This window comes from Pseudarthrobacter equi, from assembly GCF_900105535.1.
GTDB lineage: Bacteria > Actinomycetota > Actinomycetes > Actinomycetales > Micrococcaceae > Arthrobacter > Arthrobacter equi.
On record NZ_LT629779.1, the window covers coordinates 3367292 to 3422644 of the forward strand.

The 55353-nt window shown below is 63.1% G+C and carries 66 protein-coding genes (1 of these 66 running past the window's edge); 27 read left to right on the forward strand and 39 right to left on the reverse strand.

Going from position 1 to position 55353, the window contains the following annotated elements; genetic code table 11:
- Positions 1 to 216: 216 nt before the first annotated feature.
- The 20 genes from BLT71_RS15200 to BLT71_RS15295 all read left to right on the forward strand — a co-directional run bounded on the left by BLT71_RS15200 (position 217) and on the right by BLT71_RS15295 (position 16238).
- The gene (locus BLT71_RS15200; RefSeq protein WP_091721891.1) at positions 217 to 837 is read left to right on the forward strand and encodes a prepilin peptidase; all 621 of its coding nucleotides are present in this window, start codon (positions 217 to 219) and stop codon (positions 835 to 837) included.
- A 277-nt stretch (positions 838 to 1114) separates the two neighbouring features.
- Positions 1115 to 1315, forward strand: a complete 201-nt coding sequence (locus tag BLT71_RS15205) for a Flp family type IVb pilin (protein ID WP_091721893.1) — start codon at positions 1115 to 1117, stop codon at positions 1313 to 1315.
- A 26-nt stretch (positions 1316 to 1341) separates the two neighbouring features.
- Positions 1342 to 1542: a Flp family type IVb pilin gene (locus BLT71_RS15210; RefSeq protein ID WP_091721896.1), complete on the forward strand. Its 201-nt coding sequence runs from the start codon at positions 1342 to 1344 to the stop codon at positions 1540 to 1542.
- 79 nt (positions 1543 to 1621) lie between these two features.
- A complete protein-coding gene (locus BLT71_RS15215) occupies positions 1622 to 2020 on the forward strand; it encodes a TadE/TadG family type IV pilus assembly protein (RefSeq protein ID WP_091721899.1) in 399 nt (132 codons plus the stop codon).
- Complete coding sequence (locus tag BLT71_RS15220) at positions 2008 to 2979, forward strand: TadE/TadG family type IV pilus assembly protein (protein WP_091721901.1); 972 nt, start codon at positions 2008 to 2010, stop codon at positions 2977 to 2979. The genes BLT71_RS15215 and BLT71_RS15220 overlap by 13 nt, the downstream gene beginning before the upstream one ends.
- A 20-nt stretch (positions 2980 to 2999) precedes the next feature.
- On the forward strand, positions 3000 to 3767 hold the full coding sequence (cpaB, locus tag BLT71_RS15225) for a Flp pilus assembly protein CpaB (protein ID WP_091721904.1): 768 nt from the start codon (positions 3000 to 3002) through the stop codon (positions 3765 to 3767).
- Complete coding sequence (locus BLT71_RS15230) at positions 3764 to 4963, forward strand: AAA family ATPase (protein WP_091721905.1); 1200 nt, start codon at positions 3764 to 3766, stop codon at positions 4961 to 4963. The genes cpaB (BLT71_RS15225) and BLT71_RS15230 overlap by 4 nt, the downstream gene beginning before the upstream one ends.
- Positions 4960 to 6414, forward strand: coding sequence for a CpaF family protein (locus tag BLT71_RS15235; RefSeq protein ID WP_091721908.1), 1455 nt, complete (start codon positions 4960 to 4962; stop codon positions 6412 to 6414). Before BLT71_RS15230 ends, BLT71_RS15235 begins: the two co-directional genes overlap by 4 nt.
- Positions 6414 to 7364, forward strand: coding sequence for a type II secretion system F family protein (locus BLT71_RS15240; RefSeq protein WP_091721911.1), 951 nt, complete (start codon positions 6414 to 6416; stop codon positions 7362 to 7364). Before BLT71_RS15235 ends, BLT71_RS15240 begins: the two co-directional genes overlap by 1 nt.
- Positions 7365 to 7375: 11 nt before the next feature.
- Positions 7376 to 8248 carry a type II secretion system F family protein gene (locus BLT71_RS15245; RefSeq protein WP_091721914.1) on the forward strand — a complete coding sequence of 291 codons (873 nt, stop codon included), beginning with the start codon at positions 7376 to 7378 and terminating at the stop codon, positions 8246 to 8248.
- 8 nt (positions 8249 to 8256) lie between these two features.
- On the forward strand, positions 8257 to 8469 hold the full coding sequence (locus tag BLT71_RS15250; protein ID WP_091721917.1) for a Flp family type IVb pilin: 213 nt from the start codon (positions 8257 to 8259) through the stop codon (positions 8467 to 8469).
- 251 nt (positions 8470 to 8720) lie between these two features.
- Positions 8721 to 8927, forward strand: coding sequence for a Flp family type IVb pilin (locus tag BLT71_RS15255; RefSeq protein WP_091721920.1), 207 nt, complete (start codon positions 8721 to 8723; stop codon positions 8925 to 8927).
- A gap of 93 nt (positions 8928 to 9020) precedes the next feature.
- Positions 9021 to 9395, forward strand: coding sequence for a TadE/TadG family type IV pilus assembly protein (locus BLT71_RS15260; protein WP_091724071.1), 375 nt, complete (start codon positions 9021 to 9023; stop codon positions 9393 to 9395).
- Positions 9383 to 10342, forward strand: a complete 960-nt coding sequence (locus BLT71_RS15265; RefSeq protein WP_091721922.1) for a TadE/TadG family type IV pilus assembly protein — start codon at positions 9383 to 9385, stop codon at positions 10340 to 10342. The genes BLT71_RS15260 and BLT71_RS15265 overlap by 13 nt, the downstream gene beginning before the upstream one ends.
- Before the next feature lie 24 nt (positions 10343 to 10366).
- Positions 10367 to 11119 carry a Flp pilus assembly protein CpaB gene (gene cpaB / locus BLT71_RS15270; RefSeq protein ID WP_091721925.1) on the forward strand — a complete coding sequence of 251 codons (753 nt, stop codon included), beginning with the start codon at positions 10367 to 10369 and terminating at the stop codon, positions 11117 to 11119.
- The gene (locus tag BLT71_RS15275; protein ID WP_091721928.1) at positions 11116 to 12309 is read left to right on the forward strand and encodes an AAA family ATPase; all 1194 of its coding nucleotides are present in this window, start codon (positions 11116 to 11118) and stop codon (positions 12307 to 12309) included. Before cpaB (BLT71_RS15270) ends, BLT71_RS15275 begins: the two co-directional genes overlap by 4 nt.
- Positions 12309 to 13811 carry a CpaF family protein gene (locus BLT71_RS15280; protein ID WP_091721930.1) on the forward strand — a complete coding sequence of 501 codons (1503 nt, stop codon included), beginning with the start codon at positions 12309 to 12311 and terminating at the stop codon, positions 13809 to 13811. Before BLT71_RS15275 ends, BLT71_RS15280 begins: the two co-directional genes overlap by 1 nt.
- On the forward strand, positions 13811 to 14743 hold the full coding sequence (locus tag BLT71_RS15285; RefSeq protein WP_091721933.1) for a type II secretion system F family protein: 933 nt from the start codon (positions 13811 to 13813) through the stop codon (positions 14741 to 14743). Before BLT71_RS15280 ends, BLT71_RS15285 begins: the two co-directional genes overlap by 1 nt.
- Positions 14744 to 14751: 8 nt before the next feature.
- Entirely contained in the window at positions 14752 to 15636 is an 885-nt protein-coding gene (locus tag BLT71_RS15290) for a type II secretion system F family protein (RefSeq protein WP_091721936.1), read from the forward strand.
- A gap of 92 nt (positions 15637 to 15728) precedes the next feature.
- A complete protein-coding gene (locus tag BLT71_RS15295; protein ID WP_091721938.1) occupies positions 15729 to 16238 on the forward strand; it encodes an Hpt domain-containing protein in 510 nt (169 codons plus the stop codon).
- Here the strand turns inward: BLT71_RS15295 and BLT71_RS15300 are convergent.
- A complete protein-coding gene (locus BLT71_RS15300; protein WP_091721941.1) occupies positions 16235 to 17029 on the reverse strand; it encodes a response regulator transcription factor in 795 nt (264 codons plus the stop codon). The genes BLT71_RS15295 and BLT71_RS15300 overlap by 4 nt on opposite strands.
- Positions 17030 to 17286: 257 nt before the next feature.
- On the opposite strand from BLT71_RS15300, the gene BLT71_RS15305 reads away from it, so the two are divergent.
- A complete protein-coding gene (locus BLT71_RS15305) occupies positions 17287 to 18969 on the forward strand; it encodes a sensor histidine kinase (protein WP_091721943.1) in 1683 nt (560 codons plus the stop codon).
- Here the strand turns inward: BLT71_RS15305 and truA are convergent.
- The 8 genes from truA to BLT71_RS15345 form a co-directional block, all read right to left on the reverse strand.
- Positions 18966 to 19859, reverse strand: a complete 894-nt coding sequence (gene truA, locus BLT71_RS15310; RefSeq protein WP_091721946.1) for a tRNA pseudouridine(38-40) synthase TruA — start codon at positions 19857 to 19859, stop codon at positions 18966 to 18968. The genes BLT71_RS15305 and truA overlap by 4 nt on opposite strands.
- Positions 19860 to 19891: 32 nt before the next feature.
- The gene (gene rplQ / locus BLT71_RS15315) at positions 19892 to 20476 is read right to left on the reverse strand and encodes a 50S ribosomal protein L17 (protein WP_091721948.1); all 585 of its coding nucleotides are present in this window, start codon (positions 20474 to 20476) and stop codon (positions 19892 to 19894) included.
- A gap of 69 nt (positions 20477 to 20545) precedes the next feature.
- On the reverse strand, positions 20546 to 21556 hold the full coding sequence (locus tag BLT71_RS15320) for a DNA-directed RNA polymerase subunit alpha (RefSeq protein WP_013601812.1): 1011 nt from the start codon (positions 21554 to 21556) through the stop codon (positions 20546 to 20548).
- Between the two features lie 127 nt (positions 21557 to 21683).
- A complete protein-coding gene (gene rpsK, locus BLT71_RS15325) occupies positions 21684 to 22085 on the reverse strand; it encodes a 30S ribosomal protein S11 (RefSeq protein ID WP_018769149.1) in 402 nt (133 codons plus the stop codon).
- A gap of 55 nt (positions 22086 to 22140) precedes the next feature.
- Complete coding sequence (rpsM, locus tag BLT71_RS15330; RefSeq protein ID WP_028275004.1) at positions 22141 to 22515, reverse strand: 30S ribosomal protein S13; 375 nt, start codon at positions 22513 to 22515, stop codon at positions 22141 to 22143.
- Positions 22516 to 22691: 176 nt separating this feature from the next.
- Positions 22692 to 22805, reverse strand: coding sequence for a 50S ribosomal protein L36 (rpmJ, locus tag BLT71_RS15335; RefSeq protein ID WP_009358722.1), 114 nt, complete (start codon positions 22803 to 22805; stop codon positions 22692 to 22694).
- Positions 22806 to 22874: 69 nt separating this feature from the next.
- Positions 22875 to 23096: a translation initiation factor IF-1 gene (gene infA / locus BLT71_RS15340; protein ID WP_009358723.1), complete on the reverse strand. Its 222-nt coding sequence runs from the start codon at positions 23094 to 23096 to the stop codon at positions 22875 to 22877.
- Between the two features lie 167 nt (positions 23097 to 23263).
- Positions 23264 to 24220 carry a P1 family peptidase gene (locus tag BLT71_RS15345; RefSeq protein ID WP_091721951.1) on the reverse strand — a complete coding sequence of 319 codons (957 nt, stop codon included), beginning with the start codon at positions 24218 to 24220 and terminating at the stop codon, positions 23264 to 23266.
- 215 nt (positions 24221 to 24435) lie between these two features.
- On the opposite strand from BLT71_RS15345, the gene BLT71_RS15350 reads away from it, so the two are divergent.
- From BLT71_RS15350 to BLT71_RS15370, 5 genes are all read left to right on the forward strand, one after another.
- Positions 24436 to 25392: a carbohydrate ABC transporter permease gene (locus BLT71_RS15350; protein ID WP_197676717.1), complete on the forward strand. Its 957-nt coding sequence runs from the start codon at positions 24436 to 24438 to the stop codon at positions 25390 to 25392.
- Positions 25389 to 26309, forward strand: a complete 921-nt coding sequence (locus BLT71_RS15355) for a carbohydrate ABC transporter permease (protein ID WP_091721956.1) — start codon at positions 25389 to 25391, stop codon at positions 26307 to 26309. The genes BLT71_RS15350 and BLT71_RS15355 overlap by 4 nt, the downstream gene beginning before the upstream one ends.
- A 75-nt stretch (positions 26310 to 26384) precedes the next feature.
- Positions 26385 to 27734: an ABC transporter substrate-binding protein gene (locus BLT71_RS15360; RefSeq protein WP_091721959.1), complete on the forward strand. Its 1350-nt coding sequence runs from the start codon at positions 26385 to 26387 to the stop codon at positions 27732 to 27734.
- Positions 27735 to 27824: 90 nt separating this feature from the next.
- Positions 27825 to 28316, forward strand: coding sequence for a DUF2975 domain-containing protein (locus tag BLT71_RS15365; protein WP_091721962.1), 492 nt, complete (start codon positions 27825 to 27827; stop codon positions 28314 to 28316).
- Positions 28316 to 28594, forward strand: coding sequence for a helix-turn-helix domain-containing protein (locus BLT71_RS15370; RefSeq protein ID WP_091721965.1), 279 nt, complete (start codon positions 28316 to 28318; stop codon positions 28592 to 28594). The genes BLT71_RS15365 and BLT71_RS15370 overlap by 1 nt, the downstream gene beginning before the upstream one ends.
- A gap of 58 nt (positions 28595 to 28652) precedes the next feature.
- Here BLT71_RS15370 and map read toward each other — a convergent pair whose 3' ends face one another.
- The 23 genes from map to rpsJ all read right to left on the reverse strand — a co-directional run bounded on the left by map (position 28653) and on the right by rpsJ (position 41748).
- Positions 28653 to 29480, reverse strand: coding sequence for a type I methionyl aminopeptidase (gene map / locus BLT71_RS15375; protein WP_091721967.1), 828 nt, complete (start codon positions 29478 to 29480; stop codon positions 28653 to 28655).
- A gap of 73 nt (positions 29481 to 29553) precedes the next feature.
- The gene (locus BLT71_RS15380) at positions 29554 to 30123 is read right to left on the reverse strand and encodes an adenylate kinase (RefSeq protein WP_171908938.1); all 570 of its coding nucleotides are present in this window, start codon (positions 30121 to 30123) and stop codon (positions 29554 to 29556) included.
- A gap of 5 nt (positions 30124 to 30128) precedes the next feature.
- Positions 30129 to 31439, reverse strand: coding sequence for a preprotein translocase subunit SecY (gene secY / locus BLT71_RS15385; protein ID WP_091721970.1), 1311 nt, complete (start codon positions 31437 to 31439; stop codon positions 30129 to 30131).
- Between the two features lie 231 nt (positions 31440 to 31670).
- Positions 31671 to 32156: a 50S ribosomal protein L15 gene (gene rplO, locus BLT71_RS15390; RefSeq protein WP_015937838.1), complete on the reverse strand. Its 486-nt coding sequence runs from the start codon at positions 32154 to 32156 to the stop codon at positions 31671 to 31673.
- Positions 32157 to 32363 (reverse strand): 50S ribosomal protein L30, encoded by a 207-nt coding sequence (rpmD, locus tag BLT71_RS15395; protein ID WP_091721973.1) that lies wholly within the window; start codon positions 32361 to 32363, stop codon positions 32157 to 32159.
- 2 nt (positions 32364 to 32365) lie between these two features.
- Positions 32366 to 33082 carry a 30S ribosomal protein S5 gene (gene rpsE / locus BLT71_RS15400; protein WP_015937840.1) on the reverse strand — a complete coding sequence of 239 codons (717 nt, stop codon included), beginning with the start codon at positions 33080 to 33082 and terminating at the stop codon, positions 32366 to 32368.
- Complete coding sequence (rplR, locus tag BLT71_RS15405; protein WP_091721976.1) at positions 33079 to 33462, reverse strand: 50S ribosomal protein L18; 384 nt, start codon at positions 33460 to 33462, stop codon at positions 33079 to 33081. Before rplR ends, rpsE begins: the two co-directional genes overlap by 4 nt.
- 2 nt (positions 33463 to 33464) lie before the next feature.
- Positions 33465 to 34001 carry a 50S ribosomal protein L6 gene (gene rplF, locus BLT71_RS15410; RefSeq protein WP_056075367.1) on the reverse strand — a complete coding sequence of 179 codons (537 nt, stop codon included), beginning with the start codon at positions 33999 to 34001 and terminating at the stop codon, positions 33465 to 33467.
- Between the two features lie 18 nt (positions 34002 to 34019).
- Positions 34020 to 34418 (reverse strand): 30S ribosomal protein S8, encoded by a 399-nt coding sequence (gene rpsH, locus BLT71_RS15415; protein ID WP_015937843.1) that lies wholly within the window; start codon positions 34416 to 34418, stop codon positions 34020 to 34022.
- Positions 34419 to 34497: 79 nt separating this feature from the next.
- On the reverse strand, positions 34498 to 35079 hold the full coding sequence (rplE, locus tag BLT71_RS15420; protein WP_091721978.1) for a 50S ribosomal protein L5: 582 nt from the start codon (positions 35077 to 35079) through the stop codon (positions 34498 to 34500).
- A complete protein-coding gene (gene rplX, locus BLT71_RS15425) occupies positions 35079 to 35441 on the reverse strand; it encodes a 50S ribosomal protein L24 (RefSeq protein ID WP_015937845.1) in 363 nt (120 codons plus the stop codon). The genes rplE and rplX overlap by 1 nt, the downstream gene beginning before the upstream one ends.
- Positions 35442 to 35444: 3 nt before the next feature.
- Positions 35445 to 35813, reverse strand: coding sequence for a 50S ribosomal protein L14 (rplN, locus tag BLT71_RS15430; RefSeq protein WP_003803789.1), 369 nt, complete (start codon positions 35811 to 35813; stop codon positions 35445 to 35447).
- A 582-nt stretch (positions 35814 to 36395) separates the two neighbouring features.
- Positions 36396 to 36701 (reverse strand): 30S ribosomal protein S17, encoded by a 306-nt coding sequence (rpsQ, locus tag BLT71_RS15435; protein WP_015937846.1) that lies wholly within the window; start codon positions 36699 to 36701, stop codon positions 36396 to 36398.
- A complete protein-coding gene (rpmC, locus tag BLT71_RS20915; protein WP_015937847.1) occupies positions 36698 to 37027 on the reverse strand; it encodes a 50S ribosomal protein L29 in 330 nt (109 codons plus the stop codon). Before rpmC ends, rpsQ begins: the two co-directional genes overlap by 4 nt.
- A gap of 2 nt (positions 37028 to 37029) precedes the next feature.
- Positions 37030 to 37446 (reverse strand): 50S ribosomal protein L16, encoded by a 417-nt coding sequence (rplP, locus tag BLT71_RS15445; RefSeq protein ID WP_015937848.1) that lies wholly within the window; start codon positions 37444 to 37446, stop codon positions 37030 to 37032.
- The gene (rpsC, locus tag BLT71_RS15450; RefSeq protein WP_056075369.1) at positions 37447 to 38277 is read right to left on the reverse strand and encodes a 30S ribosomal protein S3; all 831 of its coding nucleotides are present in this window, start codon (positions 38275 to 38277) and stop codon (positions 37447 to 37449) included.
- Positions 38278 to 38643 (reverse strand): 50S ribosomal protein L22, encoded by a 366-nt coding sequence (rplV, locus tag BLT71_RS15455; RefSeq protein WP_009358304.1) that lies wholly within the window; start codon positions 38641 to 38643, stop codon positions 38278 to 38280.
- A gap of 38 nt (positions 38644 to 38681) precedes the next feature.
- Complete coding sequence (gene rpsS / locus BLT71_RS15460) at positions 38682 to 38963, reverse strand: 30S ribosomal protein S19 (protein ID WP_018773666.1); 282 nt, start codon at positions 38961 to 38963, stop codon at positions 38682 to 38684.
- 12 nt (positions 38964 to 38975) lie between these two features.
- Positions 38976 to 39815, reverse strand: a complete 840-nt coding sequence (gene rplB / locus BLT71_RS15465; RefSeq protein ID WP_015937850.1) for a 50S ribosomal protein L2 — start codon at positions 39813 to 39815, stop codon at positions 38976 to 38978.
- A gap of 29 nt (positions 39816 to 39844) precedes the next feature.
- The gene (rplW, locus tag BLT71_RS15470) at positions 39845 to 40150 is read right to left on the reverse strand and encodes a 50S ribosomal protein L23 (RefSeq protein WP_056075372.1); all 306 of its coding nucleotides are present in this window, start codon (positions 40148 to 40150) and stop codon (positions 39845 to 39847) included.
- Positions 40147 to 40767: a 50S ribosomal protein L4 gene (gene rplD, locus BLT71_RS15475; RefSeq protein WP_056075375.1), complete on the reverse strand. Its 621-nt coding sequence runs from the start codon at positions 40765 to 40767 to the stop codon at positions 40147 to 40149. The genes rplW and rplD overlap by 4 nt, the downstream gene beginning before the upstream one ends.
- 4 nt (positions 40768 to 40771) lie before the next feature.
- Positions 40772 to 41422: a 50S ribosomal protein L3 gene (gene rplC, locus BLT71_RS15480; RefSeq protein ID WP_015937852.1), complete on the reverse strand. Its 651-nt coding sequence runs from the start codon at positions 41420 to 41422 to the stop codon at positions 40772 to 40774.
- 17 nt (positions 41423 to 41439) lie between these two features.
- Positions 41440 to 41748, reverse strand: coding sequence for a 30S ribosomal protein S10 (rpsJ, locus tag BLT71_RS15485; RefSeq protein ID WP_003803825.1), 309 nt, complete (start codon positions 41746 to 41748; stop codon positions 41440 to 41442).
- A gap of 433 nt (positions 41749 to 42181) precedes the next feature.
- Between rpsJ and BLT71_RS15490 the strand changes: the two genes are divergently transcribed.
- A complete protein-coding gene (locus BLT71_RS15490) occupies positions 42182 to 43621 on the forward strand; it encodes a GH1 family beta-glucosidase (RefSeq protein WP_091721981.1) in 1440 nt (479 codons plus the stop codon).
- A gap of 55 nt (positions 43622 to 43676) precedes the next feature.
- On the opposite strand, the gene BLT71_RS20920 is transcribed toward BLT71_RS15490, so the two are convergent.
- From BLT71_RS20920 to BLT71_RS15520, 7 genes are all read right to left on the reverse strand, one after another.
- Entirely contained in the window at positions 43677 to 43802 is a 126-nt protein-coding gene (locus tag BLT71_RS20920) for a hypothetical protein (RefSeq protein WP_261618682.1), read from the reverse strand.
- Positions 43803 to 43831: 29 nt separating this feature from the next.
- Entirely contained in the window at positions 43832 to 47761 is a 3930-nt protein-coding gene (locus BLT71_RS15495) for a hypothetical protein (protein WP_231994308.1), read from the reverse strand.
- Positions 47762 to 48195: 434 nt separating this feature from the next.
- The gene (tuf, locus tag BLT71_RS15500) at positions 48196 to 49386 is read right to left on the reverse strand and encodes an elongation factor Tu (protein WP_056075385.1); all 1191 of its coding nucleotides are present in this window, start codon (positions 49384 to 49386) and stop codon (positions 48196 to 48198) included.
- A gap of 263 nt (positions 49387 to 49649) precedes the next feature.
- On the reverse strand, positions 49650 to 51764 hold the full coding sequence (fusA, locus tag BLT71_RS15505; protein WP_091721986.1) for an elongation factor G: 2115 nt from the start codon (positions 51762 to 51764) through the stop codon (positions 49650 to 49652).
- Positions 51765 to 51833: 69 nt separating this feature from the next.
- The gene (gene rpsG / locus BLT71_RS15510) at positions 51834 to 52304 is read right to left on the reverse strand and encodes a 30S ribosomal protein S7 (protein ID WP_013601837.1); all 471 of its coding nucleotides are present in this window, start codon (positions 52302 to 52304) and stop codon (positions 51834 to 51836) included.
- A gap of 1 nt (position 52305) precedes the next feature.
- The gene (gene rpsL, locus BLT71_RS15515) at positions 52306 to 52680 is read right to left on the reverse strand and encodes a 30S ribosomal protein S12 (protein ID WP_011692814.1); all 375 of its coding nucleotides are present in this window, start codon (positions 52678 to 52680) and stop codon (positions 52306 to 52308) included.
- Positions 52681 to 53107: 427 nt separating this feature from the next.
- Positions 53108 to 55353 carry the 3' portion of a DNA-directed RNA polymerase subunit beta' gene (locus tag BLT71_RS15520; protein WP_056075391.1) on the reverse strand. 1654 nt of this gene lie beyond the right edge of the window, so 2246 of the gene's 3900 nt are visible here — the last part of the coding sequence; the start codon falls outside the window, past its right edge; the stop codon is at positions 53108 to 53110.

The window sequence follows — 55353 nt, forward strand, 5'->3', positions numbered from 1 at the left end:
ATGTGCACGTTGAGTAGCTATCCTGCAACCGGATTCTCAAGCGGGCACGCACCATCGGAATAGGACACGCACAACGACTTACAAGATTAGCGTGTCAGGGGCTCCAGGGTCAAAATGAGGTAGCCGCAGGCCATCACAGCGCCGGCGGCAGGATGAGCGCAGGGGGTCGCGGTGTTTACAGAAGGTGCTGGCGTTGGCGCCGGATGGGCTTTCGTGATGGGCGCAGCTGTCTTGGGGGCCGCACTCTCCCCTGCCGCCGAGGTCCTGATTGCCAGGCTCCTTCCCCGCCTGGGCGGGGTATCCTCGCCGTCGATAAGGATCACGACGGCGGCCCTCACGGGATTTATATGCGTTGCCTTTGCGCTGCGGTTTGGAGTTTCCTGGACCTTGCCGGCATTTCTATTTCTGGCCGCGCTCGGCGTTCAGTTGGCCAGGATTGACTTCTCGCTCCACCTACTGCCGAATCCCCTTGTATTAGTGCTCTTGGCCGGGGGAATTGTTCTCCTACTGGCGCCAACCGCATTTAATCAGCATGCTGACAATATGCTTCGAGCGCTGCTCGGCATGGTCATTTTGTTCGCTGGCTATCTAATTCTGGGACTGATTTCGCCAGGAGCCATCGGAATGGGAGACATCAAGCTTGCGGCACCGGTCGGCCTGTACCTCGGGTACCTAGGTTGGCCCCACCTCCTCTACGGCGGTCTCCTCGGCTTCATCCTGAACGGCGTGGTCACCATCGCCGTCGTCGCTCAAAAGGGCCGTAAAGACGCCACGGAAGTCGCCCACGGGCCGTCAATGCTTGGCTCGGTACTGGCCATCAGCCTCCTGGTTCGCTAGCCAGCCCAGCACCGCCTGGCAGGTCCAGCGGATCCTGACGTCGAGGCAATCCAAGTAGTCGTCGACGTACCCGATTTCCGTTCTGAGTACAGCCAACTGATTCTGAGTACGTAGTTTCAGGACCCGCCAAAAAAGTCGAGTACTACTACGCATTGTTGCTGCTATCCCCCAATGACAATCTCTTCTTAGCGAAGTCCAGCCGCTAAGGAATTATGGGGGCAGCTGGAAATTCGTTGAAATCAAATCAATTCCATTTCACCGAATTAAGGAAAATACAATGACTTCTCTCATGGTCTCGATGATGGCATTTGTCGCCGGCGTCAAGGATCGCTTCTCCTCCGAGAAGGGTGCGACGGCAACGGAGTACTCCCTCCTGGTTGGTCTCATCGCCTTGGTCCTCGTTGTGGGCGTCGGTTTCTTCGGCACCAAGCTGAACACCTGGTTCAGCACCCTCGGCACCACGGTTGCCGGCTGGTAGCTCGAACAGCGACTGAGGTTCTTGACGTGAACAACATCCGAACGACACTCCTCGCACTGCAAACCTGGTTTCAGGCCGGACTCAAGTCCGAGAAGGGTGCAACTGCAACGGAGTACTCGCTGCTAGTCGGGCTCATCGCACTGGTCCTTGTTGTTGGTGTTGGCGCCTTCGGCGGAGCACTCAACACTTGGTTCAGCACCTTGGGTACAACGGTTGCCGGCTGGTAACAGGCGGTCACAGGTGTGCCGCGCCAACGCGGCGCGGCACACCTGTCTTCTTTAGCCACAAACTCTTCAGGGAGACCACTTGAAACTCAGCCCAAGAAATCAAGGAGACGGCGAGCGAGGAGCCGTCGCTGTCGAGTTTGCGCTCGTCGCGCCGATCCTTATCGCACTGATCATCGCGATCGTGGAGTTCTCAAACGCCTACAACATCCAAGTTTCCGTGACCCAAGCGTCCCGTGAGGCAGCCAGGACGATGGCGATCACCAAGGATGCCACAAAGGCAACGGCCGCTGGCAAAGCAGGTGCACCTTCAATTAACACAGGTCTATTGGCATTCGACTTCTCAGCGGCGTCGTGCCCGGCGGCCACACCTACGCCCAACGCGTCAGTAACCGTCACCTACACCGGAACCTCGCTTACGGGGTTTTTCGGCTCTTCTCTGGTGTTAAAAGGCAAAGGATCCATGCAATGCGGGGGCTGACCTGGACTCGGAACAAGTCCGGTGAGTCGAGCGAAAGAGGCGCCGCCGGTGTAATCGTCGCCCTGATGATGCTGGTCTTGATCGGTGCCGGCGCTGTGGCGGTGGATGTTGGTCAGATCTATTCCGAGCGCGCACAGCTGCAAAATGGTGCGGACGCCGGCGCCCTTGCGGTCGCACACAGCTGTGAGTCCGGCACCTGCGCTCCCGCTCTGGCCGGACCGCTGGCTAACTCGAATTCCAACGACGGGGCCAGCACCGCCAGCGTAGACATGACGGTGGCAGGGCAAGTCACGGTTACGACGACGACCAAGAATGGCTCTTCGAGCTTCCTCACCAAGATGTTTGCTTCAGCGCTTAACACGGCTCCGGTCTCCGTCGGTGCCAAGGCAACCGCTGCCTGGGGTTACCCCGGTTACGGGAATTCGACTCTTCCCATCACGTTTGCGCCGTGCCAATTCGACATCAACGGTACGGTTCACACGATATTGACCCACGGGAGTGAGACCTGTACTAGTGACAGCCCGTCAGGTCAGGTCATCCCGGGCGGATTTGCCTGGATCAAACCAGATTCAGGTCTTTGCAAGGCCACTATCCTCCCCGATGATCCTTCTACTGCCGGACTCGTGGATCCATACGCAAAGTCGGACACCGGCCTAAGTATGCCGAATGAGTGCAAGACGGTCATCGCCAGCCTGTTGAACAGCGTCGTCCTGTTTCCTGTCTTCTCTTCAGCAGTAGGTACGGGCAGCAACGCCAAGTACTACATCAAGGGATACGCGGCTTTCCTCCTCCTGGGGTACAGCTTCCCGGGAGCTTCCGGTGGGGATCAAACGGGTCTGGGAGGTAGTGATCGTGGGATCCGGGGAAAGTTCGTGAGTTGGGTCGCAGACTCAACACTCTATGGAGGTGGTGGCTACGCCGGAGGCGGCGCAACCTTACCTTCCCGCCTGATCAATTAGTTAGCACTAAGGGGAAAGCAATGAAAGCACGCCTACTGGGAGGCATTGCCGCGCTGGTTGTAGCGGTTATAGGCACGGTCCTCCTCTTCAATTACGTTCAAGGCGCGGACCGTCGCGCGCTTGCCAACACGGAAACGGAAGACGTCCTGGTCGTTAAGCAGAATGTTCCTGCCGGAACGCCGGCAACTCAGCTCAGCCAGTACCTCACCACCAAGGCAGTCCCCCGGACTGCGATTGCAGCCGACGCCGTCGAGGATCTCGGCTCAGTTGGTTCCAAAGTGACCGCCGTTGGTCTGGTACCCGGCGAGCAACTTTTGAGCAGCCGCCTCGTCGATGCAAGCACGTTCATCGGCCCGGCGAGGGTTGAGGTTCCGGAGGGCCTCCAGGAGATTTCGGTCCGGCTTGGCATTGACCGCGTGGTTGGTGGTTCGGTTCAGGCTGGTGACACCGTTGGGGTCTTCATCTCCTTGGGAGACGCTGCCGGTGGCGGAAACGGCACCCAGTTGACCTTTCACAAGGTACTCGTGACGGCCGTTCAGTTCAGCTCCGGGCAGTCTGTCCAGACCCAGGGTGAAGCGACACAGGCAAGCTCTACAGGTGCCCTTAACGCAGAGGGCAGCAAGCCGGCGTCCAGCGATACCTACCTGATCACGCTTGCACGGGACGCCGTCGACGCGGAAAAGCTCGTGTACGCGGCAGAGTTCGGGAAGATCTATCTCTCGAAAGAACCGGCAGGTGCCACCGAAGGAACCAACGGAGTGGTGAACCAGACCAAGGTCTTCCGATGAGCCGCTTCATCCTCATTTCGCCTTCCCCTGAATACGAACGTACAGTTCGTGCGTCGATAGCACCTCTCAGCGGATCACTGCAGTCCTTTCAAGCCAATTACCTACCGGAGTCGCCTGAGGACATCCTCCGACAGCAGGTTGGTGAACCACCAGAAGTTCTCATACTGGGTGCTGGCCTGCAACGCGAAGAAGCGCTCAAATTCGCTGCAATACTCGATCTGCAATTCCCGGAAATCAGCATCGTCCTCGTGGCGGAGGACGACGGCGAACTTGCCCTGAGTGCCATGCGGTCCGGCATACGGGACATTCTTCCGCCTGCGGCCGACACCGAGCAGATCCGTGCACTCGTGGAGCGGGCAAGCTTGGCAGCGGCCGGCAGGCGGCGAGGGCTTGCACCTAACACGGCTGAACGCCCCGCGGCAGAAGGCGGCCGGATCATTGCCGTCATGTCACCGAAGGGAGGCGTCGGCAAGACAACAGTTGCAAGTAACCTGGCCATCGGCCTCGGAAAAATTGCCCCGATGAGTGTCGTCTTGGTCGACTTGGATCTGCAGTTCGGTGACGTCGCCAGCGGATTGATGATCGAACCAGAATTTACGATCTCAGAGGCAGTGGTGGGCGCAGCGAGCCAGGACGCCATGGTCCTCAAGACGTACTTGTCGCTGCACCGTGGCAACATCTACGCCTTATGCGCACCTCGCAACCCTATTGACATGGACAGGATTTCAGGAGAACACGTCAGTCGTCTCCTGCAGCAACTACGGACTGAGTTTCAGTACGTGGTGGTTGACACCGCCCCCGGATTAGGCGAGCACGTTCTGGCGACGCTGGAGCAGGCGACGGACGCCGTGTGGGTCTGCGGCATGGACATCCCTAGTATCCGCGGTCTCCGGACCGGCTTCCAGATCCTCTCAGAACTCGACCTTCTCCCTGACAATCGGCACGTAGTGCTGAATATGGCTGACCGAAAGACGGGGCTGACTGTCCAGGACGTGGAGGCAACCATAGGGGCTCCCGTGGACGTGGTCCTGCCACGTTCCCGGGCCGTCCCATTCTCAACAAATAAAGGTGTTCCCCTGCTGCAGGATGGCAGCCGCGATGCAGTGGCAAAGGGGCTCCGGCAGCTGGTTGAGCGTTTCAAGCCGAATTGGGAAGGCCCCCGCAAGAAGCTTCACAGAAGGGCGGTAGTGCAATGAATCTCTCGAACCGAATTGCAAAGATCCGGGGCGACGAAGCGGCAGGCTCTCCCGATCAGAGTCCCGTGCCGAGTGCGGGGCCCGCCACCTTGGGCGCCATACAGCAAGCCCAAGCGGCTGAGCAGGCCCTCGTTCCCACAGCCATCGAGGTGACTGCCGGCAGCTCGAGTGAAGCGCTCACCGGGCTCAAAGACCGTGCAAGTCAAGCCCTCTACGAACGGCTTGGTTCTCGGATCACCGATTCAACGTTGGATGAAGCCGAGCTGCACCAATTCGTCAAGGACGAACTGAAAGCTGTCGTTGACGAGGAACAAGTCCCGCTCACGCAGGGCGAACGGCAGCGACTGACTCGGGAAATTATTGACGATGTCCTTGGCCATGGCCCAATGCAACGGTACTTGGATGACCCCTCTGTAACGGAAATTATGGTGAATCGTGCAGACCAGATCTACGTCGAACGCAATGGCCACCTCTTTCTGACGGATACGAAGTTCGCCAGCGAAGAGTCCCTGCGAAAGGTCATCGAAAGGATCGTCACGCGGATCGGCAGGAGGATTGACGAGTCGTCGCCACTGGTGGATGCCCGCCTGGCAGATGGCTCACGAGTCAACGCCATTATCCCTCCCCTAGCCGTGAACGGGGCGTCGCTGACCATCCGCAAGTTCGGTCGCGAGGCACTTACGGTGCAGAAGCTAATCGAGTTCGGGAGCCTCTCCCCCGAGATGGCCGAGTTGCTCCAGGCGTGCGTGCTGGCCCGCATGAACATCATCGTCTCCGGCGGTACCGGCACCGGTAAGACGACCATGCTGAATGTGCTGTCGTCCTTTATCCCCGCCACGGACCGAATCGTGACGATCGAGGACGCCGTGGAACTCCAGCTCCAGCAGGACCACGTTGTCCGGTTGGAAAGCCGGCCGGCAAACATCGAAGGACGAGGCGAAGTGTCCATCCGCGATCTGGTCCGCAACTCGCTACGCATGCGGCCCGACCGCATCGTCGTCGGTGAAGTTCGAGGCGGAGAGTCCCTGGACATGCTGCAAGCCATGAACACCGGCCACGACGGCTCGATCTCAACAGTGCATGCTAATTCGCCCCGAGACGCCGTGGCCCGCCTGGAGACACTTGTCCTGATGGCGGGCATGGACCTGCCTCTGCGCGCCATTCGCGAGCAGATCGCTTCGGCCGTGAACCTCATCGTCCATATCTCAAGGCTCCGGGACGGAACCCGCAGGGTTACACACATTACGGAGGTTCAGGGTATGGAAGGGGACATTGTCACCCTCCAGGATGCTTTCGTCTTCGACTACTCCGCAGGCATCGACGCTAACGGCAAATTCCTCGGCAAACCTGTACCCACTGGCGTCAGGCCGCGGTTTACGGACCGGTTCGAAGAACTTGGCATCAGGATCTCTCCTGCCGTCTTCGGTGCACACACAGTCAGGGGCAGGTAATGGAGCCAGAGATACCCGCATCAATCGCCGTTCTCGGCGTTGCTGCCATATTCGCTGCAGTCATCCTGCTTTTTACTGTCGTCCTCAAACCGGGCAATGTCATTCCCTTGTCCCGCCGACGCCCGGACGTCCCGGTTGCCTCCTCCAGGCTGACGGTGCTGACCGACTCCGCTGTCGGCGCTATCAACAAGCAGCTCAAGGGAAAAGATGATTTCATCATCAGCCGGGAAAAGCTGGAACGCGCGGGTCTAAAGACCCAGCCCGCCAACTTCCTGCTCATGATGGGCGCCGGTACTCTGGCAGGCAGCGTCTTTGGTTTCCTTCTGGGCGGCTTCTTCTTTGCGGTGCTGATGATAGCGGTGGTGCCAGCCGGCATGCTGGGCTTCCTCACCGTTCTTGAGTCCAAACGGAGAAGCCGGTTTGACGAACAGCTGCCGGACACGCTTCAAATGCTGACGGGCAGCATGCGTGCCGGGCACTCGTTGCTTAGGGCGATTGATGCATCCGCCCGCGAGTCGGACGCTCCGATGTCGGAAGAGCTCGCAAGGATCGTCAATGAAACCAGGATCGGTCGTGACCTCAACGCATCCATGACTGATGTTGCTGCCCGCACCAGGAGCGAAGACTTCGCGTGGATCTCCCAAGCCATTGAGATCCACCGTGAAGTCGGCGGCGACCTTGCGGAAGTCCTCGATCACGTGGGAGAGACCATCCGCGACCGAAACCAGATCCGGCGCCAAGTCAAGGCCCTCAGCGCTGAAGGCAAGATGTCCGCGGCGGTCCTCATGGGGCTTCCGGTGGTCCTCTTCTTCGCCCTGATCTTCATCAACGCTCAGTATGCGAAGACATTCACCAGCACAGTCCCCGGGTTCCTGATGCTCGGCGCGGCGGCAATCATGCTCACTGCCGGCGGCTTCTGGCTCAGCCGGCTGATCAAACCGAAGTTTTAGGAGGCCCGACAATGTCACCAATGGCTTTAGGGGCGATTCTCGCCATTATCCTGCCCATCACCTACTTGGTGTGGTCGGTCGCTGCAACAGACAGAGTTGCGCTCCGCAACATCCAGGCCAACCTGGGACAGCGAGCCAGAAATGCAGCTCCGCAGAACCTGACTGCCGAGTTTACCGCTATGGCTCGCAAGATCGCCCCGGTTGGATACGTAGCTTGGTTGGACAAGCAGCTGGCAGCAATGGGACGCCCCAAGGAGTGGCCGTTGGAGCGCCTGCTGGTGGTGAAGCCGCTGCTTGCACTCTGCGGCGCCATGGTTGGTCTCTTCTATTTCCTCGCCAGCCCGGAACCATCGCGCTTCGCCGTCCTCCTCGGAGCGGTCTCATTCGGCTACTTCGCCCCCGACCTCCTCATACGCAGCACTGCGGAGAAAAGGCGGGCAAAGATCCGGCAGGAACTGCCGAACACACTCGACCAGATGCTCATCGCAGTACAGGCAGGGCTCGGTTTCGAAGCTGCCATGGCACGCACGGCTCAAAACGGAACCGGCCCATTGGCTGATGAAATGACGCGAACCCTTCAGGACATGCAGGTGGGACGCTCCCGGAAAGAGGCCTACCTTGCCATGTCGGACCGGGTCGATGTTCCGGACCTTCGCTCCTTCATCCGGGCCATCGTGCAGGCTGACGCGTACGGCATCGCCATTGCGAAAGTGTTGAAGGTCCAGGCGCACGAGATGCGACTGAAGCGGCGCCAACGGGCCGAGGAACACGCAATGAAGATTCCAGTGAAGATCCTTTTTCCCCTGATCTTCTTCATTTTCCCAACCCTGTTCATCATCCTGCTGGGACCGGCAGTCATGAACATAGTCTCCGCATTTTCCTAGGAGGAATCATGGCCCATCTAAGTCCTAAGTCGTCTTTCATCAGCGATCTCGCGCGTAAGATCCGCACTGAAGAAGATGGGGCAACAGCCACTGAATACAGCATCACCGTCGGTTTCATTGCCATTGTCATCGTGGCCGGCGTCGGTCTGTTCGGCCTCGCCCTCAACGATCACTTCAATGATCTCGCCACTGAAATCGAAACGGCGCTCGGCATTCCCTAACCACCGCGTCCCCGGCGCCTCAAAGACCGGACCCCCTCGGCACCCAGAACCGAGGGGGTCCTTTTGCGTGCCTGGACGACGGCTAAACCCACTGCGAGCGCAGGACAGGACCAGCGAAGCCACAGGAAACTCCCACCTGGCTGAGCCTTTCCGCAGGATGCCCCAAGATCCGGACCTGGCACCTAATCCCGTTGCTAACTTCGTTTCAGTGCTGGTGAAGGGCCAGCCATCCGTCTCGCTCAGGAGTCAAAATGCTTTCTCTCTACACCAACCTCATGATCCGCCTTCGCAGCGAAGAGAAGGGCGCAACTGCCGTCGAATACGGCATCATGGTCGCCCTCATTGCAGTCGTCATCATCGTCGCAGTCACGCTTCTCGGAAACAATCTGAGCAGCATGTTCAACGGCGTCGCTGGCAAGGTGCCCGTTCCGACAACCGCCCCGACCACCGGCTCGTAGTAAGGCCCTTGTCGTCCGCGCCGTTCCGGACCCCATATCGAAACGGCGCACAAGTAAACAAGCACATCAGTCATGCAGGAGGAGGTGCAGCAGGTGACTAACAATTCGGAACGCGGAGCAGCCGCCGTCGAATTCGCCATCCTGCTGCCCCTCCTCCTGATGCTGGTGCTGGGAACCATCGAGTTCGGGCGCGCCTACAACGCACAGATCACGCTCACCAACGCGGCCCGCGACGGTGTCCGGGTCATGGCGATCGCCAATGACCCCACAGGCGCCAAGACAGCAACAAGAAACGCGGCCGCCGCCGTCAGCAACACCATCCCGGATTCGAACATCACCATCAGCCCCGCCACCTGCAGCACCGATAAGCAGGTGACCGTCACCATCAGCTACAACCTCTCCACCATCACCGGCATCGCCGGCCCCTTTCCCATGACGGGCAAGGGGGTGATGCTGTGCGGCGGCTAGGCGATGACAACAACGAGAAAGGCGCCGTCTCTGTCATCGTCGCCATACTCCTGGTGACGTTGCTCGGCTTCGTGGCAATCGCCGTCGATGTGGGGGCCATCTACTCCGAACGCGCCCAGCTGCAGAGCGGGGCGGACGCTTCCGCCATGGCGGTGGCACAGAAGTGCGCCAAGAACGCAGCGGACACGCAATGCTCGACGACGGCCACACTCGCCGGCAGCCTCGCCAACCAGAACGCCCTGGACGGCATGAGCAATATCTACAGCATCCAGCTCGACAAGACCGCCCGCACCGTATCGGTGACCACCAGTGCCAAGGAAACGGGTAGCCCGGACAACTCCGTCTCCCTCTTCTCCGCCAATGCAATTGGAATTCCCAGCAGGGAGGTAGGCGCCAAAGCCTCCGCCGCATGGGGAACCCCGTCCAAAGGACCCGTCATCCTGCCGCTGGCCATTGCCTACTGCAAGTTGAACATTCCTGCTGGCGGGGCGCAGGGCGCCGAACAGGTGCTGGAACAGTCAGTCAACGGCTGTGGTGGCATCCCTGGCGGGTTCGGCTGGATGCAGACGGGCTCGTCAAAATGCGCCATCACCGCTACCGCGGGTGCCTCAACCAACGCGGGAATCTGGTTCCCCAGCGACACCGGCGCCAGCGCCCCCTCCGTCTGCACCGCCGCAGACTTCAGCCAGATGAACAATCAAACCGTCCTCCTGCCCATGTACGACCTGGCCACAGGAACCGGCTCCAGCGGTAAGTACTACATCAAAGGCTTCGCCGCGTTCCACGTAACCGGCTACCAATTCCCAAGTATCGGCTGGACGGCGGGCCCCAAGGTGGCCAACAAGACCATCAGGGGCTACTTCGTGAAGTTCGTATCCCTGTCCCAAGGATTTGAACTCGGCAGTACGCCCAACTACGGCGCCACCATCGCCCGCCTCACCCTCTGACCAAGAAACACACGGAGAAACACTGTGAAGTCCCGCCTGCTCGCCGGAACGGCCGCCGTCGCCCTGGCGCTCGTAGGCGCCCTCCTCATCATCGTCTACGCCAACGGAGCCGACGCACGGGCCATGGCCACCACGAATCCCAGAAAAGTCCTGGTTGTCGAAAAGCCCATCCCTGCCGGGACCCCGGTGAACGAAATGGCATCCTCGCTCGTCATCCAGGACGTTCCTGCCGCAGGAATCGCCGCCACCGCGCTGACATCGCTGAACAGCAAGGCCGGAACGGTCGCGGCCGTGGACCTGGTCCCCGGCGAGCAACTGCTCGCCGAACGGCTTGTGGCGCCGGAAGACGTGAAGAAGGAAGGTGGCGTGGAAGTCCCCACCGGCCTGCAGGAAGTCTCGTTCCAACTGGAACCGCAGCGCGTCGCCGGCGGCCGGATCAACGTGGGCGACCACGTTGGCATAGCCCTGAACTTTGAGAACGGCGCCTACAAGGCAAAGCTGGAGGACGCCACCACCCAGCTCACTCTCCGGAAAGTCCTGGTCACCGCGGTGCAACGCGCCCCGCAGGCGAGCGCCGCGAAGACGGAAGACGGCGCCAACCCGCAGGACACCACCCTGCCCGAAGGGTCACTCATGCTCACCGTCGCCGTCAATGACGTGGACGCCAGCAAGATCATCTTCACCTCCATCAACGGCAGCCTCTGGCTCACAAAAGAACCAACAGATGCCCAGGACAGCGGCCCCCGGACCGAACGGAAGGAAGTGGTGTACAAATGAGCCGCTTCGTCCTCCTCTCCCCCAGCGGCGACTTCGACCAGAAGCTGCGCGCCGCCGTCGCGCACGGCCTCCGCGGCACCGTGCAGACCATCGCGAGCGACATCCTCCCCGCGGGCCCGGCGGAACTGTTCGCCCTCCTCAACCAGGAGCAGCCCGAGGTCCTCATCATCGGCCCGGACGTCCCCTACGACGAAGCACTCCGGTTCGCCAAAGTCTTCGACGTCCAGCTCCCCGGCCTCAGCCTGGTGCTGGTCAGCGACGTGGACCCGGCCCTGCTCCTGCACGCCATGCGCGCCGGCATCCGCGACATCATCAGTCCGCAGGCTGACCCCGCCGAAATCCGTGTCCTGTTGGAGCGTGCCTGCCAGTCCTTCGCCACCCGTCACCGCGGCCCCGAGCCGCAGCCGGCGGAGAACGGCAAGGGCCTGGTCATCGGCGTCTTCTCCCCCAAGGGCGGCGTGGGCAAAACCACTTTGGCCACCAACATCGCCATCGGCCTGGGCCAGATCGCGCCCATGAGCGTGGTGATCGTGGACCTGGACCTCCAGTTTGGCGACGTCGCCTCCGGCCTTTACCTCAACCCGGAGCACACAGTCACGGATGCCGTCACCCCGGCCGCTGCCCAGGACTCCCTGGTCCTGAAAGCCTTCCTCACCGTGCACCCCGCCGGCATTTACGCCCTGTGCGCTCCGCCGAACCCCGTGGACGCAGACCACATCACGCCGGATCAGGTCAGCCGCCTGCTCGAACAGCTGGCCCAGGAATTCCAGTACGTCATCCTGGACACCGCCCCCGGCCTGCCCGAGATCGGCCTCGCCGCCATGGAACAGTGCACCGATGTGGTGTGGGTCAGCGCCATGGACATCCCCAGCCTCCGCGGCCTGCGCTCCGGCCTGGAAGTTCTCCGCCAGCTCGAGATCATGCCCGAATCCCGCCACGTCGTGCTGAACATGGCAGACGCCAAGGCCGGCCTCAACGTCCAGGACGTGGAATCCACCATCGGCGCGCCTGTGGATGTCAGCGTGCCCCGCTCGCGCGCCATCGCCCTGTCCACCAACCGCGGCATCCCAGTCCTGCAGGAATCCAGGAAAGACCCGGCCGTGAAGAGCCTCCGCCAGTTGGTGGAGCGGTTCAACCCGGCCTGGCGCACGCAGACCCAGCGCAAGCTTCACCGACAGGTGGTCATCTGATGAAACTCTCCGAACGCATCAGCGCGGTCCAGAACCGCAGTGAGTCTCCGGGTGCGGGCACGGCCGTGCTTGACCGGCCCGCCGCCGTCGTCGAGCCCATTCGTCCAGCGGTCCCGACGACGGATGCGCACCTTTCCCAACCAGCCGCCGTCGTGCCTTCAACGCACGACGCCGACGCGCAGCAGGTGCCCAAGGCACCCGGCGTGGACGTCTTCGCAGCCATGAAGCTCCGTGCGGCCACCGCACTTTTCGAACGGATGGGCACGCGGTTCAACGACGCCGCCGTCACCGAGCAGGAGCTCCGCAGCACCGCCAAGGAAGAACTGACCCGCATCGTCGACGCCGAACAGGTGCCGCTGACCCCTGAGGAACGCACGCGACTGGTCCGCGACGTTGCCGACGACGTCCTCGGCTACGGCCCCCTCCAGCGCCTCCTCGACGATCCCGCCGTCACCGAAATCATGGTCAACCGCATGGACCAGATCTACGTGGAACGCGGCGGCCGTCTGACCCTCACGGACTACCGGTTCAGCTCGGAAGACCACCTGCGCAAAGTCATCGAACGGATCGTGTCCCGGGTGGGCCGCCGCATCGACGAGTCGTCCCCGCTGGTGGACGCACGCCTGGAGGATGGCTCCCGCGTCAACGCCGTCATCCCGCCGCTCGCCGTGGGCGGCTCATCGCTGACCATCCGAAAGTTCAGCAAGGTACCGCTGACGGTCCGCAACCTCATCGACTTCGGCACCCTCACCCCGGAAATGGCCGAACTACTCAACGCCTGCGTGAAGGCGAAGCTGAACATCATCGTCTCCGGCGGCACCGGCACCGGAAAGACCACCCTCCTGAACGTCCTGTCCTCCTTCCTGCCTGCCGACGAGCGCATTGTCACCATCGAGGACGCTGTGGAACTGCAGATCCAGCAGCAGCACGTGGTCCGCCTCGAAAGCCGGCCGCCGAATACCGAGGGCAAGGGCGAGGTCACCATCCGCGAACTGCTCCGCAACTCCCTGCGCATGCGCCCGGACCGGATTGTGGTGGGCGAGGTCCGCGGCGGCGAATCGCTGGACATGCTCCAGGCCATGAACACCGGCCACGACGGGTCCCTCTCCACCGTGCACTCCAACTCCCCCCGCGACGCCGTGGCCCGCCTGGAAACCCTGGTGCTGATGGCCGGCATGGACCTTCCGCTCCGCGCCATCCGGGAACAGATCGCCTCCGCCGTGAACCTGATCGTCCAGATCTCCCGCATGCGTGACGGGTCCCGCCGGATCACCCATGTCACGGAGGTGCAGGGCATGGAAGGCGACATCGTCACCCTCCAGGACGCCTTCGTCTTCGACTACTCCGCCGGCGTCGACGCGCAGGGCCGCTTCCTGGGTAAGCCTGTCGCCACCGGTATCCGGCCCCGTTTCATCGACCGATTCGAGGACCTCGGCATCCACGTGTCGCCCGCGGTTTTCGCCGGGCCGCTCACTGGTACCGAGAAGCCAGGGGGGCACTGATGATTCTCGCCATTGGCGCCGTCATCCTGCTGGCAGCCATCTGCCTGCTCGGTGTCGCCGTGCTCCTGCCGAGCGCCCCCACCGTGCCGCTGGACCGCCGTCGTCCGTTCGAACCCGAGCCGCCGTCCTCCCTGACCAGGTTCGCACTTTCCGCCGTCCGTTCCTTTGAACGACTCCTTGCCGGACGGAACATCACCTTGTTCTCCCGCCCCCAGCTTGAGAATGCCGGCCTGCGCCTGAGCCAAGCGGAGTTCTTCCTGCTGGTGGGCATCGGCGCCGGCGTCGGCATGCTGGTGGGGACGGTGACCCTCAACCCCCTGGTGGGACTCCTTCTGGCTCTCCTCGCCCCGTTTGTGGGCAAGCTGGTGCTTGGTTTCCTCGCCGGCAAGCGCCGTGCGGCCTTCGACGGGCAGCTGGGCGACACCCTCCAACTCCTTTCAGGCGGCCTGCGGGCCGGCCACAGCATCCTGCGCGCCATTGACGCCGCTGCCGCGGAATCGCAGAAACCCACGTCGGAGGAGATGCGGCGGGTCATCACCGAAACCAGCCTGGGCCGGGACCTGCTGGCAGCACTCAACGACACCGCAGACCGGATGAAGAACGAGGACTTCGTCTGGATCTCGCAGGCCATCCAGATCAACCGGGAGGTAGGAGGCAACCTGGCGGACGTCCTGGACCAGGTCAACGAAACCATCCGCGAGCGCGCCGAGATCAAGGGCCACATCAAGGCGCTGGCCGCCGAAGGCAAGTTCTCCGCGTACATCCTGATCGCCATGCCGTTCGGGATCGTGGCCATGCTGCTCGCCGTCAGCCCCACCTACATGAACTCCATGTTCACGCACCCGCTCGGGTGGGCCATGATCGTCGCCTCCTTCGTCCTGATGGCCGTCGGCGCCCTGTGGATGCGCAAGATCATCGACCTGAAGTTCTGAGGAAAGCCATGAACCTGACAGTCCTTCTCTCCCTATTTCTGGTCTGCGTCCCTCTCGGCGCCGTCGCCTGGTCCCTCCTCACGGCCGACCGGCAGGGCCGTGCCGCCGTCACCAACCTGCTGTCCCGCGGCGCGGCACCCACCGCAACGGCCGCGGATTACAAACCCGCCCTCTTGGAAGCGATCGGCAGGCGCCTGACTCCCCCCACGTATGTGGCCTTCCTCGACCGGCTGCTCGCACTGGCCGGCCGCCCGGCATCCATGCCGCTGGGCAAGGTCCTTGGTTCCAAGCTCGCACTGGGACTGGCCGCGTTGGGTCTCGGCCTCTACCTGACGGCCATCGGCAGCACTCCCCTGATGAAGCTGGCCGGTCTCTTTGTCCTGTTCCTGGGTTACTTCATCCCGGACCTCCTCCTGTACAGCAAGGGCCAGGAGCGCCAGAAGACCATGCAGCTGGAACTGGCCAACACGCTGGACCAGATGCTCATCTCGGTGGAAGCGGGCCTCGGTTTTGAGGGGGCTATGGCAAGGGCCGGCGATAACGGCAAGGGCCCGTTGGCCCAGGAACTGGTCCGCACCCTGCAGGACATGCAGGTGGGACGCAGCCGCCGCGAGTCCTACACGGCGCTGGCGGCGCGGACCAACATTCCCGAGCTTCGCAGTTTCGTGCAGGCGGTGGTGCAGGCGGACACCTACGGCATTGCCATCAGCAGGGTACTGCGCGTGCAGGCCAAGGTCATGCGGGTCAAAAGGCGCCAGCGTGCCGAGGAAAAGGCCATGAAACTGCCCGTGATGATCCTGTTCCCGCTGCTCTTCTTCATTTTCCCGGTCCTTTTCATCGCCATCCTGGGGCCGGCCGTCATTAACACGGTGGTCACCTTTACCGGGCAATAGCTGCCTTGGGATCTGCTGAAGGATCACGCAAGGTTTACACAGGATCAGCTGAAATAGAACACCGCAAGAATTCCAGGAAGTAGCCTTGAACAATGCACAGTCACGATTCCGGCTCCAGCGCAGGAGGCCCCGCTACGGGTCCGCTGCCCGCCGGGATCCCCGCGGACCGGATCACCGGCGGCGGGCGCACCTCCCCGGATACAAACCTGCCAGGACAGCCGGCACCTGCCCAGGAAGCGGTGGGACTTTTGCCTCTCGTTGACGCCGCCGTACTGGAGGAACTCGAGGAAGAACTCGCGGGTACCGGCATGGCCCAGCGCTTCGCCAAGGATTACGCCGCCATGTGGGACGAGCGCTACTCCCGCCTTGCCGCCGCAGTCCACCGGCACGACGGCGACTCCGCACTAGACGCCGCCATCAGCCTGAAGATCAGCTCCGCCATGGTGGGCGGGCTGCGTCTTGCCAAGTTGGCCGAGCTGCTGGAGACGATGATCCGCCGCGGCGACTTCGGCCAGGGCAAGATGCTGATGGAACGGGTTGCCCAGGACGGCAGCCTGACCGTCATCGAACTCCGCAGCACCTACATCCCGGAAACCGGCTAGGACTGCCCGGGCTGCCTGGCGGGCGCCAGCCGGTAGCCAACCCCGCGGACTGTCTGCAGCCACCGGGGCGCCACCTGGTCCTCCTTCAGCTTCCGGCGCAGGTTTCCGACGTGGACCTCGACGGCGCGTTCGTCCGATTCGCTGATGTAGGCGTCCTCGTCGTAGTACTCCCCGCGTACCGCCCGGACCAGGTCCGGCCGCGTGCACACGGTGCCGGCGCCCTTCAGCAGCACGTGCAGCAGGTCGAATTCACTGCGGGTAAGGGCCAGTTGTCCACCGTCAACCTCCACGGTGCGGGTGCGGGTGTTCAAGACCAGCCCGTTGTGCTGGAGGGCCGCGGAGTTCTGCTGATGCGTCACTGGGGCAACGGCGGGGGGTGCCCACACGGTCGGAGCCGATTTTTGTACACCGATCTCGTGCCGCGGCCTGCGCATCATGGCCGTCACCCGGGCCCTCAGTTCCCTGGGCCTGAACGGCTTCGCGATGTAGTCATCCGCCCCGGCATTCAGTGCGGAGAGCAGGTCCGGTTCCTCAGTCCTGCCGGTCAGCATGACCACGTATGCGTTGCTGAAATGCCGGATGCGGCGGAGGACTTCAAACCCGTCGATATCCGGCAAGCCGATGTCCAGCGTGACCACGCTGGCCTGCTTGCTGCGGACCACTTCAACCCCGGCACGCCCGTCATTTGCCGTATGCACCTCGAAGCCGGCCTGGCTAAGAACCCCCTCCAGGAGGTTCCGCACATCCGCATCATCTTCGATTACTACAGCCACACCTAGTTCGTCGTCCATTACTGTCCCTGAGCCAGGCGGAGATGGCCCCCCTCATCGGCCCAGCGCCAATGCCACACCCGCTCCAACCATTTATACGCTACTAGTAAGTCCGGCTGATGACATCCCCTTCAATACTGGTATTCCAAAGTCAATTATTATGACAGGACGTGTGCATTACCGGTTTGAAAGGGCGTGAGTAAGAGTGGGCGGACAGAATGCGACGGCGCATCGTGCCCGTGCCGGGACGGTAATCGAGGGGAGCCTGAACACCCTTTATGGCTGATTCCCTTTTCCAGCGAGGACCTGCGCGCTTCTTCCGGGGATTGGGGACCCGTTCACAGGTGGTGTTGTGCCAGTTGCCGCTGACACTGTTGGTGGCCGCACTCGCAGTTGCCACACCGTTCGCATGGCCGGTGCTGCTGCACAGCACGCTCTACATGGCCGGCATTGCCCTGCACGCGCTACTTTTCCTTGCCTGCTTTCTGGTTCCCTGGGAACGCCTCGAGCACCGCCCGTACCTGCTGATTCCTGTCCTGGACTTTGCCGCCGTCGGTTTGCTGCGCAACGGTGCCGCACCACTGCTGCCGGGCCTGGCGGTCCTGGTGGTGTTCCCGGTGATCTGGCTCTCCGCCTCCGGCATGCTGGCCCGCAGCGGGCTGATACTCAGCTTTGCCGGACCGCTGTTCATCATGCTTCCGTCTGCCCTGGAAAGGCTGCCGCACTGGACGGCGGCGGACATCACCACGGTAATCCTGTTCCCCCTGATGATGCTGGCCGTGTCCCTGGCCATCCGGTTCGCCAGTTCCGGGCTGCGGGTCCAGCAACGCGAGCTGGCCAGGAAGGACGCTGAGCTGCGGTCGCTGCTGCGCCAGAGCCGGGAACGGGAGGAGCTGCTCCAGACGGTACTGGACGCTACGGACGTGGGGATCGCCGCCGTCGACCGTTCAGGGAAGTTCCTGGTCTCCAACAACCGGCAGCGGACCTTCCGCCGGGTAACGGGCGCGGACGACGCCGTTGCCGGGCAGGGCAAACAGCTGGTCTTTGGCCAGGACAAGACCACGCTGCTGCCGGCAGACAGGCGCCCCATCAGCAGGGCCATCGCCGGCGAATCCTTTTCCGACTACCTCGTGTGGGCCGGGGAGGGCCAAGAGCAGCGGGCGGTGTCCACCGCTGCCCGGCCGCTGGTGGCCGAGGACGGCCGGCTCACCGGTGCCGTGGTGGTGTACAACGACGTGACGGGCTGGGTGGAGGCCCTGGCCGCGAACCAGGAGCTGGTGTCCAACGTGTCGCACGAGTTCAAGTCACCGCTGAACTCCATCATCGGCAACGTCGACCTGGTCCTGGACGAGGTCGCTGCCCTTCCGCCCCACCTGGTCCGGCGGCTGGAAGTGGTGCAACGGAACTCCGAGCGGCTGCTCGCCCTCGTGTCGGACCTTTCCGCCACGGCGTCCACCGCACTGAACGTCCACCCGAAACGGACGGACCTGGCCAGCGTGGTGGAAACCAGCATCGGCTCCGCCCAGGCCCTGGCGGATCAGTCCGGCATCGAACTCGCTGCTGACGTACCGGCACCGCTGTGGGCCTACGCCGACCCCCTGCGCATCGGCCAGGCGCTGGACAACCTCGTGTCCAACGCCATCAAATACTCGCCCGACGGCGGCAGGATCAGTATCCGCGCACAGGCCGGCAGCCGCTGGGTGCAGCTCAGCGTCAGCGACACCGGGATGGGCCTTGGCGCAGTGGACTCGGCGCGGGTCTTCCAGCGCTTCTTCCGCACCGAAGCCGCGCGCAGCGCATCCATCGCGGGCGCCGGGCTGGGATTGTCCATCACGAAGATGATCGTCGAAGGGCACGGCGGAACCATCTCCTGCGAGAGCGCCAAGGGCGAGGGAAGTACGTTCACGCTCACCCTGCCGGCGGATGGACCAGCGGCAGCGTTCCAGGAACCGGCGGTTTAGTGTTCCCGCCGTGCCCGGGTGAGTTCGGCACGGGCCAGCAGTTCACTGGCTGACGGGTAGGCCACTTCCTCGAACACCAGCGGGTGCGGGGCGGCCAGGACGGACTTGGCGTCGCGCTTCTGTGCCAGCAGGCGCTCGTACAGCCACCCGGGTTCCACGGCGCCCTCCCCCACGTACAGGGCCGAGCCGATCAGGGCCCGGACCATGTTGTGGCAGAAGGCGTCCGCCTGCACTGTGGCCACGATGGCACCGTCTTCAGCGCGGGCAAATTCGAAACGCTGCAGTTCCCTGATGGTGGTGGCACCCTCACGGGGCTTGCAGAAGGACAGGAAGTTCTGCAGTCCCAGCAGCCGCGAGGCCCCCTGGTTCAGCAACTCCACGTCCAGCGGACTCTTGTGCCACAGCGTGAAGGCGCGCTCCAGCGGATCCCACAGCGCCGGGCCATCAGCGATCCGGTAGCTGTAGCGGCGCCAAAGAGCGGAGAAGCGCGCATCGAAACCCGGCAGTGCGGGTGTGATGCCGCGGACCTGCACGGCGCCGGTCAGGTCTCCCAGCACGCGGTTCAGTGCTCCGCGAAGCCTGCGGGTCATCGCAACCGCGGGATCGAGTTCCTGCCCGCGGGCCATCCCGTGCCACTCGCTGTCCGCGAGGTCCAGGTGCACCACCTGGCCACGGGCGTGAACACCGGCATCGGTCCGGCCGGCGACGGTCACCCGAATGGGACGCCGGACCAGCAGTTCAAGGGCCTCTTCGAGCGCGCCCTGGACCGTGCGGCGTCCCGGCTGGAGGGCCCACCCGCTGAAGGGGCCGCCGTCGTACGACAGGTCTACCCGGATACGCAAAAACCCGCCGCCCCCTGAAACGGGGGCCGCGGGTTTTTGGTGGTTCACAGACCTAAGTCTATGCGAAGAGAATCAGCGAATTACTTCGCGTCCTTCTCCTCGGCTGCAGGAGCCTCGGCAGCTTCCTCAGCGGCCGGAGCCTCTTCGGCTGCAGCTTCGTCGGCTTCAGCAGAAGGAGCAGCAGCTTCTTCGGTTGCAGCAGCTTCCTCAGCGGCCGGAGCCTCTTCAGCGGGAGCTTCCTCGGCGGCCGGAGCAGCCTTGGCAGCAGCCTGGGTAGCCTCGGCTACTACGGCCTGCTTGGCGGAAACCGGCTCGAGAACCAGTTCGATGACAGCCATGGGAGCGTTGTCGCCCTTGCGGTTGCCGATCTTGGTGATGCGGGTGTAGCCGCCGTCGCGGTTCTCCACTGCCTGGGCGATGTCGGTGAACAGCTCGTGGACAATGCCCTTGTTGCTGATCAGGCCGAGAACCCGGCGGCGGGAAGCGAGGTCGCCGCGCTTGGCGAAGGTGACCAGGCGCTCTGCGTACGGCTTCAGGCGCTTGGCCTTGGTTACCGTGGTGGTGATCCGCTTGTGCTCGAACAGTGCTGCTGCCAGGTTCGCGAGCATGAGGCGCTCGTGAGCCGGGCCGCCGCCGAGGCGCGGACCCTTAGTGGGGGTAGGCATAATTGTTTCTCCTCATGTGGAAGCCGTTGGGCGGCACACCGTGGTGCTGCCCGCCGGCCAAGGTCTGGTTTAGAGTTCGTCGTCGCCGAAGGCGGCGTCGTCCTCTTCGATTGCTGCGGCGCGTGCTGCGAGGTCAAAACCGGGAGGCGAGTCCTTGAGGGACAGGCCCAGTTCAACCAGCTTTGCCTTGACCTCGTCAATGGACTTCGCACCGAAGTTACGGATGTCCATCAGGTCAGCCTCGGAGCGGGCAACGAGTTCACCCACGGTGTGGATGCCCTCACGCTTGAGGCAGTTGTAGGAACGGACCGTGAGGTCCAGATCCTCGATCGGCAGTGCCATGTCGGCTGCCAGGGCAGCGTCGGTGGGCGACGGGCCGATCTCGATACCTTCAGCTGCGGTGTTCAGCTCACGGGCCAGACCGAACAGTTCCACCAGGGTGGTACCTGCGGAAGCAACAGCATCGCGCGGGGCGATGGCCTGCTTGGTCTCGACGTCGACAATCAGCTTGTCGAAGTCGGTGCGCTGCTCAACACGGGTTGCTTCCACGCGGAAAGTAACCTTCAGAACCGGCGAGTAGATGGAGTCGACCGGGATACGGCCGATTTCTGCGTCGCCGGACTTGTTCTGAGCTGCCGAAACGTAGCCGCGGCCGCGCTCGATGGTCAGTTCGAGTTCGAACTTGCCCTTCGAGTTCAGCGTGGCAATGTGCAGATCCGGGTTGTGGAATTCGACGCCGGCCGGCGGAGCGATGTCCGCGGCGGTGACGACTCCGGGGCCCTGCTTGCGCAGGTAAGCCACAACAGGCTCGTCGTGCTCGGAGGAAACCGACAGGCTCTTGATGTTCAGGATGATCTCAGTGACATCCTCCTTGACACCGGGAACCGTGGTGAACTCGTGCAGCACGCCATCAATCCGGATGCTGGTTACAGCGGCACCGGGGATGGAAGAAAGCAGGGTACGGCGGAGGGAGTTACCGAGGGTGTAGCCGAAGCCCGGTTCCAGCGGTTCGATGATGAACCGCGAGCGGTTTTCGGAGACTACCTCTTCGGAGAGGGTGGGGCGCTGTGCAATGAGCACTTAGGTTTCCTTTCGGCGAGCATCCGCTATATGACGCAACACAGGTGGTGGAAATTCGGTCTGAGACTTAACGCGCTGGGCTTGCCCGGCCCATTGCTGGTCCGGGCAAGCTCTGCGGCAGGAAGACTTAGACGCGGCGGCGCTTCGGCGGGCGGCAGCCGTTGTGGGCTGCGGGGGTGACGTCCTGGATGGAGCCAACCTCGAGGCCAGCGGCCTGCAGCGAACGGATGGCGGTTTCGCGTCCGGAACCCGGACCCTTCACGAAAACGTCAACCTTGCGCATGCCGTGCTCCTGCGCACGCTTAGCAGCGGCTTCGGCAGCCATCTGGGCAGCGAACGGGGTGGACTTACGCGAGCCCTTGAAGCCAACCTCACCTGAGGAAGCCCAAGAAATAACAGCACCGTTCGGATCCGTGATGGAAACGATGGTGTTGTTGAACGTGCTCTTGATGTGCGCCTGGCCCAGCGCGATATTCTTTTTGTCCTTCTTACGCGGCTTGCGAACCGCGCCACGAGTCTTTGGGGGCATTTTTTTCTCCTACAGAAAGTTATCGGGGGAAAGTCCGTTAGTCCCGGCGGGGATTTTAACGGGCCTTCTTCTTGCCTGCGACGGTGCGCTTCGGGCCCTTGCGGGTACGGGCGTTGGTCTTCGTACGCTGACCGCGTACGGGCAGGCCCTTACGGTGGCGAATACCTTCGTAGCTGCCGATTTCAACCTTGCGGCGGATATCAGCTGCTACTTCGCGGCGAAGGTCACCCTCAACCTTGTAGTTGCCCTCGATGTAATCACGCAGTTCAACCAGCTGGGCGTCGGTGAGGTCCTTAACGCGGACGTCAGCGCTGATGCCAGTGGCAGCCAGGGTTTCGTGTGCACGGGTCTTGCCCACGCCGTAGATGTAAGTAAGCGCAATTTCCAACCGCTTTTCGCGGGGAATGTCTACGCCAGCGAGACGAGCCATAGTGGCAGTGCTCCTTGAATAAACCGGAGGTCGTAGGCAGTACACCCGCACGTTCCGTGCGGCCCCAGCCTCCGACCGGGGGTTAGCTGTCCGGGCTCATGCGTCCCAATTCAGCTTGTGCTGCCTTTATTTACTTGCGTGGGTAAGCAACCCAGGGTTTCCTTCAGGGAAGGAAATTAGCCCTGGCGCTGCTTGTGGCGCGGGTTCTCGCAGATCACCATGACCCGGCCGTTACGGCGGATCACTTTGCACTTTTCGCAGATCTGCTTGACGCTCGGCTTGACCTTCATGGCATTCCTTTGCGTGTGGCAGTGGTCAACTGGAGCAGCATTCAGTTCGCACTGAAGCCGCCCAGCAATTTACTTGTAGCGGTAGACGATACGACCACGGGTGAGGTCGTACGGGCTCAGCTCCACCACTACGCGGTCCTCCGGGAGGATCCTGATGTAGTGCTGACGCATCTTTCCAGAGATGTGTGCCAGAACGATGTGCTTGTTGGTGAGCTCAACGCGAAACATCGCGTTAGGCAGCGCCTCGGTCACAACGCCTTCGATCTCAATGACCCCGTCCTTCTTGGCCATACCCTCCGCTAACTGTTGTTGCCGCAGCCCTGCCGGATTGCACCGGGCATGGCCACGAACGTTTTTGTTGGATCGATTGTCATCAGCGGGCCCAAAAGGGCGTGGCAGTCCAGACAACCAACAAGCAACACTACGCCATTTGGCAGCGAAAGTTAAATCCAGCCATGCTAGCGCATCTGCCCGCCATACGCACCATAATCGCCCGCCGGGGTGCTGACCGGTTCCGCGCTTGCCACACCGTCCAGGATGGCCAGGCGTACGACGTCGGCTGCCGCAGCTTGCAGGGTGATAAGGCTCAGTTGGCGGGCGGCTTCGTCCGAGCGGTCCAGGGCCGCGGCTCCGGTTGCGAGGCAAAATACTGTGTCCCCGTCAGCCAGGGTGTGCGAAGGATTGAGGGCCCGCGCGATCCCGGCATGGGACGCGGCAGCAGTCCGTTTGCACTCCGCCACATCGAGCAGGGCATTGGTGGCGACCACGATGAGGGTGGTGTTGAGCGGGGCGCCGTGGCTGGATTCCGACCCCCCATCCGAAGCCCTCGGCGTGCTCGTCGTGCCAAACGGGAGCCCGAGGGCGTTGACTATGGCCAGCGCGCCGACCACCACGCCGTTCTCCAGAGTGACCGAAGCCGTGCCGACTCCGCCCTTGAACTGTCCCCTGCCGATGAGCGCCCCGGTGCCGGCCCCCACGTTGCCGCGTTCGACGCCGTGCCCTTCCGGTTGTCCCGCAGCAGCCGCCGCCGCCGCGTAGCCCAGGTCCGGCGTCGGACGCGCCGAAAAGTCGCCTCCCCTGCCCAGGTCGAAGATCGCGGCGGCCGGGACGATGGGCACCACTCCCCCGGGAACGGCGAAGCCGCGGCCATCCTCCTCGCACCAGCGCTGCGCTCCTGCAGCGGAAGCCAGGCCGTAGGCACTGCCTCCGGTCAACACCACCGCATCCACCTGCCGGACCAGGGTGGTGGGGTCCAGCGCATCTGTCTCGTGGGTTGCCGGGCCGCCACCCTGGACGTCCACCGACCCCACGGTCCCGCGGGGCGGCAGGACCACCGTCACTCCCGTCAGCCACCCGTCGCCGGTCTTCTGGACATGGCCTACCCGGATACCGGGCACATCGGTAAGTGCTCCCATGCCCCTATTCTCCCCTCAGGTCGCGCGCCCCTGACGCATCGGCAAACTTTATGCGAGACTGCAATCAACACAGCGTTAACGGGCGAGGAAGCCTTGGATAACAGTCCTTTCACAAGGGCAAAGGCGGGTTTCAGCGCCCTGACGGTCTGGTGTAGTAGTCCCTAGATCCAGCCAGGGCCCGCCACAAGCAGGCTCCCAACCCGGGAGAGACACGCATGACCCGTCAACTCGCCCCGCACCCCTCCGCCAGACCCGGCAGGCAACCAGGCCCAGCAAAAGTCCCACGGCGGCGGTGGACCGCCCGGAGCCGCCGCGACTTCTTTGTCTTCCTCGGCATGGCGTTGCCCAACCTGGTGCTGATCGCCGTGTTCACGTACCGGCCGCTGTTCAGCAATATCTACTACTCCACCCTGGACTGGACGTTGGGCTCTCCCTCCGCCACCGTTGTGGGGCTCGGCAACTACGTCACGTTCTTCACCAGCAATGATGCGCCGAAGGTCCTGGGCACCACGGCCGTGTTCACCTTGGTCACGGTGGGCGGCTCCATGATCCTGGGACTGCTGGTGGCGCTGGCTTTGAACGCCAGGATCCGGGGCACCACGTTCGCCCGGTCCGCAGTCTTTGCCCCCTACGTCCTATCCGGCGTTGGCGTGGGCCTGGTGTGGCTGTTCATCTTCGATCCCGGCTACGGCGTCCTGGCCTGGCTGCTCCGGGGCATCGGGCAGCAGAGCCCGCAGTGGATCAACGATCCCCAGCTGTCGCTGGTCATGGTGATCCTCGTGTACGTCTGGAAGAACCTGGGGTACTGCGCGGTGGTGTACCTCGCCGGGCTGCAGTCCCTGCCAACGGAAGTTATGGAGGCGGCATCCCTCGATGGCGCCAACGGTTTCCGCCGCTTCGTCAGCATCTCGCTGCCGCTGCTCTCGCCCACCACGTTCTTCCTCCTCATCACCACGTTGCTCAGCTCGTTGCAGGCCTTCGACCTGATCAGGATCATGACGCCGCTGGGCGCCGGCACCAGCACTTTGATCTACGAGGCATACCTCCAGGCCTTCGGCGCCTACAACAGGGCCGGCTATTCGGCAGCCATCTCGGTAGTCCTGTTTGCCATCCTCCTGGTGATCACGGTGCTCCAGCTGCGGTTCGTGGAACGAAAGGTTCACTACTCATGACGTCCTTATCGCCGGTGAGCCCGGACCCCACCGCCCCTGCCGTCACCGCGCCGGACCCGGGCCTTCGCCGCGACCGGCCGCTTTCCCGCCGCAACCTGATCCAGACAATAGTGGGCGGCTACCTGCCACTGATCATCGCCACCTTGGTGGTGTTCCTCCCCCTGCTGTGGATGGTGCTCAGCTCCTTCAAACAGTCTGGCGAGATTGTCACCACCGACCTGAAGATCCTCCCGGAGAGCCTGAACCTCGAGAACTACCGGACCGCCATGACCACGGTCCCGTTCGGGCAGTTCTTCCTGAACAGCACCATCGTCACCCTGGCCGGGGCCACCATCAAGGTGCTGCTGGCCATCCTGACGGCATACGCCCTGGTCTTTGTCCGCTTCCCGTTCCGGAACTTCATCTTCCTGCTGATCCTGGTGGCCCTCATGGTGCCGCCGCAGGTTTCCATCCTGCCCAACTTCATCCTCATCGCAGGGATCGGCGGCAAGAACACCCTGTGGGGGATCATCCTCCCCGGCCTGGGCACCGCGTTCGGGACCTTCCTGCTGCGCCAGCACTTCCGGACCCTGCCGGCCTCAATCCTGGAATCGGCCGAGATGGACGGTGCCGGGCACTGGCGCCGGCTCTGGCAGATCGTGGTCCCTGTGTCAGTTCCCTCAATCGCCACGGTAGCCCTGGTGACCATCGTGACCGAATGGAACGACTACATCTGGCCACTCATCATCACGGACCGGCCGGAAACCATGACCCTGCCGGTGGGCCTGACCTTGCTGCAGAACAACGAAAGCAACGCCGCCGGGTGGGGCGTCCTGATGGCCGGCGCGGTCCTCGTCATTGTCCCCATCCTGATCGTCTTCGCTGCGCTGCAGCGCTACATCGTGGCGGGCCTCACCCAGGGCAGCGTGACCGGCTAAGCCGCCGGCCGCCGTCGTACTTCCCAACCTTGAGTACTCCAACCCTTCCGCAGGCAACAACCGAAAGGAACCGTTATGACACTTCATCTGGACCGGAGGCACTTCCTGGGCCTCGCAGGGGTCACCGCCTCTGCCGCTGCTTTGGCCGCATGCGGCGGACCCTCGACAACAGGCGGTGGCCAATCCACATCCCAGGCAGCCGACATCGACTTCAGCGGCGTGAAGCCGGCGGCCAAGATTGACTTCTGGTCCAGCCACCCAGGCCAGTCACAGGAGGTTGAGAAGAGCCTGATCCAGAAGTTCCAGGCCAAGAACCCAGGCATCACCGTCAACCTGGTCACTGCCGGGGCCAACTACGAGGAAATCGCGCAGAAGTTCCAGACCGCGCAGGCCGCGAAGTCCGGCCTCCCCGGCGTTGTGGTCCTTTCCGACGTGTGGTGGTTCCGGTACTACACCAACGGCAGCATCATTCCAGTGGACAGCCTCACCAAGCAGCTGGACATGAAGATGGACGACTTCCAGCAGTCGCTGGTCAACGACTACAAGTACGACGGCAAGCAGTGGGCCCTTCCCTACGGCCGCTCCACCCCGCTGTTCTACTACAACAAGGACCATTTCGCCGCGGCCGGGCTTCCGGACCGGGCGCCCAAGACCTGGCAGGAATTCGCCGAGTGGGCCCCCAAGCTGAAGGCAAGCTCCGGCGCCCAGTACGCCTACATCTACCCTGCGCTTGCCGGGTATGCGGGTTGGACGCTGCAGAACATGCTCTGGGGCTGGGGCGGTGGCTGGTCCAAGGAATGGGACATCACCTGCGACTCCAGCGATTCCGTGGCCGCACTGCAGTGGGCCCAGGACTCGATCTACAAGGACAAGTGGGCAGGCGTCTCCTCCAAGGAAGCGGCGGACGACTTCTCCGCCGGACTGACCTCGACCACCATTTCCTCCACCGGTTCGCTGCTGGGAATCCTGAAATCGGCAAAGTTCAACGTGGGCGTTGGCTTCCTGCCCGGCGGCCCAAAGGCAGAAACCAACGTTTGCCCCACGGGCGGCGCCGGCCTGGGCATTCCCAGCGGGATCACCAAGGAGGAACAGCTCGCTGCGGGCATGTTCCTGGACTTCGTCACCCAGCCGGAGAGCACTGCGGAGTTCTCCGCCGCTACCGGCTACATGCCCACCCGCAAGTCGGCTGACATGGCAGCAGTGCTGGCCAAGACTCCCCAGATCAAGACCGCCATGGACCAGCTCGCGGCGACCAAGGTCCAGGACAACGCCCGGGTGTTCCTGCCGGGCGCCGACCAGGAAATGGCTAAGTCCGCGGCGAAGATCCTCACCCAGCAGGGCGACGTCAAGTCCACCATGGCGGACCTGAAGACCACGCTGCAGGGCATCTACGACAAGGACGTGAAGCCGAAGCTGAAGTCCTAGCGCACAGCCTTTGCGGGCGCAGGGCAGGGGCCATTGCTTTACCTATCGAATAACGATAGTCTTCCATTGTTATTCGATACGGGAGTGGTAATGGGAAAAATGACGGTCCTTGCCCTGCGCGTGGTCATCGCGATGGTCCTGGCAGGTTCACTGTTCGTTCAGATGCGGATGGTCCCGCTGTTGTCCACCGATCTGCAGGAGGCCGGAGCCCCTGACGCCGCGCGGGTGGCCTTCCTGGTGATTGTGGTGCTGGGCATTGCCTGCGTCCAGGTCACCGCGGCGTGTGTCTGGCGGCTACTGACCATGGTGCGCCGCGGGACGGTTTTTTCGCAGGGGGCGTTCCGCTACATCGACGTGATCTTCGCTGCCATCTCCGCCGCCTCCGCACTGGTGTTCGGGCTGGCAGTCCTGCTGGCACCCGGGGACGTTGCGCCCGGCGTCGTCCTTCTGGTCTGCGGTGCGGCCCTGATGGTGGCCGGCGTGGCACTCATCGTCCTGGTGCTGCGGAAGCTGCTGGCCCAGGCAGTGGCGCGGGACGCCGAGGCCACGTACCTGCGCACCGAGCTCGACGAGGTCATTTAATGCCCATCATCGTGGACATCGACGTGGTCCTGGCCAAGCGGAAGATGTCAGTAGGGGCCCTGGCCGAACGTGTGGGCATCACGCCAGCCAACCTGGCCGTGCTCAAGAACGGCCGGGCAAAGGCAGTCCGGTTCACCACCTTGGAAGCACTCTGCGAAGTCCTGGACTGCCAGCCGGGCGACCTGCTGCGCTGGGTGCCCGGGGATGAACCCGCCGGCGTTGACGCCAACGATGGCACCGCCGGGGCACATGCGGGGGTGCCCCACTCCCCCAACTGAGTAGCAGCAGATGTCGTTCTGAAGTTCCAGAACGACATCTGCTGCTACTCACGTTCAGCTACGGAATCGGTACCGGGGTGACGCCGAGCGGCACGAGGTGCTCCGCACCGCCGTCGGGCGCTGAAAGTACCCAAATGCCCTTCTCGTGGACGGCCACCGAGTGCTCCCACTGGCAGGAGCGCTTGCCGTCCGTGGTCACCACGGTCCAGTCATCCTCGAGCACGGCGGTCTCGATGCCGCCGCGGACCAGCATGGGCTCGATGGCAAGGCACAGGCCCGGCTTGATCTTGGGCCCGCGATGGTTGGTGCGATAGTTCAGCACGTCAGGCGCCATGTGCATCTCGGAGCCGATGCCGTGCCCCACGTAGTCCTCAAGGATGCCCAGCGGCTTCCCGGGCACGGACGAAACGTAGTCGTCGATGGCGGCGCCGATGTCCCCCACGTGGGTGCCGGTGGCCAGCGCTGCGATCCCGCGCCACATCGCTGCCTGCGTGACGTCGGAGAGCCGTTGGTCCTCCGGGTCTGCGGTGCCAACGATAACGGTCCGCGCCGAATCCGAGTGCCACCCGTTAACGATTGCGCCGCCGTCGATGGAGATGATGTCGCCGTCCTGCAGGACCCTGCCGCCGGGGATGCCGTGCACCACTTCGTCGTTCACGGACGTGCAGATGGTGGCCGGAAAGCCGTGGTAGCCGAGGAAGTTGGACTTCGCGCCCGCGTCGCTGAGGACCGCGGCGAAGACGTCATCCAGGTGCTTGGTGGTCACGCCGGGGGCGGCCGCGGCCACGGCGGCGTCCAGGGCCCGGCTCAGGACGAGGCCTGCCTCGTGCATGGTGCGCATCTGGGCGTTGTTCTTGAATTCGATGCGGGGCTGGCCGAAGGCCATGGTGTGTCCTTTCAAATGGCTGAGGCCCCTCCCGGGGTGCCGGGAGGAGCCTCAAATAACCAGTGGCCTGGAATCAGGCCGCCTGTGCGGCCTTGATGGCCTGCATGACGCGGTCGGTCACTTCGTCGATGGGGCCGATGCCGTCCACCTGGGTGAGGATGCCGCGCTCGGCGTACTTCGCCACCACGGCTTCGGTCTGCTCGTGGTAGAGGTCAAGGCGGTGGCGGATGACGGCTTCGTTGTCGTCGCTCCGGCCCGTTTCCTTGGCCCGGCCCAGGAGGCGGTGCACCAGTTCCTCATCGTCCGCGGTGAGCTGCAGGACGACGTCGAGCTTCTCCTCGTTCTTGGCGAGGATCTCGTCAAGGTAGTCCACCTGGGCGGTGGTGCGGGGGTAGCCATCCAGCAGGAAGCCGGATTCTACGTCCGACTCACTGAGGCGGTCGCGGACCATCTTGTTGGTCACGCTGTCCGGAACGAAGTCCCCGTTGTCCATGTACTTCTTGGCCTCGATGCCAAGCGGCGTTTCGCCTTTTACATTGGCACGGAAGATATCGCCGGTGGAGATTGCCACAACGCCGAGGCGCTCCGAAATCCGCTCAGCCTGCGTTCCTTTTCCGGAACCGGGAGGTCCAATAATCAGCATTCTCGTCATCGCAAAAGCCCTTCGTAGTGACGTTGTTGTAGCTGCGCATCAATCTGCTTAACGGTCTCCAACCCAACGCCCACCATGATCAGGATCGAGGTGCCACCGAACGGGAAGTTCTGGTTCGCGTTGATCAGTACCAGTGCCACCAGCGGGATCAGTGCCACGAAGCCCAGGTAGAGGGCACCGGGCAGCGTGATCCGTGAGAGCACGTACTGCAGGTAGTCCGCGGTCGGTTTACCGGCGCGGATACCGGGAATGAAGCCGCCGTACTTCTTCATGTTGTCCGACACTTCTTCAGGGTTGAAGGTGATGGCTACGTAGAAGTAGGTAAAGAACACGATCAAGGCGAAGTAGAGCGCCATGTAGATCGGGTGGTCGCCGCGGGTCAGGTTGTTGTTGATCCATTCAACCCATGGCTGGAGCTGCTCGCCCTGCTTCGGCTGGTTGAACTGAGAGATCAGGCCGGGCAGGTAAAGCATGGAGGAAGCGAAGATCACCGGGATAACGCCGGCCATGTTCACCTTGATGGGGATGTAGGTGCTGGTTCCGCCAACGGTCCGGCGTCCGATCATCCGCTTGGCGTACTGCACGGGGATACGGCGCTGGGACTGTTCAACGAAGACCACCAGGGCCACGGTCAGCAGTCCGATCAGCAGCACGATGAAGAACGTTCCGGGGCCCTGTGAGGTCCAGATGGCGCCCAGGGAGGTGGGGAACTGTGCAGCGATCGACGTGAAGATCAGCAGGGACATGCCGTTGCCGACGCCCTTCTCCGTGACGAGCTCGCCCATCCACATGATCAGGCCGGTGCCGGCCGTGAGCGTGATGATGATCAGGATGGTGGTGATGATGCTTTCATCCGGGATGATCGGCAGGGCACACCCGGGCAGGAGCTGGCCGGAACGGGCCAGGGACACCAGGGTGGTGGCGTTGAGCAGGCCCAGGGCGATGGTGAGGTAGCGGGTGTACTGGGTCAGCTTGGACTGGCCCGACGCGCCCTCTTCGTACAGCTCCTGGAACCGGGGAATGACCACCCGGAGCAGCTGCACGATAATGCTGGCCGTAATGTACGGCATGATGCCGAGGGCGAAGATGGACACCTGCAGCAGAGCACCGCCGCTGAACAGGTTCACGAGCTGGTACAGCCCGCCTGCTGTCTGTCCGTTCTGCAAGCATTGCTGGACATTCTGGTAGTTCACACCAGGCGAGGGAATGAAGGCACCCAAGCGGAAGATGGTGATGATTCCCAGCGTGAACAACAACTTGCGTCGCAGATCAGGCGTGCGAAAGGCCCGGCCAAATGCGCTAAGCAAGCGTCCTCCTGTGGTGTGAAGAAGAGTGGTGTGATGGGGATCTATGAATCCCAACAACCGAGTCTAACGGTTGTATGCGCCATGCGAACAATCCGGGGCAGCGCAACTGCGCCGGATGGCACCGCAAATGCGCCTAATGGAACGATTCTGCCGATGAAAAAAACTCCCGGCGACCAGGGCCTGGGGCCCCGGTCACCGGGAGTTCAACTACGGGCTCGCGCCCCACCGTCCCTAGAGGGCGGTGGTGCTTCCGCCTGCAGCAGCAATCTTTTCCGCGGCGCTGGCCGAGAATGCGTGGACGGTGACGTCAACCTTGACGGTGATGTCGCCGGTGCCCAGCACCTTGACGGGCTGGTTCTTGCGAACGGCGCCCTTTTCGACCAGGTTCTCCACCGTGACTGCGCCACCTTCGGGGAACAGCTCGTTGAGCTTGTCCAGGTTTACAACCTGGAACTCAACGCGGAACGGGTTCTTGAAGCCGCGCAGCTTGGGCAGGCGCATGTGCAGCGGCAGCTGGCCGCCGGCAAAGCCAGCCTTTACCTGGTAGCGGGCCTTCGTACCCTTGGTACCGCGACCGGCGGTCTTACCCTTGGATGCCTCGCCACGACCCACACGGGTCTTGGCGGTCTTGGCACCCTGGGCGGGACGCAGGTGGTGAACCTTCAGGGCGTTCTGCTTTTCAGCAGCCTGACCCTGTTCAGCAGTCTTCTCTGCCATTTACTTCGCCTCCTCAACGTTCACGAGGTGCGGAACCGTGTTGAGCATGCCCACGGTCACGGCGTCGGCGGTACGGACAACGCTGTGTCCGATGCGCTTCAGGCCGAGGGACCGCAGGGTCTCGCGCTGGTTCTGCTTGACGCCAATGACGCCCTTGATCTGGGTAATTTCCAACTTTGCGTCGGAGGGAACCAGGTTCTTAGCCATGACTACACACCTGCCTTCGGAGCCAGGAGAGCCTTCACCAGTGCCGCAGGAGCAACTTCGTCCAGCGGCAGGCCGCGGCGTGCTGCCACAGCTGCCGGCTCTTCGAGGCGCTTCAGGGCATCAACGGTCGCGTGAACGATGTTGATGGCGTTGGAGGAACCGAGCGACTTGGAGAGGATGTCGTGGATGCCCACGCACTCCAGTACTGCACGGACCGGGCCACCGGCGATAACACCGGTACCGGCGGAAGCCGGACGCAGCATAACGACGCCCGCAGCAGCTTCACCCTGCACGCGGTGCGGGATGGTGTTGCCAACGCGCGGAACGCGGAAGAAGGACTTCTTGGCTTCTTCAACGCCCTTGGCGATAGCTGCGGGAACTTCCTTGGCCTTGCCGTAGCCGACGCCAACCATGCCGTTACCGTCACCAACGACGACGAGTGCGGTGAAGCTGAAGCGACGACCACCCTTGACGACCTTGGAAACGCGGTTGATGGTGACAACGCGCTCTACGAACTGGTTCTTTTCGGCGTCACGGCCGCCATCGCGGCCGCCACGGCCACCGCGGTCGCCACGGCCCTGGCCACGGTCGCCACGCTCACCGCGACGGGCGCCACCACGGCGATCGTCGGTGGCGGGGGCAGTGGTCTCAGCAGCTGCGGCCTCGGGTGCCTTCTGATCTGCAGACACAGTGTCCTTTTCGTTGTTTGCTTCGGTCACAGTGACAGCCCACCTTCGCGGGCACCGTCAGCGACGGCTGCAATGCGGCCGTGGTACTTGTTACCACCACGGTCGAACACAACAGCCTCGACGCCGGCAGCCTTGGCACGTTCGGCAACGAGCTCGCCAACGCGCTTGGCCTTGGCAGTCTTGTCACCGTCGAATGCACGGAGGTCGGCTTCCAGGGTGGACGCGCTTGCTACGGTCCGGCCAATGGTGTCATCGACAACCTGGACAAATACGTGGCGTGCGGAGCGGTTGACCACCAAGCGGGGGCGGACAGCCGTACCGGAAATGCGCTTGCGGATACGAAGCTGGCGGCGGCTGCGACCAGCAGCCTTGCTCTTGTTCGTACGCTTCTTGTTAATGGCGATGGCCATGGTTACTTACCAGCCTTTCCGACCTTGCGGCGGATGACTTCGCCGGCGTAACGGATGCCCTTGCCCTTGTACGGGTCAGGCTTCCGCAGCTTGCGAATGTTGGCAGCAACCTCGCCGACCTGCTGCTTATTGATGCCTGAGACAGAGAGCTTGGTCGGACCCTCTACTGCAAAGGTGATGCCATCCGGAGCCGAAACGTTGACCGGGTGGCTGTAGCCGAGGGCAAACTCAAGGTCAGAGCCCTTGGCCTGCACGCGGTAACCGGTGCCAACGATTTCGAGCTTCTTCTCGTAGCCTGCGGTGACACCCTGGATCATGTTGGCGATCAGGGTGCGGGTCAGGCCGTGGAGTGAACGGGAGGCGCGCTCGTCGTTCGGGCGGCTGACGGTCAGGGTGGTGTCGTCAAGTGCAACCTCGATCGGGCTGGCCACAGTGTGGCTCAGCTCGCCCTTGGAACCCTTAACGCTGACGACAGAGCCGTCAACCTTGACCTCAACGCCGGCAGGAACGGTGATGGGGAGACGTCCAATACGTGACATTATTCTCTTCCTTTCCCGTTACCAGACGTAGGCGAGGACTTCGCCGCCCACGCCCTTCTTGCCGGCCTGCTTATCAGTCAGGAGCCCGGAAGAGGTGGACAGGATTGCGATACCCAGGCCACCCAGCACGTGCGGCAGGTTGGTGGACTTCGCGTAAACGCGGAGACCCGGCTTGGAGATACGACGGACGCCAGCGATGGAACGCTCGCGGTTCGGACCGAACTTCAGGTCGAGAGTCAGCTTCTTGCCAACCTCTGCGTCTTCTTCCTTCCAGCCGGCGATGAAACCTTCGGCCTTGAGGATGTCAGCAACGCGTGCCTTCAGCTTGCTGTAAGGCATAGACACGGAGTCGTGGTATGCCGAGTTTGCGTTACGCAGGCGCGTAAGCATGTCTGCGACAGGATCTGTCATTGTCATTTGGGCTCTTGCCCTTCCTCGTAACGGTTTCCGCCGCAAGCTTCAGGAAGCTGTGCGGCCGGACCTTTTACGTAGATAATTAAGCTTCGGTTTTGAACGGGAAACCAAGCGCCTTGAGCAGCGCGCGGCCTTCGTCATCGGTCTTGGCGGTGGTAACGACCGTGATATCCATACCGCGAACGCGGTCGATCTTGTCCTGGTCGATTTCGTGGAACATAACCTGCTCGGTCAGACCGAAGGTGTAGTTGCCGTTGCCGTCGAACTGCTTGCCACTGAGGCCGCGGAAGTCGCGGATACGGGGCAGAGCCAGCGAAACGAGGCGGTCCACGAATTCCCACATACGGTCGCCACGCAGGGTTACGTGTGCGCCGATGGGCATGCCTTCGCGCAGCTTGAACTGGGCGATCGACTTGCGGGCCTTGGTAACCTGCGGCTTCTGGCCGGTGATCTGGGTGAGGTCGCGGACAGCGCCGTCGATCAGCTTGGAGTCCTTGGCGGCATCTCCAACACCCATGTTCACAACAACCTTCACCAGGCGGGGTACCTGGTTCACGTTCTCGTACTTGAATTCATCCTGGAGCGTTGCCTTGATGGATTCGGCGTACTTGGTCTTCAGACGAGGAACGATCTTCGTTGCCGGAGTCTCGAGAGTCTCAGTCATTAGATGTCCTTCCCGGAGCTCTTGGACACGCGGATACGGACGGTCTTCTTGACACCGTTCTTCTCCACAGTGTCGAGGCGGAAGCCCACACGGGTCGGCTTCTTGGTCGACGGGTCAACCAGGGCCACGTTGGAAATGTGGATCGGGGCCTCTACAACCTCGATGCCGCCGGTCTTGGTGCCGCGCTGCGACTGTCCAACACGGGTGTGCTTGGTGACGCGGTTGATACCCTCAACCAGCACGCGGTTGGTGTCGGTGAAGACGCGCAGAACCTTGCCCTGCTTGCCGCGGTCGCCGCCGCGCTCAGCCTTGGCGCCAGTGATGACCTGAACCAGGTCACCCTTCTTGATCTTTGCAGCCATGGACTAGAGCACCTCCGGAGCCAGAGAAACGATCTTCATGAACTTCTTGTCACGGAGTTCACGACCAACCGGTCCGAAGATACGGGTACCGCGGGGGTCACCGTCGTTCTTCAGGATCACAGCTGCGTTCTCGTCAAACTTGATGTAGGAACCATCCGCACGGCGGCGTTCCTTCTTGGTACGGACGATGACTGCCTTGACAACATCGCCCTTCTTTACGTTGCCGCCCGGGATTGCATCCTTGACGGTGGCGACGATGACGTCACCGATGCCTGCGTAGCGACGGCCAGATCCACCGAGAACGCGAATGGTAAGGATTTCCTTAGCACCCGTGTTGTCGGCGACCTTGAGTCGCGACTCCTGCTGAATCACTATTTACTCCTTGCGTCGCGCCGGTTCTCAGGCCGTGGTCTTGCTACGGAATGAGCCTTGCGGAACGGTTGATCGGGGTGTCTCTTGACCCGCCTGGATTTTGCCAGACCAGGCCTAAACGCCTGTGCCAGAAGCAGTTGCTCCCATCCGGTCCGGGACAGATCCCGGGCGCACAGGGGCACTGTGCTGTGGCACGCTTGTTTACGAGGTTGATGACGGCGCGCAGAAGGCGCCATACAAACTCAATATCCTAGCATGCTTTTGGCCAGTTCCCATATCACCAGGGTGCACCGCCCCGCAAGCAGGGCAGGACGTACGACGACGTCGCGCAGGGCAGCCGTTCGCCCCACCCGGGGTGCCGCTCCCCCGCGCGGCCGGCCCACCGCCGTCGTGATTCTCCACCCCAACGCGCGCTCACTCGTGGCGGCTATGGGCCCAACGCCCGCTCACTCCCCTGAAGCGAGTGAGCGGGCGTCTCGTGGGAAGCCACCAAATGTGAGCGGGCGTCGGGAGGCGCAAGGGTTAAACGAGGAAGCCCCCGCTCCCGGAAAGGGAGCAGGGGCTTCCAGCCAGCAGCAGGTGCTACTTGGCCTTTTCGAGGATTTCCACGAGCCGCCAGTTCTTGGTGGCGGACAGCGGACGGGTCTCGGCGATGACAACGAGGTCGCCGATGCCGGCGGTGTTCTCTTCGTCGTGTGCCTTGACCTTGGAGGTGCGGCGGATGACCTTGCCGTACAGTGCGTGCTTCACGCGGTCTTCAACCTCGACGACGATGGTCTTTTCCATCTTGTCGGAGACCACGTAGCCGCGACGGGTCTTGCGGTAACCGCGCTGCTCAGCCGTGGCTGCAGTAGCAGATTCGGTCACGTTCTGGTCCTTTTCACTCACTTGGCGTCCTCCTCGGACTCAGCCGTTTCAGCCTTCTCGGCCTTCTTGGTTGCAGCCTTCTTGGACTTCTTTTCTTCCTTGGCTTCCACAACCGGTGCGGCAACCTCGGCACGAATGCCCAGCTCGCGTTCGCGGAGAACGGTGTAGATGCGTGCAATGTCCTTCTTTACTGCACGCAGGCGACCGTGGTTCTCCAGCTGACCGGTGGCGGACTGGAAACGCAGGTTGAACAGCTCTTCCTTAGCCTTACGGAGTTCTTCAACGAGACGCTCGTTGTCGAAACCGTCCAGCTGCGCGGGAGCCAGATCCTTGGATCCTACTGCCATTTCTACTCACCACCTTCGCGACGCACAATGCGTGCCTTCAACGGCAGCTTGTGGATTGCCAGGCGCAGGGCCTCGCGAGCTACCTCTTCATTGACACCGGAGAGTTCGAAAAGAACCCGTCCCGGCTTGACGTTGGCGACCCACCATTCCGGTGAACCCTTACCGGAACCCATGCGGGTTTCGGCAGGCTTCTTGGTCAGGGGACGGTCCGGGTAAATGTTGATCCAGACCTTACCGCCACGCTTGATGTGGCGGGTCATCGCAATACGGGCAGATTCGATCTGACGGTTGGTGACGTATGCCGGGCTCAGAGCCTGGATACCCCACTCGCCGAACGAGACCTCGGTGCCGCCCGTAGCAGCGCCGGAACGACCCGGGTGGTGCTGCTTACGGTGCTTGACTCGACGTGGGATAAGCATTTAAGCCTGTCCTCCTTCTGCTGCTGCAGGTGCAGCCTCAACTGCCGGAGCCTCTGCAGCAGGAGCTGCGTCAGCGGCCGGGCGGTCGTTGCGACGACGGCGGTCACCACGGTCAGCGCCACCCGGACGTCCGCCACGGTCGGAGCGGGGTCCGCGGGACGGTGCCGAAGCAGCCTGTGCGGCCAGTTCCTTGGCGGTGACGTCGCCCTTGTAGATCCAGACCTTCACGCCGATGCGGCCGAAGGTGGTCTTGGCTTCGTAGAAGCCGTAGTCGATGTTCGCGCGGAGGGTGTGCAGGGGCACACGGCCTTCGCGGTAGAACTCCGAGCGGGACATTTCAGCGCCACCCAGGCGGCCCGAGCAAGCGATACGGATACCCTTGGCACCGGCACGCTGTGCGGACTGCATGGCCTTCTTCATCGCGCGGCGGAAAGCCACACGTGATGTCAGCTGCTCTGCAACACCCTGGGCAACCAGCTGTGCTTCCATCTCGGGGTTCTTGACCTCGAGGATGTTCAGCTGGACCTGCTTGCCGGTGAGCTTTTCGAGCTCGCCGCGGATGCGGTCTGCTTCTGCTCCACGGCGGCCGATGACGATACCCGGGCGGGCCGTGTGGATGTCCACGCGGACACGGTCACGGGTGCGCTCGATTTCGACCTTGGCGATGCCGGCGCGCTCCATGCCCGTGGACATGAGCTGGCGGATGCGGATGTCTTCGCGAACGAAGTCCTTGTACCGCTGTCCGGCCTTGGTGCTGTCAGCGAACCAGTGCGATACGTGATCGGTGGTGATGCCGAGTCGGAACCCGTGCGGGTTTACTTTCTGTCCCACTTAGCGAGCCTCCTCTTTCTCCGGGGTAGCGACTACCACGGTGATGTGGCTGGTGCGCTTCTTGATCTGAAATGCACGACCCTGGGCACGCGGCTGGAACCGCTTCATGGTCGGGCCTTCATCAACAAACGCTTCGCTGATGATGAGGTCGCCTTCGTCAAACGCAACGCCGTCGCGGTCTGCGAGGACCCGGGCGTTGGAGATTGCCGACTGAACTACCTTGAATACCGGCTCCGAAGCTGCCTGGGGGGCAAACTTCAGAATTGCCAGAGCCTCATTCGCTTGCAAACCACGAACAAGGTTGACGACGCGCCGGGCCTTCATAGGCGTTACGCGGATGTGGCGCGCAATTGCCTTGGCTTCCATTGCTTTCCTTCTCTCGTCTTTGACGTAAGTGCAGGCGCCTAGCGGCGCTTGCCCTTACGGTCGTCCTTGACATGGCCGCGGAATGTCCGCGTGGGAGCGAATTCGCCGAGCTTGTGCCCGACCATCGACTCGGTGACAAACACCGGAATGTGCTTGCGTCCGTCGTGTACGGCGATCGTGTGTCCGAGCATGTCGGGGACGATCATCGAACGGCGGGACCAGGTCTTGATGACGTTCTTGGTGCCCTTTTCGTTTTCCCTGGCTACCTTCACAAAGAGGTGCTGGTCAACGAAAGGACCTTTTTTCAGGCTGCGTGGCATGTGTCCAGGCTCCTATCGCTTGTTCTTGCCAGTACGACGGCGACGAACAATAAGCTTGTCGCTCTCTTTGTTGGGGCGGCGCGTGCGGCCTTCACGCTGACCGTTCGGGTTGACGGGGTTACGTCCACCGGACGTCTTACCCTCGCCACCACCGTGCGGGTGGTCAACCGGGTTCATGGCTACACCACGGACGGTCGGGCGGACGCCCTTCCAGCGCATGCGGCCGGCCTTGCCCCAGTTGATGTTCGACTGCTCGGCGTTGCCGACCTCGCCGACGGTTGCGCGGCAGCGCACGTCAACGTTGCGGATTTCGCCGGAGGGCAGTCGCAGCTGGGCGAAACGGCCTTCCCTGGCAACGAGCTGGATGGATGCACCGGCGGAGCGGCCCATCTTGGCACCGCCGCCCGGACGCAGCTCCACTGCGTGCACAACGGTACCCACGGGGATGTTGCGCAGGGGCAGGTTGTTGCCCGGCTTGATGTCAGCGTTGGGGCCGGCCTCTACGAAGTCGCCCTGGGACAGCTTGTTCGGGGCGATGATGTAACGCTTGGTGCCATCAACGTAGTGCAGGAGGGCGATGCGAGCCGTACGGTTCGGATCGTACTCAATTTCAGCAACGCGGGCGTCAACGCCGTCCTTGTCGTGGCGACGGAAGTCGATCAGACGGTACTGGCGCTTGTGTCCGCCACCCTTGTGACGGGTGGTGATCTTACCGGTGTTGTTACGGCCGCCCTTTTTGGGCAGCGGACGTACCAACGACTTTTCCGGCGTCGACCGCGTGATTTCGGTGAAGTCCGCTACGCTCGAGCCACGACGGCCCGGGGTAGTCGGCTTGTATTTACGGATTCCCATAATTTATTTCCTCGTTAAAGTGGTCTCCGCTACGCGAGCGGACCGCCGAAGATGTCGATGGTGCCTTCTTTGAGGCTCACAATTGCACGCTTGGTGCTCTTGCGGGTACCCCATCCGAATTTGGTGCGCTTGCGCTTACCGGCACGGTTGATGGTGTTGATCGATTCGACCTTGACGGAGAAAATCTTCTCCACGGCCAGCTTGATCTCAGCCTTGTTCGAGCGGGGGTCCACCAGGAAGGTGTACTTGCCCTCGTCGATCAGGCCATAGCTCTTTTCCGACACGACGGGTGCAAGCACGACGTCGCGGGGATCCTTGATGGTGGCTGCACTCACTTGGCATCCTCCTCGTTCTTAGCTGCCTTAGCGGCAACGAATGCTTCGTAAGCAGCCTTGGTGAAGACAACGTCATCAGAGACGAGAACGTCGTAGGTGTTCAGCTGGTCTGCGTACAGAACGTGGACACCGGTGAGGTTGCGCACGGACAGTGCAGCAACATCGTTGGCGCGCTCGATGACGACCAGCAGGTTCTTGCGGTCGGAAACGCCGCGCAGCGTTGCCAGTGCGGTCTTGGCGGAGGGCTTGGTGCCTTCAACCAGGTCAGCGACAACGTGGATGCGACCGTTGCGGGCCCGGTCAGACAGTGCGCCGCGCAGTGCAGCAGCAATCATCTTCTTGGGGGTCCGCTGGCTGTAGTCACGCGGGGTGGGACCGTGGACAACGCCACCGCCGGTCATGTGCGGAGCACGGATTGAACCCTGACGGGCGCGGCCGGTGCCCTTCTGCTTGAACGGCTTGCGTCCTGCACCGGAAACTTCAGCGCGGGTCTTGGTCTTGTGGGTACCCTGGCGAGCAGCAGCGAGCTGGGCAACGACAACCTGGTGCAGCAGCGGCACGTTGGTCTGTACGTCGAAGATCTCGGCAGGCAGGTCAACCTGGACAGTGTTAGCCATTGAACTAGGCTCCCTTCACGGCGGTACGTACGAAGACGACCTGGCCGCGGGCGCCGGGGACGGCACCCTTGATCAGGAGCAGCGACTTCTCGGCGTCAACCGCGTGGACCGTGAGGTTCAGCGTGGTGTGACGCACGGCGCCCATGCGGCCGGCCATTTTCATGCCCTTGAAGACGCGGCTCGGGGTGGATGCGCCACCGATTGAACCGGGCTTACGGTGGTTCTTGTGGGCACCGTGGGAAGCTCCAACGCCGTGGAAGCCGTGACGCTTCATAACACCGGCGAAGCCCTTACCCTTGGTGGTGCCGATGACGTCGATCTTCTGGCCGGCAGCGAAGAGCTCAACGGACAGCTCCTGGCCCAGCTCGTACTCGGCAGCATCTGCGGTACGGAGTTCGACGACGTGGCGGCGAGGCGTGACGCCTGCCTTTTCAAAGTGACCAGCCAGCGGCTTGGTGACCTTGCGGGGATCGATCTGGCCGTAGCCGATCTGAACGGCGACGTAGCCATCTACCTCTGCGTTGCGCAGCTGGGTGATGACGTTCGAGTCTGCCTGGACCACAGTGACGGGGATGAGCTTGTTGTTCTCGTCCCAGACCTGGGTCATGCCGAGCTTCGTGCCCAGCAGGCCCTTTACGTTACGGGTTGCGGTCATAGTTTCTCAGCACCTCCCTACAGCTTGATTTCGATGTTCACGTCGGCCGGCAGGTCGAGGCGCATGAGCGAGTCGACAGCCTTGGGCGTGGGATCGATGATGTCGATAAGACGCTTGTGCGTGCGCATTTCAAAGTGCTCGCGGCTGTCTTTGTACTTGTGCGGAGAGCGGATAACGCAGTAAACGTTCTTCTCCGTGGGCAGCGGCACGGGGCCAACTACCGTTGCGCCTGCGCGCGTGACCGTCTCAACGATCTTCCGTGCTGAAACGTCAATGACCTCGTGGTCGTATGACTTCAGCCGGATGCGGATTTTTTGTCCCGCCATGTCGCCTGACTCTCTTTCAGTCTGTGCTTCCCCGGGTTAGGGCTGCCCTGTTCACTTACCTGTTGTATGGCTGCCGAAGCAATTGAGGTCGTAACCACCATCCGCCGCACAAACTGAATCCGGATGAATCCGGGTTCCTCACCTTGCCGGCGCAACCGACCCCCGCGGTCGGGCGTGTCGCGCTCTACACGCAAACAAATCCGCATTTTCCATTGGGGTGGGTTATGTTTGGGCTTCCACTTGGACCCTGACACCCGGCATTATCCGGATCGGGACACGAAGAAGCGCTTGAACAACTCATCTAGTATGCCGGATATCTCCGGCATAAGCCAATCGCCCTCGCTAGCCCGGGCGCAGCGCCTGGCGGCCACTCTTCCGTACTGTTGCAGGCCCACCCATTGCCCCGGCTGCCCGGCGAATGGATGATGGGGACATGACGCTGGAGAGCACCGAATCCGTCACTGAACTGGCCAGCCGCATGCCGCCGTCGTTCACTCTTGGCGTGGCAGCGGCGGCCTTCCAGATCGAGGGCGCACTGGCCGACGGCGGCCGCGGCCCCTCAGGGTGGGACGCCTTTGCCCAAAAGCCCGGAGCCATCGTTGACGGCCACTCCCCCGCCATCGCGTGCGACCACTACAACCGGCTGCCCGAGGACGTCGCGCTCCTCAAGGAGCTCGGCGTCGACTCCTACCGGTTCTCCCTCGCCTGGCCCCGCATCCAACCCGATGGCCGCGGCAGGCTCAACCCGGAGGGGCTCGACTTCTACGACCGGCTGATCGACCAGCTGCTGGAAGCCGGCATCGCCCCCATGGCCACCCTGTACCACTGGGACACCCCGCTGCCGCTGGAACACCGCGGCGGCTGGCTCAACAGGGAAACCGCGGAACGCTTCGGCGAGTACGCCGCTGCTGCCGGACAACGGTACGGCGACCGCGTCTCACAGTGGGTCACGCTCAACGAGCCGGTCTCCGTGACGCTCAACGGCTACGCCCTGGGCGTCCATGCCCCCGGCCGGGCGCTGATGTTCGATGCGCTCCCCTCCATTCATCACCAGCTCCTGGCCCACGGCCTGGGCACCCAGGCCCTCCGCGCGGCAGGCGTCCGGGGCGGAATCGGCGTCACGAACCTGCACGCCCCCATCCGGCCGGCATCCCGCAAGATCGGGGACCGGGTGGTGGCGCATCTGTACGACCTGTTGATGAACAGGATCTATGCAGACCCGGTGCTGCTGGGCCGCTATCCCAACCTTCCGGTGTACGCCCGGCCGTGGCTGCGTTCGATCGGGCGCATCTCCGATTCCGACCTGCGGACCATCCACCAGCCACTCGACTTCTACGGACTGAACTACTACTTCCCGGTCAAGGTGGCCTTGGGGCGGGGCGTCACCGCCATTCCCGCTGACATGCACAAGGCCGTGGCACGGCTGCCCTTCCACGAGGTGGGTTACCCGGAGTTCAGCAACACGGGCTTCGGCTGGCCTGTGGCCCCCGGGCACCTGGGTGTCCTGCTGCAGGAAATGAGGGACCGGTACGGTGCTGCCCTCCCGCCGGTCTACATCACGGAAGGCGGTGCCAGCTTTCCCGAACCGGATACAGTATCCGGAACCCTGCAGGATGGTGAGCGCCTCAGCTACCTGGCCTCGCACCTGGCAGCCGCGCTGGAAGCGACGGCCCCCGGCGGAATCGCCTCGGGAGTGGACCTGCGGGGATACTTCGTCTGGACACTCATGGACAATTTCGAGTGGGCCGCCGGGTACTCACAGCGGTTCGGCCTGGTCCACGTCGACTTCAGCAACCAGGAGCGTACGCCCAAGCAGTCGTTCTACTGGTATCAGGCCCTCTCCCGGGCCCGCAGGGTCCAGTCCGCAGGGTAGGCAGCCGCGGCGTTGGCAGAGTCACGCCGCGGTGCGGGGCACCTGCAATGGCCGGTTACTGGTTCTTGTTGGCCCTGTTGATCCGCTTTGCCCGGTCGATCTCGTGGCGGAAGTGTTTCTTCGCCCAGAAGACTCCGGCCACCACGGCAGCCGCGACGATCAGGAAAATAAGCCATCCCATGATGAGCTCCTCTCAATGCTGCAACAGTATCAGGGCACTTTCCTGGCCGGAGCGTCGCTGCCGGCGTCCCTCCCCGCATCTGAAGGTGCTGGAGGCGCTGGCGGCGCTGGCCGAGCAGCCTTCGCGGCCTCTGGCCCGGCACTCCGGTTCAGCCGCCAGACGGCAAAAGCAATCAGACCGACGGCGATAAGCGCCAGGAGTACGAACGTGTACCCGCGCATCGCCCAAAGAATGCAGGCGGCAACACCGGCGGCGCCCCACCTGACGAAGATCTTCTCGCCGGCCAGGAGCCCGCCGACGAGCAGCACAGCGAGCAGCACCAAAAGCCACAGCTGCTGCCCTGCAGTGCCGCCAAACACGGTTCCTGCCCCGGTCAGCGTAAGCAGGACGGCCGCCGCCACAGCGATACCGCGCCCCGCCTTGGGCTGTCCGGAGCGGTAGCGAAGGAACGCCAGGGCGGCCCCAAGCACCACGTACCACTGCGCCGCCCAGAAGGGATCCGGCAAGCCGGCCCCGAAACTCCGGCGGCCGTCCAGTTCGAAGATCGCCGCGCGTTGAACTCCGGCTATCACCACCACAGCACCCGCCTCGGAGACCACCCGGCGAAGTTCTGCCGGGGCTTCCGCGATGCAGATGCCCGCCGCGCCCGCCAGCGCTGAGGCGGCAACCCAGGCCGTGGTGTCTGCCGCGATTCCAGCAAATGTGGCCAGGGCGAACCCGGCCAAGGCGGCGCCGGCCAGGGACCAGCGGCGCAAGGGGTCAGCCGCTAGCCCGGCGGACCTTGCCACCCGCACACCGTAGAGGGCGGCTCCCGCTGCGCCGGCACCGAGCCACGGCGCATAGGCCGCCCAGGCGTCCGGGTTTCCCCCTGCCACCTCCCGGACCACCATGAAGGTACCGGCCAGGATAGCCGCCGACGCCGGCGCGTACAGCACCCCGGCCCGCTCAACGTGGGAGGCGCAGAAGAGGACAGCGGCGAGCACCAGGACCGCAAACCCGGCGATCCACTCATCGGCCTGCGGAGCGAGGACCAACGCACTGAGGCTGTATCCCAGTGCGGCTGCCAGCCACAGCCAATGCTCAGTTCCGGAGGGGATCGGCATCCGCCGGGACCACAACACTCCGGCCACGGCCGCCGCAAGCGCCAGCGCCAGCAGAAGAAGCGCCACCCCGGTGTAGCCCAGCACCGGGGACACTGCAGGCGTCACCAGCGGGCTCAGCGCCAGCACCCCGCCCAGCACGGCAAAGGCTGCGAAGTAGAGTGCACCGCGCGCCGCGAACAGGGTCCTGGCAACGACGGCCGAAACAAGAACCAGCCCGAACTCCACCAGGATGATCCAGCGTTCGCCACCGCTGCCGGCTGCTCCGTAACGGCTGAAGTAGGCCAGTGGAAGGATGGCTTGGCCCGCGAGGGTGATCCACACCGCCGCCTGCTGGAAGGGAACCTCTTGAAGGCGGAAGCGCATCACCCACCGTACGGCGTGCTGCGCGGCAAGAACGCCGGCAAAGGTCAGCGACACAACGTCCGGGGAGGCGGAGACGTCGTAACTGAGGATCACGGCCAGGGCCGCCGTCAGTACCCTCGCGGCAACAAAGTACCCGCCCTTCTCCACAGCCCGGCCAGCTGCTGCCACCATCACCGCGGCGAAGGCAGCAAAGATGCCCAGCAGCACCTCGACCAGGGTGAGGTTGCCGGTGGACAGTCCCACCAGGACGAGGAAGGATGCCGGCGCGAACCACCCGGAGCCCCGTTGGCCGCGCAGCAACAGCCCGGCAGCAGCCGAGGACAGCGCAGTGACCCCCGGGAGGACCAGATGCTGCCAGCTTCCCGCCGACAGCGGCCACAGCATGGCGCACCCGATGAGCTGCACCGCCAGAACCACACCCGCATCCACGGCCGCGCCACGCGGAGAACGCCCAAGCCGGAAAGACACCAGCACCACGGCCATCTGGACGGCCAACACGGCAACCAGCACCGTGGCGGGGTCAACAGCTTCCCCGCCTACTAATGGCGCGCCCGCGGAGACCACCAGCCTGTCGAACAGCGTCAGCGCCAACAATGTGGCGGCGATGCGGCTAAGCCACCAATATCCCCAACGGTGCAGCCGGGACCGCAGCCGAACCCCTGTGACGGCGAGGTAGGCCACCACTACAGCCAGCGCGATGTTCCCTGCATCCGGTGTAATCCACCTGAAAGCGAACTCCAGCATCACGCTTGCCAGCACCAGCGGCACCACTTCGCCTGCTCGTGGACTCCAGGCGCGCTCCCCGCCCGGCTGCGGTACCAGGAGCAGACCCATGACAACCGCTGCAGCGAGCTGCAGCAGAATCCCGACCCACGTCAGCGACTGTCCAGGCGAAGAGTCCACGGCGGCGAGAACAGCGACTCCCACCGTCCCAAGAACAGAGAAGCCAACCAGGGTCGCTTGTGGCGCAAATTCGCTACGACTCCCCCGCTGCAGCCAGGCAGACAGCAACTGCTGTGCCACGGCCGCTGCCACAACACTGAACCACACTGCCTGCCCCTGCGTGCGGCCCTCCGTCAAGGCGGCCGTCACGGCGGGAACGGCAACCGTGCCTGCGATCCTGGTGTTGAAGAGGAGGATCTGCCGTTGCGTGCCGCTTTCACGGAACCCACGGACCAGCCAGAAGAATCCGGTGAGGAGCACCATGAGGGCGAACTCCCACTCCCCCATCACCCTGCTGACGACTCCGGCCAGGGCAATGCCCGCAAACGGAAGGAACTCCGCCGCCCGGCGCAGCCTGACAGCCAGGGCAAAGCTCGTCAGGAGCAGCAGCAATACCGGCACCCACAGTGGAATTGCTCCTGCATCAGGCACCCACGCGCCGGCAATGCTGCGCAGCACAGTGCTGCCCGCAAACGCTGCCGTCAACGCCCAGTGCACCACGTGGGTCACCATGACGTCGGCACGCCAACGTGGCGCCAATGCTTCGCTCAGGGAAGGAGTGGGCACGGTGGCAGCCAACGGTTCCTTTTCCCCGTCAGGCCGGCGGGGAGGGAACCAGGCCGCCAGACGGCCGCCACCCACGGCAACGCCGATGGCCTGCACCGCAAGCAGTGCGCAGGCGGCCAGCAGTGCGCCTCTCACGGTATCGGTGAGCTCCAGGACAGCCACCGCCCCCGCAACCGTCAGTGCGGCGCGGGATGCATAGAAATTGCCGAGCCTGAAGCTTGCTCCCGGTACTGCGGCCATGGTGGCGAAGTATGCACCGCTGAGCCCGAGGATCAGTGCGTACTCGGCCAGGCTGGTGCGCAGGAGGAAAGTTGCAGCCAGGGCAACAGCAGGTACGACGACGGGGTGGACAGTTATCAGGGGCCGCAGGAAAAGCGGGGGAAGCCAGCCCGGCCTGACCAGGCTCAGCAGGGTGAACAGGACTGCCACGGCGATGAGCATCACGAAGTACCAAACAAGGGCGGCACCGAGGACTGCCATACCCGACCACGCGGTGGAGACAAGGAAAGTCAGCGACAGATACGCCAGCACGCGGCTTTCGAGCCGGAGGGCGGCCGCAATGTAGGCAAGGGTTCCAACGAGCGAGGTGGCGAGCCACGCCGCGGGCCCGTTTTGCCAGACAAAACTGTAAAGGGCCAAGCCGATGACAGGGACGAGCGCCAGCCCGGTGCCAGTAAAGGCCACCGCGGCAGGCTTCAGGCGCGGGACGCGGTGGTGCAGGATGAATCCGGAGCCGTAGAACAGGGCAGCCACGGAGCAGACACCTGCGAACCTCATCATGGGCGGCAGCGCCGTTCCCACAAACAGGGCCGCTGCGGCAACGAGAAGGAGGCTCGCCACATACAGCGTGACGTTGATGTTCTGGCGGTCACGCCGTTCCCGGCGCGCTGCCGCCTCTTCGGCTGATTCTGCCGGCCGCGACGGGCCATCGGCGTATCCGCGGTATGGGACAGGCTGGGTGGTGGGCTTTGGCCGTGGTGTCATAGCGGCCCCCACGGGCACTGGCTGCGGAGGTGCTGCAGGACGGCTTGGCATCACGGAAGCCGGCTGAGGTGCAGGAGCCGATTGGGGTGCAGGAGCCGTGACCGTCGGCGGGGCGAACACAGGCCGCGCCGCCGGAGCCTGGGCCGGGGCGGGGGCCTGCACCCGATCGGGCGGCGCGGTTGTGGAATCTGTCGCCTGGCGCTCAGCCACTTTGGCCATGGCATCCAGCCAACCCTGCAAGTGACCGGCCCGGTAGCCTGCCTCGTACGAATCGTCCGGCATGAGATGGCCTTTCAGGGAGAGTGTGGCAGAAGTCCCGCGGTTTATCCATTGACTGGATTAACGGTAGCAAAAGAAGGCCCCGCTGCACACTGCAGCGGGGCCTTCTGTGGATTACCGGGACATAATCCCGGCTATCCGATGATCAGCAAGAGTTACTTGATGATCTTGGTGACGCGTCCCGAACCAACGGTGCGGCCGCCTTCGCGGATAGCGAAGCCGAGGCCGTCTTCCATAGCGATCGGCTGGATGAGCGCAACGGTCATCTCAGTGTTGTCGCCGGGCATAACCATTTCCGTGCCCTCAGGCAGGGTGATAACGCCGGTAACGTCCGTCGTACGGAAGTAGAACTGCGGGCGGTAGTTCGAGTAGAACGGGTTGTGGCGTCCGCCTTCGTCCTTGGACAGGATGTAGACGTTGGCCTCGAAGTCGGTGTGCGGGGTGATGGAACCCGGCTTGACGACAACCTGGCCACGCTCGACATCGTCGCGCTTCAGGCCACGGAGCAGCAGGCCACAGTTCTCGCCGGCCCATGCTTCGTCGAGCTGCTTGTGGAACATCTCGATACCGGTAACCGTGGTCTTCTGGACCGGGCGGATGCCAACGATCTCGACCTCGGAGTTGATGGCGAGGGTGCCACGCTCGGCGCGGCCCGTAACAACGGTGCCACGGCCGGTGATGGTGAAGACGTCTTCAATCGGCATCAGGAACGGCTTGTCGCGGTCACGTACGGGGTCCGGAACGGACTCGTCGACAGCTGCCATCAGGTCCTCAACGGACTTGACCCAAACCGGGTCGCCTTCCAGAGCCTTCAGGCCGGAAACGCGAACAACCGGAGCCTCATCGCCATCGAAGCCCTGCGAGCTGAGCAGCTCACGAACTTCCATTTCGACGAGGTCGAGGAGCTCTTCGTCATCAACCATGTCGGACTTGTTCAGCGCGACCAGCAGGTAGGGAACACCAACCTGGCGGGCGAGCAGAACGTGCTCGCGGGTCTGAGCCATGGGGCCATCGGTAGCAGCAACCACGAGGATTGCGCCGTCCATCTGGGCAGCACCGGTGATCATGTTCTTGATGTAGTCAGCGTGACCGGGGGCGTCTACGTGTGCGTAGTGGCGCTTCTCGGTCTGGTACTCCACGTGGGAGATGTTGATGGTAATACCGCGCTGACGCTCTTCGGGAGCAGAGTCGATAGACGCGAAGTCGCGCTTCTCGTTGAGATCCGGGTACTTGTCGTACAGCACCTTGGAAATGGCGGCCGTCAGCGTCGTCTTACCGTGGTCAACGTGACCGATGGTGCCGATGTTGACGTGCGGCTTAGTCCGCTCGAACTTTGCCTTTGCCACAGGTTCCTCCTAGAACGATTTCAAATGACTTGCCCTTCAACCGCGCTTTTCGCGGCAGAAACTCAGGCAAGTCTACTTGGGGGCTTTGGATTGGTGAAATTGCAGATTCAGGAACTAATACTAATCCCCTGAGCCTGTTCGTGCAGATGGCCTGGAGCCGGCTTGACCGGGATGGGTCCCGCCGGCCCCGGCCACCTGCACCGGCTGCGCTGTCCGTTTCCGGCTGCGCACCCGAGGTATTCGCTTTAAGTGCCCTGTACGGACTACTCGCCGCGGCTCTTCTGGATGATCTCGTCGGCGACAGCCTTCGGGACCTCCGCGTAGCTGTTGAACGTCATGGAGTACACAGCGCGGCCCTGGGTCTTCGAACGCAGGTCACCGATGTAGCCGAACATGCCGGACAGCGGAACGTGCGCGCGGATAACCTTGACGCCCTGTGCATCTTCCATGGACTGCATCTGGCCACGGCGGGAGTTGATGTCACCGATAACTTCACCCATGTATTCCTCAGGGGTGCGGACTTCGACATCCATCAGCGGTTCGAGCAGGACAGGGTTCGCCTTGCGTGCGGCTTCCTTGAAAGCCATACGGCCGGCGATCTTGAACGCCATTTCCGAGGAGTCAACATCGTGGTACGCGCCGTCAATCAGCGTGGCCTTGATGCCCACAACCGGGTAACCGGCCAGGACGCCGTCGTTCAGTGCATCCTGGATACCAGCGTCGACAGACGGGATGTATTCGCGCGGAACGCGGCCACCGGTGACCTTGTTCTCGAACTCGTACAGCTCGCCCTCGGCAGTGTCCAGCGGTTCGATCGCAATCTGGATCTTTGCGAACTGGCCCGAACCACCGGTCTGCTTCTTGTGCGTGTAGTCGTGGCGTTCGACGGCGCGCTTGATGGTTTCGCGGTAGGCAACCTGGGGCTTGCCCACGTTTGCCTCGACCTTGAACTCGCGGCGCATACGGTCCACCAGGATGTCCAGGTGGAGCTCGCCCATGCCGGCGATGATGGTCTGGCCGGTGTCTTCGTTGAGGGACACCTGGAAGGTGGGGTCCTCAGCGGAGAGCTTCTGGATGGCCGTGGAGAGCTTCTCCTGGTCACCCTTGGTGTTCGGCTCGATGGCAACCGAGATCACGGGCTCCGGGAAGCTCATGGACTCAAGCACGATCTGGTTTGCAGAGTCGCACAGGGTGTCGCCCGTGGTGGTGTCCTTGAGACCGATGGCAGCGTAGATGTGGCCGGCGGTGGCGCCCTCAACGGGCATCTCCTTGTTGGCGTGCATCTGGAACAGCTTGCCGATGCGCTCTTTCTTACCCTTGGTGGAGTTGACCACCTGGGCGCCTGCTTCCACGTGACCGGAGTACACGCGGATGAAGGTGAGCTGGCCGAAGAACGGGTGCGCTGCAATCTTGAAGGCCAGTGCGGAGAAAGGCTCGTCAGCGGAAGGTGCGCGGGTCAGTTCCTTCTCTTCGTCGCGGGGGTCGTGACCGACCATCGGCGGGACGTCGAGCGGGTTCGGCAGGTAGTCGACAACTGCATCGAGCATCGGCTGAACGCCACGGTTCTTGAACGCGGAGCCACAGAAGATCGGGTAGAGCTCGGAGTTGATCGTCATCTTGCGGATGCCGGCCTTGAGCTCGTCTACGGTGAGTTCTTCGCCTTCAAGGTACTTCTCCATGAGTTCCTCGGAGGACTCTGCAACGGTCTCAACGAGCGCTGCGCGGTACTCTTCGGCCTTTTCCTGGAGGTCAGCCGGGATCTCGCGGATCTCGTACTTCGCACCCATGGTGACGTCACCCTTGGCATCGCCGGGCCAGACCAGGGAGCGCATGTAGAGCAGGTCCACGACGCCGATGAAGTCGTTCTCAGCACCGATGGGCAGCTGCATGACCAGCGGCTTGGCGCCGAGGCGGCTGACGATGGTGTCTACGGTGAAGTAGAAATCAGCGCCGAGCTTGTCCATCTTGTTGACGAAGCAGATACGCGGGACGTTGTACTTGTCAGCCTGGCGCCACACGGTCTCGGACTGGGGCTCAACGCCTTCCTTGCCATCGAAGACAGCAACGGCACCGTCGAGGACGCGCAGGGAGCGCTCAACCTCAACAGTGAAGTCCACGTGGCCGGGAGTGTCGATGATGTTGATCTGGTTGTTTTCCCAGAAGCAGGTCACGGCGGCAGACGTGATGGTGATGCCGCGTTCCTTTTCCTGTTCCATCCAGTCAGTGGTCGAAGCGCCGTCGTGCGTTTCGCCGATCTTGTGGTTCACACCCGTGTAGAACAGGATGCGCTCGGTGGTGGTGGTCTTGCCGGCATCAATATGGGCCATGATGCCGATGTTGCGGACCTTACTAAGGTCGGTAAGCACGTCCTGTGCCACGGGGTCTCCTTTTGGGATGGACTACACGTTCGCCGCCGGCTCGGTTGAGCCGGCGGCGTCCGGGGAGTATTACCAGCGGTAGTGTGCGAAGGCCTTGTTGGACTCGGCCATCTTGTGGGTGTCTTCGCGACGCTTCACAGCGGCACCGAGACCGTTGGACGCATCCAGGATTTCGTTCTGGAGACGCTCGGTCATCGTCTTTTCGCGGCGGGCCTTGGAGTAGCCAACCAGCCACCGCAGGGCAAGTGCGGTGGAGCGGCCCGGCTTGACCTCAACCGGAACCTGGTAGGTGGCGCCGCCGACGCGGCGTGAGCGGACCTCAAGCGAAGGCTTGACGTTGTCCATGGCCTTCTTCAGTGCAGCCACGGGGTCGCCGCCGGACTTGGCGCGTGCGCCTTCGAGGGCACCGTAGACAATGCGCTCTGCCGTGGACTTCTTGCCGTCAACGAGCACCTTGTTGATGAGCTGGGTTACCAGCGGGGAGCCGTAAACGGGATCCTGTACGAGCGGCCGCTTGGGGGCCGGACCCTTGCGAGGCATATTACTTCTTCTCCATCTTTGCGCCGTAGCGGCTGCGGGCCTGCTTACGGTTCTTCACACCCTGGGTATCGAGGGCGCCACGGACGATCTTGTAGCGGACACCCGGAAGGTCCTTCACACGACCACCGCGAACGAGCACAATGGAGTGCTCCTGCAGGTTGTGGCCAACACCGGGGATGTAAGCGGTAACTTCAACGCCACCGTTGAGGCGCACACGTGCAACCTTACGCAGAGCCGAGTTCGGCTTCTTGGGGGTGGTGGTGTAAACGCGGGTGCAAACACCGCGGCGCATCGGGCTGCCGTTCAGGGCAGGAGCCTTGGTCTTTTTGACCTTAGGCGTGCGGCCCTTGCGGACCAGCTGGTTAATCGTAGGCACTCTCGTGTTCTCCGTTGGTTTGATCTCTACCGGCACATTCAGGCGTCAGCCGTCTCTGCTCCGGTTTTGGCGTTGTCCCTGCAGGCCTGGTGGCTCAAATCTTGCCTAGGCGTGCAAAATGGTGGCATTCGTTGCGCACCTTACCCGCAACCCGGAAACAAGCTCACACCCAGCATCATGAGAACAAAACCAAAATGACGCTGCGGCGGCCTTCATCCACTGCCACACAGAACAATTACAGAAAAGTCTAGCACGGCTTGATCCTGAGCCTTAATCAGGTGTAAGGCGGACGACGGCGGCAGCCGCCCGCCGCCGTCGTCCTCCAATGCCCTGGCGACCGGGCGCAAAACCCGGTTAACGGGCCAGGCCCCGCACTCGAAAGTGCGGGGCCTGGCCTGATTATCCAGCTTGGGACTGACAGCCGTTTTTAGCGGAAGTCGTTGCCGAGATCGTAGTCATCCAGCGGGATGGCGTGGAACTCGGGGGCTCCGTCACCGCCCAGGGTGTCGTACGAGAAGTCACTGAATGCGCTGGGGCCGGTGAACAGGTTGGCCTTCGCTTCTTCGGTGGGCTCCACGGTGACCTCGGTGTAGCGCGGGAGGCCCGTGCCGGCCGGGATCAGCTTACCGATGATGACGTTCTCCTTGAGGCCCAGCAGCGGATCGCTCTTGCCTTCCATGGCCGCCTGCGTCAGGACGCGGGTGGTCTCCTGGAAGGAAGCTGCGGACAGCCAGGACTCGGTGGCCAGCGACGCCTTGGTGATGCCCATGAGCTCCGGACGGCCGGATGCCGGCGTCTTGCCCTCGGACACAACGCGGCGGTTGGCGTCTTCGAAACGGCTGCGCTCGGCGAGCTCGCCGGGCAGCAGGTCCGATTCGCCGGACTCGATGACCGTGACGCGGCGCAGCATCTGGCGGACGATAACCTCGACGTGCTTGTCGTGGATACCGATGCCCTGGCTGCGGTACACGCCCTGCACTTCGTCCACAAGGAACTTCTGTGCCGCACGCGGACCCATGATGCGCAGGACCTGCTTGGGGTCCACCGGACCGTTGATCAGCTTCTGGCCAACGGTGACGTGGTCGCCGTCTTCGATCAGCAGGCGTGAACGGCGCAGGACCGGGTAAGCGATCTCTTCCGTTCCGTCATCCGGGGTGATGACCAGGCGCATCTGGCGCTCGGACTCTTCGATGGCGATGCGGCCGGCTGCCTCGGCAATCGGCGCAACACCCTTCGGAGTACGGGCTTCGAAGAGCTCCTGGATACGGGGCAGACCCTGGGTGATGTCGTCGCCACCGCCGGCGGACACTGCACCACCGGTGTGGAACGTACGCATGGTCAGCTGGGTACCGGGCTCACCGATGGACTGGGCGGCGATGATGCCGACAGCCTCGCCGATGTCCACGGTCTTGCCGGTGGCCAGCGAACGGCCGTAGCACAGGGCGCAGGTACCAACGCTGGACTCACAGGTCAGGACCGAGCGGACCTTGACCTCGGTGATGCCGGCCTTGAAGAGCTCGTCGATGACGACGTCGCCGCAGTCGGTGCCGGCGGCTGCGAGGACGTTGCCCTCGGAGTCCACGACGTCGACAGCCAGCGTACGTGCGTAGGCGCTGTTCTCGACGTTCTCGTCCAGGACCAGCTCACCGTTGGAGTCGGCGACGGCGATCGGCGTGACCAGGCCACGCTCGGTGCCGCAGTCCTCTTCACGGACGATGACATCCTGCGAGACGTCCACCAGGCGTCGGGTCAGGTAACCCGAGTTGGCGGTACGCAGAGCGGTATCGGCGAGGCCCTTACGGGCACCGTGCGTGGCGATGAAGTATTCCAGCACCGACAGGCCCTCACGGTACGAGGACTTGATGGGGCGCGGGATGATCTCACCCTTAGGGTTGGCCACCAGGCCACGGATACCCGCGATCTGACGGACCTGCATCCAGTTACCACGGGCACCGGAGGACACCATGCGGTTGATGGTGTTCATCGGAGACAGGCTCTCACGCATCACCGCAGCGATGTCGTTGGTTGCCTTGTTCCAGATCTCGATGAGTTCCTGGCGACGCTCGTCGTCGTCGATCAGGCCCTTGTCGTACTGGCCCTGGATCTTGGCGGCGCGTTCCTCATACCCGGCAAGGATCTGCGGCTTGGCAGCCGGAACCTCGATGTCGGAGATGGCAACCGTGACGCCCGAACGGGTGGCCCAGTAGAAACCGGCATCCTTCAGGTTGTCCAGCGTTGCCGCGGTAACAACCTTCGGGTAGCGCTCAGCGAGGTCGTTGACGATCCTGGACAGTTCGCCCTTGTCCGCTACAGCCTCAACCCAGGGGTAGTCCTCGGGCAGGGTCTCATTGAAGAGGACCTGGCCCAGGGAGGTTTCCACGATTGCGGGCTGGCCCTGCTCCCAACCTTCGGGGGCTTCCCAACCGGCGTAGGGCACGAAGCCTTCGAGGCGGATCTTGACCTGGGAGTTCAGGTGAAGGTCGCGGGCATCGAACGCCATGATGGCCTCGGATACCGAACCGAAGATGCGGCCTTCGCCGGCCGAACCCTTCCGCTTGGTGGTCAGGTGGTAGAGGCCGATGATCATATCCTGCGAAGGCAGGGTGACCGGGCGTCCATCGGACGGCTTCAGGATGTTGTTCGAGGACAGCATCAGGATGCGCGCCTCAGCCT

Bases quoted from the DNA above. Each gene is read 5' to 3' on its own strand.
- BLT71_RS15285 (WP_091721933.1), top strand. From the start codon at position 13,811: ATGATTCTCGCCATTGGCGCCGTCATCCTGCTGGCAGCCATCTGCCTG.
- rpsS (WP_018773666.1), bottom strand. From the start codon at position 38,963: ATGCCACGCAGCCTGAAAAAAGGTCCTTTCGTTGACCAGCACCTCTTT.
- rplE (WP_091721978.1), bottom strand. From the start codon at position 35,079: ATGACTGAGACTCTCGAGACTCCGGCAACGAAGATCGTTCCTCGTCTG.
- BLT71_RS15250 (WP_091721917.1), top strand. From the start codon at position 8,257: ATGGCCCATCTAAGTCCTAAGTCGTCTTTCATCAGCGATCTCGCGCGT.
- BLT71_RS15300 (WP_091721941.1), bottom strand. From the start codon at position 17,029: ATGGACGACGAACTAGGTGTGGCTGTAGTAATCGAAGATGATGCGGAT.
- rplP (WP_015937848.1), bottom strand. From the start codon at position 37,446: ATGCTTATCCCACGTCGAGTCAAGCACCGTAAGCAGCACCACCCGGGT.
- rpmC (WP_015937847.1), bottom strand. From the start codon at position 37,027: ATGGCAGTAGGATCCAAGGATCTGGCTCCCGCGCAGCTGGACGGTTTC.
- rpsK (WP_018769149.1), bottom strand. From the start codon at position 22,085: ATGCCCCCAAAGACTCGTGGCGCGGTTCGCAAGCCGCGTAAGAAGGAC.
- BLT71_RS15240 (WP_091721911.1), top strand. From the start codon at position 6,414: ATGGAGCCAGAGATACCCGCATCAATCGCCGTTCTCGGCGTTGCTGCC.
- BLT71_RS15350 (WP_197676717.1), top strand. From the start codon at position 24,436: ATGACCCGTCAACTCGCCCCGCACCCCTCCGCCAGACCCGGCAGGCAA.
- BLT71_RS15360 (WP_091721959.1), top strand. From the start codon at position 26,385: ATGACACTTCATCTGGACCGGAGGCACTTCCTGGGCCTCGCAGGGGTC.
- BLT71_RS15490 (WP_091721981.1), top strand. From the start codon at position 42,182: ATGACGCTGGAGAGCACCGAATCCGTCACTGAACTGGCCAGCCGCATG.
- rplD (WP_056075375.1), bottom strand. From the start codon at position 40,767: ATGGCTAACACTGTCCAGGTTGACCTGCCTGCCGAGATCTTCGACGTA.
- rplC (WP_015937852.1), bottom strand. From the start codon at position 41,422: ATGACCGCAACCCGTAACGTAAAGGGCCTGCTGGGCACGAAGCTCGGC.
- BLT71_RS15290 (WP_091721936.1), top strand. From the start codon at position 14,752: ATGAACCTGACAGTCCTTCTCTCCCTATTTCTGGTCTGCGTCCCTCTC.
- BLT71_RS15245 (WP_091721914.1), top strand. From the start codon at position 7,376: ATGTCACCAATGGCTTTAGGGGCGATTCTCGCCATTATCCTGCCCATC.
- BLT71_RS20920 (WP_261618682.1), bottom strand. From the start codon at position 43,802: ATGGGATGGCTTATTTTCCTGATCGTCGCGGCTGCCGTGGTGGCCGGA.
- BLT71_RS15495 (WP_231994308.1), bottom strand. From the start codon at position 47,761: ATGACACCACGGCCAAAGCCCACCACCCAGCCTGTCCCATACCGCGGA.
- BLT71_RS15280 (WP_091721930.1), top strand. From the start codon at position 12,309: ATGAAACTCTCCGAACGCATCAGCGCGGTCCAGAACCGCAGTGAGTCT.
- BLT71_RS15345 (WP_091721951.1), bottom strand. From the start codon at position 24,220: ATGGGAGCACTTACCGATGTGCCCGGTATCCGGGTAGGCCATGTCCAG.
- BLT71_RS15305 (WP_091721943.1), top strand. From the start codon at position 17,287: ATGGCTGATTCCCTTTTCCAGCGAGGACCTGCGCGCTTCTTCCGGGGA.
- map (WP_091721967.1), bottom strand. From the start codon at position 29,480: ATGGCCTTCGGCCAGCCCCGCATCGAATTCAAGAACAACGCCCAGATG.
- BLT71_RS15380 (WP_171908938.1), bottom strand. From the start codon at position 30,123: ATGCTGATTATTGGACCTCCCGGTTCCGGAAAAGGAACGCAGGCTGAG.
- rpsG (WP_013601837.1), bottom strand. From the start codon at position 52,304: ATGCCTCGCAAGGGTCCGGCCCCCAAGCGGCCGCTCGTACAGGATCCC.
- BLT71_RS15365 (WP_091721962.1), top strand. From the start codon at position 27,825: ATGGGAAAAATGACGGTCCTTGCCCTGCGCGTGGTCATCGCGATGGTC.
- BLT71_RS15235 (WP_091721908.1), top strand. From the start codon at position 4,960: ATGAATCTCTCGAACCGAATTGCAAAGATCCGGGGCGACGAAGCGGCA.
- BLT71_RS15355 (WP_091721956.1), top strand. From the start codon at position 25,389: ATGACGTCCTTATCGCCGGTGAGCCCGGACCCCACCGCCCCTGCCGTC.
- rpmJ (WP_009358722.1), bottom strand. From the start codon at position 22,805: ATGAAGGTCAAGCCGAGCGTCAAGCAGATCTGCGAAAAGTGCAAAGTG.
- rplX (WP_015937845.1), bottom strand. From the start codon at position 35,441: ATGGCTGCAAAGATCAAGAAGGGTGACCTGGTTCAGGTCATCACTGGC.
- rpsM (WP_028275004.1), bottom strand. From the start codon at position 22,515: ATGGCTCGTCTCGCTGGCGTAGACATTCCCCGCGAAAAGCGGTTGGAA.
- BLT71_RS15275 (WP_091721928.1), top strand. From the start codon at position 11,116: ATGAGCCGCTTCGTCCTCCTCTCCCCCAGCGGCGACTTCGACCAGAAG.
- rplR (WP_091721976.1), bottom strand. From the start codon at position 33,462: ATGGCCATCGCCATTAACAAGAAGCGTACGAACAAGAGCAAGGCTGCT.
- infA (WP_009358723.1), bottom strand. From the start codon at position 23,096: ATGGCCAAGAAGGACGGGGTCATTGAGATCGAAGGCGTTGTGACCGAG.
- BLT71_RS15220 (WP_091721901.1), top strand. From the start codon at position 2,008: ATGCGGGGGCTGACCTGGACTCGGAACAAGTCCGGTGAGTCGAGCGAA.
- BLT71_RS15200 (WP_091721891.1), top strand. From the start codon at position 217: ATGGGCGCAGCTGTCTTGGGGGCCGCACTCTCCCCTGCCGCCGAGGTC.
- rplF (WP_056075367.1), bottom strand. From the start codon at position 34,001: ATGTCACGTATTGGACGTCTCCCCATCACCGTTCCTGCCGGCGTTGAG.
- rplO (WP_015937838.1), bottom strand. From the start codon at position 32,156: ATGGCAGAGAAGACTGCTGAACAGGGTCAGGCTGCTGAAAAGCAGAAC.
- cpaB (WP_091721904.1), top strand. From the start codon at position 3,000: ATGAAAGCACGCCTACTGGGAGGCATTGCCGCGCTGGTTGTAGCGGTT.
- BLT71_RS15205 (WP_091721893.1), top strand. From the start codon at position 1,115: ATGACTTCTCTCATGGTCTCGATGATGGCATTTGTCGCCGGCGTCAAG.
- rpsH (WP_015937843.1), bottom strand. From the start codon at position 34,418: ATGACAATGACAGATCCTGTCGCAGACATGCTTACGCGCCTGCGTAAC.
- rplV (WP_009358304.1), bottom strand. From the start codon at position 38,643: ATGGAAGCCAAGGCAATTGCGCGCCACATCCGCGTAACGCCTATGAAG.
- BLT71_RS15370 (WP_091721965.1), top strand. From the start codon at position 28,316: ATGCCCATCATCGTGGACATCGACGTGGTCCTGGCCAAGCGGAAGATG.
- rpmD (WP_091721973.1), bottom strand. From the start codon at position 32,363: ATGGCTAAGAACCTGGTTCCCTCCGACGCAAAGTTGGAAATTACCCAG.
- rplQ (WP_091721948.1), bottom strand. From the start codon at position 20,476: ATGCCTACCCCCACTAAGGGTCCGCGCCTCGGCGGCGGCCCGGCTCAC.
- BLT71_RS15230 (WP_091721905.1), top strand. From the start codon at position 3,764: ATGAGCCGCTTCATCCTCATTTCGCCTTCCCCTGAATACGAACGTACA.
- rplB (WP_015937850.1), bottom strand. From the start codon at position 39,815: ATGGGAATCCGTAAATACAAGCCGACTACCCCGGGCCGTCGTGGCTCG.
- BLT71_RS15295 (WP_091721938.1), top strand. From the start codon at position 15,729: ATGCACAGTCACGATTCCGGCTCCAGCGCAGGAGGCCCCGCTACGGGT.
- rpsJ (WP_003803825.1), bottom strand. From the start codon at position 41,748: ATGGCGGGACAAAAAATCCGCATCCGGCTGAAGTCATACGACCACGAG.
- BLT71_RS15255 (WP_091721920.1), top strand. From the start codon at position 8,721: ATGCTTTCTCTCTACACCAACCTCATGATCCGCCTTCGCAGCGAAGAG.